The organism is Pseudomonas sp. PGPPP1 (assembly GCF_002255865.1).
GTDB lineage: Bacteria > Pseudomonadota > Gammaproteobacteria > Pseudomonadales > Pseudomonadaceae > Aquipseudomonas > Aquipseudomonas cremoris.
In genome coordinates this window covers 1-56,273 of sequence record NZ_NKIG01000010.1, presented here as the reverse complement: position 1 = coordinate 56,273, position 56,273 = coordinate 1, and the positions used below count along the sequence as shown (strand labels likewise).

The following is a 56,273-nucleotide window of genomic DNA, read 5'->3' as shown; positions in this document are numbered from 1 at the left end:
CGACCTATGTGGGATTTGATGATCCCTTGTGGGAGCTGGCTTGAGTATAAAGGTGTAACCCCATGCTCCAACTGATCCTCGGCGGCGCCCGTTCCGGTAAAAGCCGCCTCGCCGAAAAGCTCGCCAGTGACAGCGCGCTGCCGGTCATCTATATCGCCACCAGCCAACCGCTCGACGGCGAGATGAATGAACGCGTCGCCCTGCATCGCCAGCGCCGGCCCGACCACTGGGGCCTGATCGAAGAGCCTGTCGAACTGGCACGGGTGCTGCGGGAACATGCTGCACCCGACCGCTGCCTGCTGGTGGATTGCCTGACCCTGTGGCTTACCAACCTGCTGATGCTCGACGATCCAGCTCGGCTGGCGGCGGAGCGCGACCATCTGCTGGAAACCCTGGCCTCGCTGCCAGGTGAAATCATTTTTGTCAGCAACGAGACCGGTTTGGGTGTCGTGCCGCTGGGCGAATTGACTCGCCGCTATGTGGATGAAGCCGGATGGCTGCATCAAGCCTTGGCCGAGCGGTGTCAGCGTGTTGTCCTGACGGTTGCCGGCCTGCCCCTGACTTTGAAAGGTACTGCGTTATGACTGACACCTGGTGGCTCAACCCTTGTAAGGCCATTGACTCTGCTGCGTACGAACAAGCCCTGGCACGCCAGCAACAATTGACCAAGCCGGCCGGATCTCTCGGTCAGTTGGAAGCGCTGGCGGTGCAGTTGGCAGGTTTGCAAGGCAAGGTCAAACCTTCGGTGGACCAGTTGTGGATCGCCATTTTTGCCGGTGACCATGGGGTGGTGTCGGAAGGTGTGTCGGCGTTTCCTCAGGAAGTGACTGGCCAGATGCTGCATAACTTTGTCACCGGCGGCGCGGCCATCAGCGTGTTGGCGCGGCAACTGGATGCGCAATTGGAAGTGGTCGACCTTGGCACAGTCACGCCATCGCTGAGTTTGCCCGGCGTACGCCACCTGAATATCGGCGCGGGCACCGCCAACTTCGTCAACGGCGCGGCGATGACCGAGGCGCAAGGGCAACTGGCCTTGCAAGCCGGTCGGGACAGCGCCCGTCGCGCGTTGGAAGGCGGGGCGCAGCTGTTTATTGGGGGCGAGATGGGCATCGGCAACACCACGGCCGCCAGTGCGCTGGCCTGCGCGTTGCTCGATTGCCAAGTCAGCGACCTGACCGGCCCGGGCACAGGGTTGAATGCTCAAGGCGTCAGCCACAAGGTTGCCGTGATCGAGCGCGCACTGGCCTTGCACGCCGGGCAGCGCGGTGATGCCCTGAAAACCCTGTTCAATCTCGGTGGTTTCGAAATCGCTGCATTGGTGGGCGCCTATCTGGCCTGCGCACAGGAGGGCATCGTGGTGCTGGTGGACGGGTTTATCTGCACGGTCGCGGCCCTGGTCGCCACGCGCTTGAATCCCGCCAGTCGTGAATGGCTTGTGTTCGGCCACAAAGGGGCTGAACCGGGCCATCGCCATGTGCTGCAAAGCCTCGACGCGCAACCGTTGCTGGAGCTGGGCTTGCGCCTGGGCGAGGGCAGTGGCGCGGCGTTGGCGGTGCCATTGTTGCGCCTGGCCTGCGCGCTGCACGGCCAGATGGCGACCTTTGCCGAAGCCGCCGTGGCAGACCGCCCGGCATGACCACCTTACACCTGGACCTATTGCGCCACGGCGAAACCGAACTGGGCGGCGGCCTGCGCGGCAGCCTGGACGACGCGCTCACCGCCAAGGGCTGGGAGCAGATGCGTGCCGCTGTGGTGGAACAGGGGCCTTGGGACCGTTTGGTCAGTTCGCCGTTGCAGCGTTGTGCGCGGTTTGCCGAGGAGTTGGGTGCACGGTTGAACCTACCGGTGAGTGTTGAAAAGGACCTGCAGGAACTGCACTTTGGCGCTTGGGAAGGGCAGAGTGCGGCAGCGCTGATGGAGACCGACGCCGAGGCGTTGGGGCTTTTCTGGGCTGACCCCTACAGCTTCACACCGCCGGACGGCGAGCGTGTCACGGACTTTTCCTATCGGGTTCTGGGCGCTATCGCACGCTTGCATCAGACCTATGCCGGCGAGCGCGTGCTGCTGATCAGCCATGGCGGCGTGATGCGTTTGCTATTGGCCCGCGCGCGCGGTTTGCCTCGCGAGCAATTGCTGAATGTCGAGGTCGGCCACGGCGGCTTGTTCAGCTTGCGGGTTGAGGCTGGCGGTGTGTTGAAGGAAGGAGTCTGAGGATGCTGCCGTTCTGGATCGCCCTGCAATTTCTGAGCAGCCTGCCCATTCGCCTGCCAGGTATGCCGCAGCCGCAGGAACTGGGGCGTTCGCTGTTGTTTTACCCGGTAGTCGGTTTGTTGTTCGGCGTGCTGTTGTGGGGCCTGAACGCAGTGCTGATGGGATCGCCGTTGCTGCTGCATGCCGCGTTGTTGCTGACGGCCTGGGTGCTGCTCAGTGGGGGCTTGCACCTGGATGGCTTGGCGGACAGTGCCGATGCCTGGCTGGGCGGCTTCGGCGACCGCGAGCGTACCCTCACCATCATGAAGGACCCGCGCAGCGGGCCGATTGCGGTGGTCACGCTAGGGTTGGTGTTGCTGCTTAAGTTCACTGCGCTGGTGGCCTTGATCGAGCAACATAACGGCGCGGCATTGATCCTGGCGCCGTTGATCGGGCGCGCGTCAATGTTGGCGCTGTTTCTGACCACACGTTATGTACGTGCGGGAGGATTGGGCCAGGCACTGTCGGATCATTTACCGAGAGTTGTCGGCCAACAGGTGCTGATCCTCAGCGGCCTAGCGTGCATCCTGATTGGCGGTTTCAGCGGTGGGATTGCTGTACTGCTCGCGGCGCTGTGCTTTATCGGCTTGCGCCAGGTGATGGTCAAGCGCCTGGGCGGCACGACTGGCGATACCGCTGGCGCCTTGCTGGAACTGCTGGAAGTGGCGGTTTTGGTCGGTCTGGCGCTGTAACACTTTCTTGCATTCTCTTAATCGCGGGTATATACACGTTCCATGCTTGCCTCCCAATGTTTATGTACCAACCTGCGTCGCGCCGCTCGTGGCGTCAGCAGGCATTACGACGGCGCTCTCGACGGCTTCGGGATCAACGTTGCCCAGTATTCTTTGCTGTGCAACCTGCAGCGTCTGGATCAGCCGAGCATCTCCAGCCTGGCGGAAGCCATGGGCCTGGATCGCAGCACCTTGGGGCGCAACCTGCGGGTGCTTGAAGGCGAAGGCCTGGTGCAACTGGTGGAAGGCGACGACCTGCGCAACCGCCTGGTGCTGTTGACCGAAGCGGGTGAAGAGCGACTGGCCGCCGCGTTACCGGCCTGGGAAGCAGCTCAGCAGAAATTGATCGATCAACTCGGCGCAGAAAAACGCGAAACCTTGTTGGCCTTGCTGGACGAACTCGCCTGAACGCGAGTTTGTTCGAATACAAGCGGGTATATACCCGCGAGCGGAGAATAAGAAATGACCTCGATGTGGCGCACCAGTGGCTGGATTCTTGTGGGGAGTGCGCTGATCCTGGCGTTGTCGTTGGGCGTGCGGCATGGTTTCGGCCTGTTCTTGGCACCGATGAGCAGCGAATTCGGCTGGGGCCGCGAGACGTTTGCCTTCGCCATTGCCTTGCAGAATCTGATCTGGGGTCTGGCACAACCCTTTACCGGTGCGTTGGCTGACCGTTTCGGCGCGACCAAGGCCGTGTTTGTCGGCGGTGTGTTGTACGCGGCGGGCCTGGTGTTGATGGGTATGTCCGATTCGGCGGTGTCGTTGTCCCTGAGTGCGGGCTTGCTGATTGGTATCGGCCTGTCCGGCACGTCGTTCTCGGTGATTCTCGGCGTGGTCGGCCGCGCCGTGGCGCCAGAAAAACGCAGCATGGCCATGGGGATCGCCAGTGCTGCCGGTTCGTTTGGCCAGTTTGCGATGGTGCCGGGCACGCTCGGCTTGATCAGTTGGTTGGGCTGGTCGGCAGCCCTGCTGGTGTTGGGCCTGATGGTTGCGCTGATTTTGCCGCTGGTGAGCATGCTCAAGGACCGGCCGCTACCCGTCATGGCCGGGCAGCAAACTCTACGTGAAGCTCTGAAGGAAGCTTGTTCCCACTCTGGGTTCTGGCTGTTGGCCTTCGGCTTTTTCGTCTGCGGTTTCCAGGTGGTGTTCATCGGTGTGCATTTGCCGGCCTACCTGGTGGACCAGCATTTGCCCGCCACGGTTGGCACCACGGTGCTGGCGTTGATCGGCCTGTTCAATATCTTCGGCACCTACACCGCCGGCTGGCTCGGTGGGCGCATGTCCAAGCCGCGCTTGCTCACGGGGTTGTACCTGTTGCGTGCGGTGGTGATTGTGCTGTTCCTGTGGGCGCCGGTCACCGAAGTCACGGCCTATCTGTTCGGCATGGCCATGGGCTTCCTGTGGCTGTCCACTGTGCCACTGACCAACGGCACGGTTGCGACGCTGTTCGGTGTACGAAACCTCTCCATGCTCGGTGGGATCGTGTTCCTGTTTCACCAGCTCGGTTCGTTCCTTGGCGGTTGGTTGGGTGGGGTGGTCTATGATCGAACCGGTAACTACGATTTGATTTGGCAGGTGGCGATTCTATTGAGCCTGCTTGCGGCGGCCTTGAACTGGCCGGTGCGCGAGCGGCCAGTGGCCCGACTGCAGGCGCAGATGGAGGCGGCATGAGCATAGCGGCACGGGGGTTGATCATTGCTGCGGGGTTGGTCCTGGTGCTGCTAGCCTGGTGGGGCTGGCAACACGGCGGCCTGGCATTGATGCAACTGGGCATGTCGATCTGTTAACGTCGTGGCCTGATCACTTTCAAGGACACACGACATGCAGATGCGCTGGCTCGCTGTACCCGTGCTGATGGCCATTGGCAGCGCCGCGATGGCTGCCGATTGCCCGCCGTTGCTGGAAGGCCAATTGCCCAAGTTGCGCGCCAAGGAATCCATCGACCTGTGCCAGCGTTTTGCCGGCAAGCCTCTGGTGATCGTCAATACGGCTAGCTTCTGTGGGTTCGCGCCGCAATTCAAAGGCCTTGAAGCGTTGTATCAGCGTTACAAGGGCGAAGGGCTGGAGGTGATCGGCGTGCCGTCCGATGACTTCAAGCAGGAAGCCAAGACCGGCGAGGAAACCGCGAAGGTGTGCTACGTGAATTACGGCGTGACCTTCACCATGACCGAACCGCAGAAGGTCAAGGGGCCGGATGCAGTGCACCTGTTCAAGGTATTGGCGCAGCAGAGCAATGCGCCGAAGTGGAACTTCTACAAGTATGTGGTAGATCGGCAGGGGAATGTGATTGCCAATTTCTCCAGTTTGACCAAGCCGGACAGCCCGGATTTGATCGAGGCGGTGGAGAAGGCGTTGGCTTCGAAGCCTTGATCGCCAGCCATTAAAAAGCCCCGCTTCCTTTGCAGGAGAGCGGGGCTTTTTTATGCGGCGTTGGATTAGAACTTGTACGTCACGCCCAGGCCGAAGCCGTTGGCGCTGTTTTCGTACTTGGACGCGTAGGTCTGGCCCAGCGCGTTCTGTTTGTTGACCTTGATAGGCTCTTCCTTGAGGTAGGAGTAGGCCAGGTCGACAGTCATGTTATCCATCACCGCATAGCCCAAGCCAACGCTGAAGATTGTCCGGTCACCGGTAGGAATACGCGGCGAACGGTCAGTGTTGTTGGTTGGCGACTGGTCCCAGGTCAGGCCGGTACGCAGTACCACTTGCTTGGTGACTTGGTACGAGGTGCCAATCGCGTAGGCCCAAGTATCGTGCCAGTTCTGCGGCTCGGAAATCTGGCCGACGATGCGAGGTGCCAGGCCGCCACCGGTAGCTGCCGTTACACCTTCGTTGTTGACGGTGATGTCTTTCAGGCGGCTCCAGCGAGTCCAGGTTGCACCGCCGTACAGTTTCCAGGCGTCGCTCAGGTCTTGGGTAACCGAAGCATCCCAGGATTCTGGGGTGTCGACTTTCAGCGAAGCGTCGTAACGAGCGCCTGCCAGTACCTGGGCTGGAACCCCGGTTCCCGGAGTTACAGTGGTGTGGCCTTCAAGCTTGTATTTCACTTTTGAGTGATACGTCAGACCAACGCGAGTGGTGTCGGTGGCCTGTACGAGGATGCCAGCATTGAAACCAATAGCTGTATCGTCGCCTTTAACCTTGATTTTGTTGTCGCCGGTGCCTGCCAGGCCCGGTACGAGGCCCAGGTTTGGTTGCGACTCCAAGGTGCCTGCAATGCGGTTGATGGTCGGACCGAAACCGATCGATACCCTGTCATTGAAGGCATAGCTGACGGTCGGCTGGAAGGTGATAACCGACACTTCACTCTTGTTGCCAAACGCACGACCTTGGAAACCACGCTCATAGTCGGTCTTCAGGCCGAAGGGTGCGTAAACGCCGAAGCCCACAGCCCACTGGTCGTTAAGCTTGTTGGTGTAGAAACCAAAAGGAACGGCAGTGAACGGCACCATGTCGCCTTTGTTGCTGCCGCTGGAGCGACCGCTGGCGTCTTTGATGTTGGTCGTTGCGTCGATAGCAGCAACACCACCCGTAATCTGCTGCCCTTCAAGGCGAGCCATACCGGCAGGGTTACCATAGACAGTGCTTGCGTTATCGGCAGAAGAAGAGCGGCCTGCGAAACCGGTACCCATTCCTGCGACGTCTTGTTCGTTAAGGGCAAAGCCACTTGCAAAGACGTGGGAAGAGGCCATGGCAACGGCGAGGCTAAGTGTGGTCTTGAGCATTACTTTTTTCATTATTAGAACTCCGTGGTGATCACCGCTGCGGAAAGTAACAATAATTTTAAGATCGCGCTATAGGCTGTAATGCAGGAGATAGAGCGGTTTTGTAGGACAATCCGACCAAAATTGCCGTTTTTTGGCGAATCTTGCAAATTGCCCGGTCAGCAAACCACGTGATTCATGGATGAAACACAGGTTTGCCAGGTTTGCGTGAAATCTTTGATTCGCCCGTGTGGGTGAAATATTTCTTTCCAGATACGCGCCATGGCCAAGACATCACCGGGCGGTGGTAATGCGGGGGTGTGTTGCTCCACCAAAAGCCAGGCGATGGCCGTGGCATAACGCAGGTTTACGGTGAGCTCAAGTTGCGGTGCGCTGAGAAAGGCGTGCTGGCTGGCCAGTCCGCGTACCAGGCTGGCGCGCTCGGGGTCCAGCGCCAGGTAGTTATCCCATAGCGCGCGGTGACGGGGTTCGGTGATGCTGTACAAGCCATGACCGCGCCGGTCGTGCAGGGCGGAGCCCAGTTCCGACTGGCTGGCGGCAATGCCCAGCAGCAGTGATTCAGCAGTCTCGTTGTGACAGCCCAGGTAGATCAACGTCGGCCGGATCACGTAACGACACAATTCGCTGGCAGCGATACCCATACACGCCTCAATCCGTGAAGAAAGTGGTCGACGAGGCCTGAGTGGGGGCTTGGCAGCAGTGAATCGGATCTCAGGCTCGTCGGAAGCGGATCATGCCGCTTGAGTTGAAGTGTAGTGTCATATTTATGATGTAAAGGACTGTTTTTAAAACATCTTCTTCATTTAGTTATAACGTTTATATCTATTCGCACTTAGTGCAAAAGCTCAAGGCAGTAATCTCAGGCAATAAAAAACCCTGCTTTTTAAACAGGGTTTTTGTGTTTCAGCGACTCAGGTCGATCAGGCGGTCAATGCCTGACGGGTACGCTCGATCACGGCCTGCAGCGGTTCTGCGCTGGAGTATTGATCGGGGTACAGGCGTTCGCTGTGACGAGCGATGCCGTGTTCGTTGACCAGGGTGAAGCTGAAACAGCCTTTGCGAGCGGCCATGATCAGGCAGTTCATTGGAGCAAAAGCGTTGGTGAGGGTGCGAATGGCATCCTGAGTATGGATTTGAGCGTTCATAATTATTGGTGTTCCTACAAATGACACAGATAAGAGCCGTGCCGTATTAAAACGTTCCAGTGACGTTGACCACTATTGATCAAACGAAGAACCCGACTGGAACAAAGCAGCCAGTTTGAAGCGCTGATAAGTTAGGCGCGCTTGGGCTGGCAGGTAGGTACTTAGGAGGGCAGGCAACACAACAGGGGCAAAGGTTCTGGGCCCGGGGTGAAGATCCTGATCAATTTGCAGGTTGGTTCGGTCAGAGTATTGAAACTTCGCGACACCCTTTGATTGTTCAAAGGCCGTGTCGTCGCAAGGAATACCTGGAAACCATCGAGGTGGTCGATCCCGCGTTGTTCGAGGGAGTTGTTCGACCAGAATTGACTTTCAGCTTGGTACTAACGCCGCGGATAGTAACGGATTGAAACAGGTAAGGGAAGTGTGTTAGCCAAAAAAGTTTAATCAGTAGCCCAGCAGGCCGTGATAAACCAGCACCGTAGCCGCTGCCGCCAGTGAACAGCCCAGCCCGTAAGCTGCCAAGGTCAGGCGCAGGGACTGCCCGGTTTCAATGGCCTTCATCACATCGCGCATGTCATTGATGCGGCCATCGCCCAGCTCGATGCACAGGCTCACTGCAGTGAAGGCTGCCGACAGCAGGATAGCGATGGCAAACAGCGCCCCGTCCGGTGATGGCAGTGCTGCATTGATTCCCAGGGAAATGGCGCAGACGGCCAGCAGCAATGCGGCGAACAGCAGTATTCCTTTCATCGAGCTACCCACCGTTGTGCTGTAGGACGGGGAGTGTGGCGAGCGTTTCGAAATTTGAAAAGTCCTTGGTTCGACCCTGCGGTAACATTTTTGAACCGACTCGCTGCAAAAAAAGCCGGTGATATAACCATCAGGTGGGTACTTGTGCACATTAGTTGCTGCGTGTGTAACCGCGCTGTCAAGTGCGTTGCTGCGGCGCCATTTGCCTGCAATGAAAATTTAAGTCAATGAAAAATCTCGCTTTTTTTTATTGGTGAAAAAATCGTCAGTTTGACTGCGGCCCCCATTCCATGGGCCTTTGGGCGAGTTCAAGGGGGGTTGTCCACTGAGTTATCCACAGCTTCTGTGGATTGTCCCAAGCGCTTGCTCTAGAACGGGCGTGCAGAGTTTTTTCAGCTTTACCTGTACGAAAAAAAGAGTAGAGTGGCGCGCCTTCCGATCTGTCCCACAGTGTTTTATGAAGTTTCGCTCAGTATCACCTTCTGTTACCGACACCCCTCAAACTGTTACCGCCCCCAAGCGTTTCTCCTTGAAGGTTGCCCTGTGGCTGCTCGACAGCCCGCGTCTGGGGCACAGCACCAACGTCAAACACTTTGCCGGGCGCTTGCTCAAGCAACCGGCCCGTGAAGGTGTGGTCGCTGCACAGAGCCGTTTGGGCGAACTGATGTGCCGTGAATGCGGCAACGCCCGTGACCGCCGCATCGGCCACGATCTGCTGCGCCTGGCCGCTCGCGCCGGCGATCGCCGCGCCCAACGTGAACTGGGCCAGGTCGAAGACTGAACTGTCTTCCCGCCCTGTGCTCCGTTAACCTTGCTCTTTTTCGGTAATGGCAGAAATGGCTATGGTTTTTGACTGGACCAGTATTGCCCTGGGCCTCGCTGGCGCCGCTGTGCCGTTATTGGCAGTGTGCTGGCAGATTCAACGGAAGTTGACCGCCCGCATGACCGGCTGGGAACTGCTCGAAGAGCGCCTGGCCACAGCGCAAATGGCCCAGGAAGGCCTTGCGGCTCAACTGGATGCCAGTCGCGACGAAATCAGCGACCTGAGCCAGGCCAATGCCGCCAAGCAAGCCGATTTGGCTGCCGTGCGCCGTGAGGTCGAACTGCTGCAGATTGATCGTGACAACGCCCGCGACGCCGCTCACGCCTGGAACCTCGACCGCAGCGCCAAGGACACCGAACTGCGTCGTCTAGACGCGTTATCAGCTGCCTTGCGTGCCGAACTGCGCGAACAGCAGGACAGTCATCAGCAGCGCCTGGCGGACCTGCAAGGCTCTCGCGATGAGTTGCGTGCGCAGTTCGCCGAATTGGCCGGCAAGATCTTCGACGAGCGTGAGCAACGTTTTGCCGAAACCAGTCAGGAGCGCTTGGGCCAATTGCTCGACCCGTTGAAGGAGCGCATCCAGTCCTTCGAAAAACGCGTTGAAGAAAGCTATCAGAACGAAGCTCGCGAGCGCTTTTCCCTGGCCAAGGAACTTGAGCGCCTACAGCAACTGAACCTGCGGCTGTCAGATGAAGCCACCAACCTGACCCGCGCCCTCAAGGGGCAGAAAACCCAAGGCAACTGGGGCGAGTTGATCCTTGAGCGTGTGCTGGAACACGCCGGCCTGGAGAAGGGGCGTGAGTATCAGACCCAAGTCAGTCTAAAAGGCCCGGATGGCGAGCGTTTCCAGCCGGACGTGCTGATCATGCTGCCGGGCGACAAGCAGGTGGTAGTGGACTCCAAGGTTAGCCTCACCGCGTATCAGCAGTTCGTTGGCGCGGATGATGACGTGATCGGCCAGGCAGCGTTGAAGCAGCACGTGCTGTCCCTGCGCAATCACGTCAAAGGCTTGGCCGGTAAGGATTACAAGCGCCTGGAAGGCCTGCACAGCCTGGATTTCGTGTTGCTGTTCGTCCCGATCGAGGCGGCGTTTTCCGCTGCGCTGCAGGCCGAGCCGAACCTGTTCCAGGAAGCCTTCGACCGCCATATCGTGATCGTCAGCCCCACCACCTTGCTCGCCACGTTGCGGGTGATCGACAGCCTGTGGAAGCAGGAACGCCAGAGCCAGAACGCCCGGGAAATCGCCGAGCGCGCTGGTTGGCTGTACGACAAGTTCGTGCTGTTTATCCAGGACCTGGATGAAGTGGGTAATCGCTTGCAGCAGTTGGATAAGGCTTACAGCTCTGCGCGTAACAAGCTGACAGATGGACGCGGAAACCTGGTCAGTCGGACTGAGCAATTGAAGTTGCTGGGTGCGCGGGCCAGTAAAAGCTTGCCTGCGGATTTGTTGGAGCGGGCGATGACGGATGCTGATGGCGTGGCCCATCTACCCGAATAAACACAGATCAAAATGTGGGAGCGGGCCCGCTCCCACAGGAATTTCAGGGTAGCTTGCCTACAGCGGCAAATGCCGACTCAGCAACGCCCGCAACGCCGCAGGCTTCACCGGCTTGGCCAGGTAGTCCAACCCCGCCGCATGCACCTCGGCCACCATCTCCGGTCGTCCGTCAGCGCTGATCACCACGCCAGGAATCGGCTCCGCCAATTGTGCGCGCAGCCACCCCATCAACTCGGTACCGGTTTCGCCATGGTCCAGGTGGTAATCCACCAGCGCCAGTTGCGGGCGTACACCCTCGGCCAGCAGCGCCGCACATTGCGCCTGATCAGTGGCGGTCCACACCTCGCAACCCCAACGGCTCAACAGGCTGCGCATGCCGATCAGGATGCTTTCTTCGTTGTCCACGCACAGCACCTGCGCGCCGCTCAGTGGCAGGCCGTTTTCCTGCGGAGCCAAGACCCGTGGGCTGGCCTGGTTGCGTGCCAGTGGCACGCTGACGCTGAAGACGCTGCCTTTGCCCGGCCATGAGCGCACGCTCAAGCGATGGCCCAGCACACGGCACAGGCCGTCGGCAATCGCCAACCCCAGGCCCAGGCCTTTTTCGGCGCGCGTCTGGTGGCTGTCCAGGCGCTTGAATTCTTCGAAGATCACCTTCTGCTTGTCCGGCGGAATGCCGGGGCCACGGTCCCAGACTTCCAGGCACAGTTCGCCTTGGCGCCGGCGTACGCCCAGCAATACTGGGCCGTCGGCATAACGGAACGCGTTGGTCAGAAAATTCTGCAAGATTCGCCGTAGCAACTTGATGTCACTGTCGACGCGCAAACGACTGCCACGCAGCCGGAAGCGCAGCCCTTGCTCCTGGGCCAGCGCCTTAAATTCTGCGCCCAAGGTGTCGAACAGTTCATTGAGCACAAACGGCTGGCGCTGCGGATTGATTTTGCCGTTTTCCAGGCGCGAGATGTCCAGCAAGTCGCTGATCAGGTCTTCGGCGGAACGCAGTGAGCTGTCCAAGTGCTGCACCAGTTGCCGAGCTTCACTCGACAGCCCATCGTTCTGGTGGGAGAGGGCGGCGGAGAACAGTCGCGCGGCGTTCAGCGGTTGCATCAGGTCGTGGCTGACGGCGGCGAGAAAGCGGGTTTTCGACTGGCTGGCAGATTCGGCCACGCCCTTGGCGTCGGTCAGTGCCACGTTGAGCTGCGACAGCTCATGGGTCCGTTCGGTCACCCGTTGCTCCAACCCTTCGTTGGCCTCGGTGAGTGCCTGCTCAGCTTCGCGGAACGCGGTGATGTCGGTGAAACTCATGACAAATCCGCCGCCCGGCATCGGGTTGCCGATCAGTTCGATCACTCGTCCGTTGGGGAATAGGCGCTCCGAGGTGTGCGCGCGCCCCTGGCGCATCCAGTGCAGGCGTCGCGCCACATGCACTTCGGCCTCGCCTGGCCCGCACAGGCCGCGCTCGGCGTTATAGCGAATGATGTCGGCAATCGGCCGGCCCACACTGATCAAACCGTCGGGGTAGTTGAACAGTTCCAGATAGCGACGGTTCCAGGCCACCAACTTGAGTGATTGGTCTACCACGCTGATGCCCTGGGTGATGTTTTCAATCGCGCCTTGCAGCAAGGCTCGGTTGAATTGCAGCACTTCCGACGCTTCGTCGGCGATACGTACCACATCTTCCAACTGCATTTCCCGACCTTCGATCGCGGCTTTTACCACCGCGCGCGTCGACGATGCGCCAAGCACACCGGCCAACAGGCGTTCGGTGTGTGCTATCCAGTCGTTGTCGGCGTTCTGGTTGGGGTTGAAACCTTTGCCCTGTCGGTAGGCGAAACGGATAAAGCTCTGCTGCGCGCGTTCTTCACCCACAAAACGCGCTGCCAGGCTGAGCAGGTCGCTGATCTGCACCGACAACATCGAGCGGGCGCTGGCACGTTGGCTGATCTCCTGGCCGATGAAGCGCCCCGCCTGCCAGTGTTCGGACACCCGCGTGCGCGACAGCATCGACACCCACACAAACAGGGTGAAGTTACCTGCCAGCGAAAACACTGTGCCCAGTGTCAATGAGGTGACGGACAAACCGAGCGGGTGGGAATGCATCCACGTTAGCCCAGGGAAAAGGCTAAGGGACCATCCCAGGCTTTTCGCGGTAACCGGTAGGACCAAGGTGTAGAACCACAGGAACGTCCCCGCTGCGAGGCCGGCAAACACACCGCGCCGATTGGCTTGCTTCCAATACAGCGCACCGAGCATGGCAGGTGCCAGTTGGGTTACGGCGGCAAAGGCGATCTGGCCGATGGTCGCCAGGCTCGCCGTGGAGCCGAGCAGTCGATAACTCACATAGGCCAGCAACAGGATGATCACGATGCTGACTCGGCGCACCGACAGCATCCAGTGACGGAACACTTCGAACGGCCGCTCGGCGCTGGAGCGGCGCAGCAGCCACGGCAGCAACATGTCGTTGGAGACCATGGTCGACAAGGCAATGCTTGCCACGATCACCATGCCGGTAGCCGCCGAGGCACCGCCGATAAACGCGAGCACGGCCAGGGCCGGATGAGCTTCGGCCATGGGCAGGCTGATCACGTAGGAGTCTGGTAGCACGGACGAGGGCAACAGCATCTTGCCGCCGAGGGCAATAGGGATCACGAACAGCGCGGCGAGGATCAGGTAGGCCGGGAACACCCACTTGGCCAGGCGCAGGTCCTGCGGGTCAATATTCTCCACCACGGTCACATGGAACTGTCGCGGCAGGCAGATGATTGCCATCATGGCGACGCCGGTCTGTACCACCATCGACGGCCAGTTGACGGTTTCTTTCCAGTATTCGTCCAACCGTGGCGCCAGCATCGCTTGGCTAATCAGGTCACCGAAACCGTCGTACAGGCCGTAGGTCACAAACGCGCCGACGGCCAGAAACGCGAACAGCTTGACCAGGGATTCAAACGCAATCGCCAGCACCATGCCACGGTGGTGCTCGGTGGCATCAAGGTTGCGCGTACCAAACACAATGGTGAACAACGCCAGCACCAGCGACACGATCAATGCCGTGTCCTGGGCGCGGGTGCCGGTGGTGTCTGGTCCAGAGCCGATCAGCAGGTTCACCCCGAGCACGATGCCTTTGAGCTGCAGTGCGATATAGGGCAGCACACCCACCAGGCAGATCAGCGCCACGACCACGGCGAGGGACTGGGATTTGCCGTAGCGTGCGGCGATAAAGTCGGCAATGGAGGTGATGTTTTCCTGCTTGCTGATCAGAATCATCTTCTGCAGCACCCAGGGTGCCAACACCAGTAGCAGCACCGGTCCTAAGTAGATCGGTAAAAATGCCCACAACTGTTCTGCGGCCTGGCCTACGGCGCCGAAGAACGTCCAACTGGTGCAGTAGACGGCCAGCGACAGGCTATACACCCAGGCACGCATGCGCGGCGGCAACGGCGCATGGCGTCGGTCACCGTAAAAGGCGATGGCAAACATAATGGCCATATAGGCCAGGGCAACGGCGGCGATCAGCCCGCTGGACAGCGTCATGGTAACTCCGAGCATAAGAACACCCAGGCATTCCAGGCCCGGTTGGACAGTCTCGCATGATGCTTGGGGTTAGTCAGTGTCGACCAAGGTCGTGTGAGGGGTAATGTCGCAGGGGCTCAGCGGGGAGGCAGGGTTTTCTGGCGCAGGATGTAGATCGACACCAGCACTGCGCTGGTCAGCATGAAGCCGCGTGCCCAGGGCAGTGGGACGAGGTAGCAGGAAACGCTGATGCTCAACCACATCAAGCCAATGGCGTAGACCTTGCCTTTGAGCGGGATGCCATTGCCGTCCAGATAGTCGCGTACCCAGGGCCCCAGGCGCGGGTGTTCCACCAGCCAATGGTAGAAACGTGGAGAGCTTCGAGCGAAGCAGGCGGCGGCGAGGAGCAGGAAGGGCGTGGTCGGCAATACCGGTAGGAAAATGCCGATCACCCCCAGCGCTACGCTCAGCCAGCCGATGGCCAGCAGCACGTAACGCAGGAGCAGCGAGCGATTGCCCATGGGTGTCACGGGCAAGCGACTCAGTGGTGACGTGGCTTGAGGATCGCCGGTTTTTCGTCAGGGGCGTTGCACAGCAGGTACAGGGCGGTCAGGGCTTCCGGGATCTGTACGATCATGTCGTCCATCAAGTTGGCGTCGGCGGCGATGTCGGAGAACTCCGGCTGGTCGTCGAACAGGCCCGAACCGACCATGATCGGCAGCAGCATTTCGCTGACTTCTTCCTCGGCGGTTTCGAACCAGGCGGCTTCACGCAGGAACACGCCTTCCATGAAGCCGATGCACCAGCCGCGCAGGTCGGAGTCGTCCGGCTCTTCGCCCAGGTCCAGTTCGCACGGCAGCTCGAACTCCTCGTCGGAGGCCAGTTGGCGACCGATGTGGGCCTTGAGGGCCAGCAGGGTGGATTCGATTTCTTCGCGCTGGGCAGCGTCGGTGTAGTGAGGTTCTTCGGCGAACAGGGCGTCGATCCACTCACGGTCAGGTACAGGCTCTGAGCAGATGGACAGGGCGGTCAGGTAGCCGTGGGCGGCCACGTAGTCCAGCGCCTCGTCATGCAGCTCATCGGCGTCGAGGAAGGCTTGCAGGCGGGTTAGTTGCTCAGCGAAGGACATTGAAGGACTACCTTGGGAATAAACGATGCTGAATTCTAGGCTTTCTTGAGCGCCCAGGCCAGCCGCACTGCATATTTGCCAGGTTTTAGATAGCGCTGGCTATTCGTCAGTGGCGCCCTTTGGTGGATGTCGCTCGGGTATACTGCCGCGTTTTGTGATGCCCTTGCAGGCCAAGCGCCAGTCCGAGAAAACTTCACTTACGGATTATTTCCCGTAACCCCGTGTTTTCTCGGCCAGCCTGTATAGAGGGATTTCGGCACTATTTTGGAGTTATACATGCTCGAGCAGGCTCAACGCGTCCTCAAGGACATCTTCGGCTACGACAGTTTTCGTGGCCGCCAGGGTGCGATCATTGAGCGCGTGGCCAGTGGCGGCGATGCCCTGGTCCTGATGCCTACTGGCGGTGGCAAGTCCCTGTGCTTCCAGGTGCCGGCGTTGTTGCGCAATGGCCTTGCCGTGGTGGTGTCGCCGCTGATCGCGTTGATGGACGATCAGGTGGCTACCCTCGAAGAGCTTGGCGTTGCCGCAGCGTCCCTGAACTCCACCCTCAGTGCCGAGCAGCAGCGTGACTTGGCTGCGCGGATCAAGCGCGGTGAAGTGAAAATGCTTTACCTGGCCCCCGAGCGACTGGTGCAGCCGCGCATGTTGGCCTTCCTGCAGAGCCTTGAAATCGCCCTGTTTGCCATCGACGAGGCCCACTGCGTATCGCAATGGGGCCACGATTTCCGTCGCGAATACCTGCAACTTGGCCAACTGGCCGAGCTTTTCCCTGACGTGCCGCGTATCGCCCTGACCGCTACTGCCGACAAGCGTACCCGCGAGGAAATCGTCGAGCGCCTGCATTTGCAGAACGCCGAGCGCTTCCTGTCGAGCTTCGACCGCCCAAATATTTTCTACCGCATCGTGCCCAAGGAGCAGCCGCGCAAGCAGCTGCTCGCATTCCTGTCTGAGCGTCGCAGTGATGCAGGTATCGTTTATTGCCTGTCGCGCAAAAAGGTCGATGAAGTGGCCGCGTTCCTTTGCGAACAAGGCTACCCAGCGCTGCCGTATCACGCGGGCCTGCCCAACGAAACGCGCTCGGCCCACCAGAAACGTTTCCTCAACGAGGAAGGCCTGATCATGGTGGCGACCATCGCATTCGGCATGGGCATCGATAAATCCAACGTGCGCTTCGTCGCCCACATGGACTTGCCCAAATCCCTTGAGGCGTATTACCAGGAGACCGGTCGTGCCGGCCGTGATGGCCTGCCAGCGGATGCCTGGATGGTCTACGGCCTGCAGGATGTGGTGATGCTCAAGCAGATGCTGCAGAACTCCGAAGGCGATGAACGCCATAAGCGCCTGGAGCAACACAAGCTCGATGCCATGCTTTCGTTGTGCGAAGAGACCCGCTGCCGCCGCCAGACCTTGTTGGCGTATTTCGACGAAGACATGCCCGAGCCTTGTGGCCATTGCGACAACTGCATCGACGGCGTGCAAACCTGGGACGCTACCGAGCCGGCGCGTCAGGGCTTGTCTGCCATTTACCGTACTGGCCAGCGCTACGGTGTCGGCCATCTGGTGGATGTGCTGCTGGGCAAGGACAACGAAAAGGTGCGCAGCTTTGGCCACGAAAAACTGTCGGTCTACGGTGTCGGCAAGGCCCGTGCCGAAGGCGAATGGCGTTCGTTGTTCCGGCAGATGGTTGCGCGCGGCCTGGTGGATATCGACATCGAAGGTTACGGCGGCCTGCGTCTGAACGACAGTTGCCGACCGCTGCTCAAGGGCGAAGTGAGCCTGGAGCTGCGCCGCGACCTCAAGCCGCAGACCACCGCCAAGAGCAGCACCAGCCAAGCCAGCCAACTGGTACGTGGCGAAGAACGCGAACAGTGGGAAGCCCTGCGCACACTGCGGCGCAAGCTGGCCCAGGAACACAGTGTGCCGCCTTACGTTATCTTCCCCGACTCCACGTTGCTGGAGATGCTGCGTGAGCAACCCACCACAATGTCCGAAATGGCGCGGGTCAGCGGCGTGGGCGCACGCAAGTTGGAACGTTACGGCCAGGCCTTCCTTGAAGTGCTCGGCGGTCAGGCCGAGGCGCCGAAGGAAGTCGCCGATATTCGCCACGAACTGATCAGCCTGGCACGCGCCGGCATGACCCCGATCCAGATCGCCGGTCAGTTGCAGTGCTCGGAAAAGAACGTCTACACGTTGCTGGCTGAATCCATCGGAAAGCAGCAGTTGTCGTTGGAGCAGGCGCTTGATTTGCCAGAGGATTTGCTCGGCGAGATCCAGGACGCGTTCCTGGACGGAGAGGGCGAATTGCCAGCTGTCGCGGAGATCACACCACTCTTTACCGGACGTGTCCCTGAGGGTGTTTTGTACTGCGTAAGGGCCGCTTTGCAGTCGGAATTCGAGATTTAGTGCGCCAATTACGACAATGTAACGAATCAGTACATAGCAACTCTTGCCTACTGGCATGGCTCATGCTTAGCTGACTAATAATTAGCCACACTTTATTTTCAGTCTAAACCATGAGTTTTTTATGCCGTTAACCGATCAACACCGTTTTGGCATGCAGTTGGCGCAAATGTCCCGAGGTTGGCGCGCCGAGCTGGACCGCCGCCTGGCGGGGCTGGGCTTGTCCCAGGCGCGCTGGCTGGTGCTGTTGCACCTGGCGCGTTTCGAAGAAGCACCCACGCAGCGTGAGCTGGCGCAAAGCGTTGGGGTAGAAGGGCCTACCCTCGCCCGGTTGCTCGACAGCCTGGAAGGTCAGGGCTTGGTGCAACGCCAGGCGGTGGTGGAAGACCGTCGTGCCAAGCGCATCTTGCTGTGTGATACCGCTCGCCCGCTTATCGACCAGATCGAGACCATTGCGACAGCGCTGCGTCATGAGCTGTTTGTGGGGGTGGATGAAGAGGATATGAAGGTGTGCATGCGTGTGCACGGGCACATCCTGGCAAACCTGGAAAAGTCCTGATCCCGGATTCGGTGACGATCAAAATGTGGGAGCGGGCTTGCTCGCGAATGCGGCATATCAGTTACCTTTTTAGTCGCTGACACATCGCATTCGCGAGCAAGCCCGCTCCCACATTTGGTTTTGTGTTCGGCTCTCTAAAAGGTCTGGCCCAGGTTCAGGTATACCGCCTTCTGATTATCATCGTTGAACCCATAGCTGAAATTCAGCGGCCCCAACGGCGTATCGAACCCCAGGAACACACTGGCCGCGTTGATGTACCCACTGTCGAACTCATTGTCATTGTTCCACGCCCGGCCGCGCTCCAGTGACGCGCCCAGGTACAGCGGAAAATCCAACGGCAGGTACGAGCGTGGGGTCAGCCGACGGTAGTACACCGCGCGCATCAGGCTGATGTTCTGCCCCGAGATCGCATCCTCGCGAAAGCCCGACAATTGCCGCGCGCCCCCCAGCAGGAAGCTGGAAATCACTACGTCGGACCTGTCCAGCGTGCGCCCGTAACGGCCGCCCAGTACCAACGTGTCCGGGCCATTGCTCATGGCTTTGTCCAGTTTGAACTCCCATTGACGATAGCGCTGGTCCGAACCAAGCCCTGGCTCAAATTCGCGGTAGGCCAGGCCGATGTCTTCACCGGTATGGGGGAAGTACACGTTGTCCAGTGAGTCAAAGGAGTACTTCAACTCATAGAAGCCTTCGCTGAAACTCACGCTGGGCATGTCGCGGTCGCCGATACGCACATCGGCCTTGCCCCAGGCCTCGCCGACGCCGAAGCGGATCTCACCGCTATTGCCGATCTGGCGCCCTACGTTCAGGCCGAATCCGTAGCGTTCCAGGCGGTATTCGGAGACGGGGTCGTTGTCCAGGATCAACTCGACGTTCTGCGCCTGGGCGCTGATATAGGGCGCGACGAAGTAACGCGAGCCGGTGTCCATGGGTTGATAGAACTCGCTGTACAGCTCTTGCCGATCACCGATCTGCACCCGCGTCAGCCATTCGGCACCGAGGCGGTTGATGCCGTTCATGCGGTAGCTGGCGCCGAGGTTGAAGGCGCTGTCGCCGCGCATATCGTCCGACAGGTTCAGGCCCAGGCGCAGGTAGTCGGTGCCGCTGCGTTTGCCGCGTGCGCTGATCACCAGGGTGTTGTCCTGGCCTTTCTTGATCACGCGGTATTGCACCTGCTCGAAGTAGTCCAGGCCGTACAAGGTGCCCATGTCGGTTTGCAGCCGTCCCAGGTTCAGCGGCTCGCCGAGGGGCTGGCGGATGTAGTAGCGGATCACGTCGTCGCTGACTTTCGAGTCGTTTTCCACATTGATCGCGGTGATCACCGGCGTGCGTTCGCCAGGGGTGCGAGCCGCAACCAATTGTGGGTCGATCGGCTCGGCCGGTCGCAGGTGCGCCAGGCGCAGGTCGAGGGCGCGTGTGGCGCGGTAGCCGGCGTCGATCATGTCCTTGGCGCGGCCGAAGTCGGTCACCCCATAGGCGGCCAGCGGTGGTTGGATCAGTACGTCTTTGGGGCGCAGGGCCTTGAGTTGCTCTTCGGAGTTACGCCGGGTCATCAGGGTGATGGATTGGTTGAGCACGTCCACCACAGTGGCCAGCTGTTTGCGCGAACGCAGTGGGGTGCCGATGTCTACCACGATGGCGATATCCACGCCCATCTCCCGCGCTACGTCCAGTGGGATGTTATCGGTCATGCCGCCGTCCACCAGCAAGCGCCCGTCAAGCTCTACCGGTGCGAACACCGCCGGGATCGACATGCTCGCACGAATCACCTGAGGCAAGTGGCCCTTGCTGAACACTACTTTTTCGCCCGTGGTGATATCGGTGGCCACGGCGCGGAAGGGGATGGGCAGCTTGTCGAAATTACGCGTGTTGCTGCTATGGGCAAACATGCTCTCCAGCAGCAGCGCCAGGTTCTGGCCCTGGATCACTCCCAACGGCAAACCGAGGCTGCCGTCGTCGCGAAAACTGAGCTTCTGTTTGACCAGGAAATCCCGGTCATCCTGCTTACGCCGAAACGGTACGTCTTCCCGTGGTGGTGCATCGGACAGCGCCTGCTGCCAGTCGATGTTCAACGCGAGTTTTTCCAGCTCATCGATCTTGTAGCCCGACGCGTACAGCCCGCCGATCACCGCGCCCATGCTGGTGCCGGCAATTGCATCGATCTGGATGCCTTGCTCTTCCAGGGCCTTGAGCACACCGATATGGGCCAGGCCACGAGCGGCGCCGCCGGACAACACCAGGCCGATTTTCGGGCGTGGGGCTTCAACGGCTTGGGCGAGGAGGGGTAGCAGGCACAACAGCAGGCAGGACAGCAGGCGGCGCATCATGAATCTCAAGGCTGGGCGATAAAGGCCGGTATTATAGCCATTCGATCCTCCGAGCCCGTTACGCCAGGAACCTCTCAAATTATGTCCGTGAGCAAACCCGAGATCATCATCACCTATTGCACCCAATGCCAATGGCTGCTGCGCGCGGCCTGGCTGGCCCAGGAGTTGTTGAGCACGTTCTGCGACGACCTGGGCAAAGTGTCGCTGGAACCGGCCACCGGCGGTGCGTTTCGGATTACCTGCGACGGTGTGCAGATATGGGAGCGCAAGGCCGACGGTGGTTTCCCGGAGGCCAAGGTATTGAAGCAGCGCGTGCGTGACAGGATCGACCCGCAGCGCGACCTGGGGCACAACGACCGTACGCAGTGAAGGTCACCGCCTTGGAAGGACGGTGACCTGACGGCTACTTTGTGGCTAGCTTTTGCTTGATGAACCCGACGACCCAGGTCAGCACCAGGCCGCCCACGCCGCCGCCGACGATGTTGCTGCCGACCGCCGCGACATCCAGCGCTTCCCCACCGGATGTGCCGGTGAATTGCGCAAGGACCTGTCCCAGGACCAGGCCGCCAATACCGCCAAGCAACGTATTGAGACCTGTGCCCAGGCTCTGCTTGGTCATGCCGGCCAGATTGCCGCCGACGGCTCCGCTGATGATCTGCACCAGCAATTGGATGAGTGTTTCCATGATGAAACCCCTGCATAGCGTTAATGGATTGACCACTCGCTTGCAGCAACTTCAAACTTCATGGCTGTCGTCGAGAAGTCCTTATCCGTTGAACGACGACAAACTGTTGCGGATCGCCAGAGTATAGATCAGGCCTCGGCGGCGGGCTGTTTGGCCTGGCTGGCACTGCCCATCAGCCCGGACAGCACGATGGCGACGATGATCAACGCGCCACCCAGCAACATGCGCAGGGTCGGGGTTTCGGCGAACAGCAGCCAGGCTACCGTGATGCCGTACACCGGTTCCATGGCAAACACCACAGAGGCGGTGCGCGCCTTGATCACCGCCAGGCTGGCGACAAACAGGCTGTGGGCCAGGCCGGTGCAGAACACGCCCAACAGGCCGATCCACAACCAGTCCATTGCGCGAACATCCGCCAGGCCCGGCGCCGCTACGGGTAGCAGGCAGAGTGCGACCACCACGTTTTGCCACAGCGCGGCCTGCACCGCAGGGATCCGCCCGGAACTGGCCCGGTTGTTCAGTGACAACAGCGAGAACAACAGCCCCGACAGGATGCCCCACAACAGGCCGCCGGTGGCTGCGCTGGCGAGGTTGAAGTCCGGGGTGACCAGCACCAAGCCGACGCTGACCAGCGCCACCAACAGTACTTCGTTGGCGCGAATGCGCTCGCGGAAGATCAGACCTTCGAGGATTACGGTAAACGCTGGAAATGCAGTAAAACCCAAAGTGGCAACGGCCACGCCAGCCACTTTGACAGCGATGAAGAAGGTTACCCAGTGCGCCGCCAGCAGCACGCCGCTGATCAGCAATCGGCGCCAGTCGCGCAGCGCCAGTCGTTTCCAGGGCGCGTTGCTGGCAAAACGTGCAAACACTGCCAGGGCCAGCACCGCAAACGCGGCGCGGCCAAACACAATGATGGCGGGGGAGGCGGCCGCCAGTTTGCCGAACACGCCAGTGAGGCCAAACATCAGTGCGCCGATATGCAGGGCGCCGAGGGCTGAGCGGGGGGTCATTACGGTCCTTGAAGCAAGCGGGTGACGAAGGCCAGTCTAGTGGCTTGCTGACGCAGGTGTCTGTCGTCTGGCTCGCGATTTTTATCGCAAGACTCTCTCTACGCACTGCGTCGCAATGCACCGGGGGTCGCACCAAACTCCCGCAGCATGGCGGCCGCAAAGGCACTTTGCGAGGCGTAGCCGACGCGGTCTGCGATTTCACCGATGGGCAACGGCGTTTTTTGCAGCAGGTCCAAGGCCATTTGCAAGCGACGGCTACGGATGTAGTCCATCGGTGTCTGCCCGCATTCGGCCATGAACCGTGCATGCAAGCGCGCCACCGACAAGTCAGCGATACGCGCCAAGTCCGCCACCTGCAGCGGGTGCGCGAGGTGCCGTTCGATATGTGCATTAAAAGCGGCGTAGGGCAGGCGTCGGCCTGGTACCGGTTGGGTGAGCGAATGATTCAGGCTGGCCAGCAGCAACACCGCACCTTGCTGCACGATCAGCGGGTCATCCACCGGGCTGTGTGCGAGCCACTGCACCAACTGGTTTTGCCGCGCGTCCAGCGCCAGGCGCGCCGGTTGATCGAGCAGGCGTCGACTGGCGTCGGCATGGTCGCCCAGCGAGTGCAGCACCCAGTGTTCGGAAGGCACGTCCAGCACCAGGCAGCGGCTGCCATCGCGACTGCCGCACGCGTGATGGGCAGAGAAAGGCAGCACCATCACGCTGCTTTCGCGCACCTGGCTGCCCAGGCCATCGACTTCCAGATCCAGATGCCCGGACAGGCCAAACACCAGCTGCGCATGGTCATGGCTGTGGGCAATAGGCGCTTCGAGGTAGTGGCGCAGTGTGAGGGCGGCGTTCATCGCGGTCTCCGGGGCAGCAAGGCGCCAGTCTACAACGCTTCGCGGCCGGTCGGCGCTGTCATCAGACTGACGCACGGCTGTCACGGACTATTAATCGCCAAGGCGCAAGCTCGCGAAAACAGCGTCGAGGGATGCCCATGACCAGTGCCGAGTTCACCAAACCCAGCCGCAAGCAGCGCGTTCGTACCCTGTGGATTTCCGACGTGCACTTGGGCACCCGGGATTGCCAGGCCGAGCATTTGTCGCAGTTCCTCAAGGGCTACCAGGCCGACAAGGTCTACCTGGTAGGCGACATCATCGACGGTTGGAAACTGCGCGGCGGCATGTACTGGCCCCAAGCCCACACCAACGTGATCCGCCGCCTGTTGACCATGGCAAAGCGCGGCACCGAAGTGATCTACGTCACCGGCAACCACGATGAATTCCTGCGCCGTTACTCCAAGCTGATCCTGGGCAATATCCAACTGGTGGATGAGGCGGTGCATGTGACTGCCGATGGCCGCCACTTGCTTGTGATTCATGGCGATCAGTTCGATGTAATCACCCGCTACCACCGCTGGTTGGCATTTCTCGGCGACTCGGCCTACGAGTTCACCCTCACGCTGAACCGTTGGTTGAACCACTGGCGTGCGCGGTATGGCTATGGCTACTGGTCGTTGTCGGCTTACCTGAAACACAAGGTGAAGACCGCGGTGAACTTCATCAGCGATTTCGAAGAAGCTATCGCCCACGAAGTGACCAAGCGCGAATTGCATGGCGTGGTGTGCGGGCATATCCACCATGCGGAGATTCGCAAGGTGGGTGAGGTGGACTACCTCAATTGCGGCGATTGGGTGGAGTCGTGCACGGCGTTGATCGAGCACTGGGATGGCAGTATCGAGTTGTATCGATTGGCGGATGCGCAGGCTAAAGAAGCGCAGCTCAAGGCTGAGATGGTTGCAGGCTAAAAAACTGTGGGAGCTGGCTTGCCTGCGATAGCGGTGTTTCAGTCGACATCTCTATTGGATGTGACACCGTTATCGCAGGCAAGCCAGCTCCCACAGTTTGATTGGGTTCCGTCAGTTGGATATGTCAGCGATGGCTGCGGCTAACAGTGTGAGGCGCGTCGCATCAATCCCCGCCACGTTGGCCCGCCCCGAATTCACCATGTACACACTGTGCTTCTCGCGCAGTTGCTTCACCTGGTCGGCACTCAGGCCGGTATAGGAGAACATCCCACGCTGCGCCCCGATGTGTGCAAACCGCTCCGACAAGCCGTGTGGCGCCAACGCTTCCACCAGCCCGGAGCGCAAGTGCGCAATCCGCGAACGCATGGCTTCGACTTCACCGCTCCACAGGGCTTTCAGCTCGGCATCGCCCAAGATGGTCGCGACCACTGCCGCGCCGTGATCCGGCGGCGTCGACCACAGGTTGCGGGCGATATTGGCGAGTTGGCTGCGTACGTCCGTCAACTTCTCGGCGTCCGCCGCGCACACAATCAGCGCGCCGACGCGGTCGCTGTACAGGCCAAAGTTCTTCGAACAGGAACTGGTCACCAGCACTTCCGGCAACTCGCTGGCAAACAATCGAACTGCCCACGCGTCCTGTTCCAGGCCATCGCCAAAGCCTTGGTAGGCGAAGTCGATCAGCGGCAGCAATTGGCGTTCGCGCACGATTTTCAGCACCTGGCGCCAGTCATCCTGGGACAGGTCGAAACCGGTCGGGTTGTGGCAGCACGCGTGCAGCAGCACCACGTCGCCATGCGGGACGGTGGCGAGCGTGGCCAGCATCGCCGCTACGTCCAGGCGATTGTCGGCGCCCACGTACGGGTAGTGGCTGACCTTGAGCCCAGCCTTGGCGAAGATGCTTTCGTGAATCGGCCAGGTCGGGTTACTCAGCCATACGCCACGGCCCGGCAAGCTGTGGGCGATAAAGTCGGCGCTCAGGCGCAGGGCGCCGGTGCCACCTGGGGTCTGGGTGGCACCGGCACGACGTTCGCCGATCAACGCGGAGCCGGCGCCCAGCACCAGCGCGCTGATCAGTGCGCCAAAGGCTGCGTTGCCATGGCCGCCGATGTAGGTCTTGGTGGTTTGCGTGTCCACCAGGCGCTGTTCGGCCAGCTTCACCGAGCGGGGAATCGGCGTCAGGCCCTGGTCGTCTTTATACACGCCCACGCCCAAGTCGAATTTGTTCGGGTTGCTGTCCTGGGCATACAGGTCCATCAGGCCCAGGATCGGGTCGCCGGGCACGCGGGTAATCGCATCAAAATGCATTACTTGCGGCCCTCGGCGTCCTTGGCCACTTCGTCGGTGCGCGCGGCCATGATGAAGTCGTTGCGGTGCAGGCCCTTGATGGAGTGGCTCCACCAGGTCACGGTAACTTTGCCCCATTCGGTCAGCAGGCCCGGGTGATGGCCTTCGGCTTCGGAGATGTCACCCATGGCATTGGTAAAGGCCAGTGCGAACTTGAAGTTCTTGAACAGGAAGACCTTTTCCAACTGCATGACGCCGTCGCGTACTTCGATGTTCCAGTCGGGGATCTGCTTGATCAGTACCGGCAACTCTTCATCGCTGACTTGCGGGGCATCGGCGCGGCAGGCTTCGCAGTGGGCTTGGTTCAAGGTGGTCATGTGGAGGTGTCCTGAATTCGAGTATTTGAAGGTCAGTGGCGTCACCCTAAAGCAACGCGGGGCCAGGGAACAGACTCACCTGGCCTTAAAAACGCAGGTTCATGCGGCCTTGGGTTTGGGTGGGAACTTTGGCGCGTGCAGACCCAACTGCATGCCGCGCTCAACCATGCCCATGATGTCTTCCTGGGCCACTTCGAACAGGCGCTTGAGGTCTGGCAGCACGAAGTACAGCGGTTGCAGGATGTCGATGCGGTATGGCGTGCGCATCGCTTCCAATGGGTCGAAAACCTGGTGCTCGGGTTCTGACGACAGGCTGTACACCGTCTCCTTGGGCGACGACAAAATCCCACCACCGTAGATACGCCGGCCCTCGGGCGTGTCCACCAGGCCGAACTCGATGGTCATCCAGTACAGGCGCGCCAGGTACACCCGCTGCTCCTTGGTGGCCGCCAGGCCGAGCTTGCCGTAGGTGTGGGTGAATTCGGCGAACCAAGGGTTGGTCAGCAGCGGGCAGTGGCCGAAAATCTCGTGGAAGATGTCCGGCTCTTGCAGGTAGTCCAGTTCTTCACGGGTACGAATAAAGGTCGCCACTGGAAACTGCTTGTTGGCGAGCAATTCAAAGAAGGTCTGGAAGGGGATCAGCGCCGGCACCCTGGCGACTTGCCAGCCGGTAGTTTCGGCCAGCACCTTGTTGATCTCGCCCAGTTGTGGAATGCGATCATGGGGCAGGCCAAGCTTGTCGATGCCGTCCAGGTATTCCTGGCAGGCGCGACCTTCGATCACTTTCAGCTGGCGCGTGATCAGGGTGTTCCACACCGCGTGTTCTTCCGGTGGGTAATCGATAAACCCATGCGCATCGGGCTCGCGGGCCACGTAGTGCGTCTGCTTCATACGGCTCTCCTGCTAGGCATTCGTTCTTGTTATGTCCTGCGATGAACGTATTGATAACCCGACGGGCGCGAGATTCCATCGGGCTTCGGCGGTGGCTTGTAGGAAAATGTACTGAATATCGTAAAGTATTCGTTACAGATGTGCGGCCCTTCGCTGTGTTGGGCTGGGAAAAGGTCATGGTCTGTCACATAATCTTGACGACTATTCGCGCCCAGCGACAAAAAGACGCGGCGCCTACCCACTTTTCGGGCCTCTTCATGCGTATCAAAGTGCACTGCCAGAACCGCATCGGCATCCTGCGGGACATCCTCAACCTGCTGGTGGAGTACGGCGTCAACGTCGCCAAGGGCGAGGTCGGGGGGGAGCATGGCAACGCCATTTACCTGTTCTGCCCGAACCTGGTGAACATGCAGTTCCAGGCGCTGCGTCCGCAATTCGAAGCAATTGCCGGGGTATTTGGCGTCAAGCGCGTAGGGCTGATGCCCAGTGAACGTCGGCATATGGAGCTCAACGCACTGCTCGGTGCTCTGGAATTTCCGGTGCTGTCCATCGACATGGGCGGCTCCATCGTCGCTGCCAACCGTGCGGCGGCGCAGTTGCTGGGCGTGCGGGTAGACGAGGTGCCGGGCATTCCGTTGTCGCGCTACGCCGAAGATTTCGATCTGCCGGAACTGGTACGCGCGAGCAAATCGCGGATCAACGGCCTGAGGGTCAAGGTCAAGGGTGACGTATTCCTGGCGGATATCGCGCCGCTGCAATCTTCCGAGCACGATGACAGCGAAGCGATGGCCGGTGCCGTGCTGACCCTGCACCGCGCCGACCGCGTGGGAGAGCGTATCTACAACGTGCGCAAGCAGGAGCTGCGTGGCTTTGACAGCATCTTCCAAAGCTCCAGGGTCATGGCTGCCGTGGTCCGAGAGGCCCGGCGCATGGCGCCGCTGGATGCGCCTCTATTAATAGAAGGCGAAACCGGTACCGGCAAGGAGCTGCTCGCACGCGCCTGCCACTTGGCCAGCCCTCGTGGGCAATCGCCCCTGATGGCGCTCAACTGCGCCGGCCTGCCGGAATCGATGGCCGAGACAGAACTGTTCGGCTACGGCCCTGGCGCATTTGAAGGGGCGCGGGCCGAAGGCAAGCTGGGGCTGCTGGAATTGACGGCGGGCGGTACGTTGTTTCTCGATGGCGTGGGGGAAATGAGTGCGCGCTTACAGGTGAAGCTGCTGCGCTTTTTGCAGGACGGCTGCTTTCGGCGGGTAGGCAGTGATGAAGAGGTGTACCTGGATGTGCGGGTGATCTGCGCAACCCAGGTGGATTTGTCCGAGCTGTGTGCCCGTGGTGAATTCCGCCAGGACCTGTATCACCGCCTCAACGTGCTGTCGCTGCACATCCCACCGCTGCGCGAATGCCTCGACGGCCTGGCGCCGTTGGTTGACCACTTCTTGGACCAGGCCAGTCGCCAGATTGGCTGCCCGCTGCCGAAATTGGCACCGGCTGCGATGGATCGTCTCAGTCACTACCATTGGCCGGGCAACGTGCGGCAGTTGGAAAACGTGTTGTTCCAGGCGGTGTCGTTGTGCGAGGGCGGTACGGTCAAGGCCGAGCACATTCGTTTGCCGGATTACGGCGTGCGTCAGCCGCTTGGCGAATTTTCGCTGGAGGGGGGGTTGGAGGCGATTGTTGGGCGGTTCGAGAAGGCGGTACTGGAAAGTTTGTATGGCGAGCATCCCAGCAGTCGGCAGCTAGGCAAGCGCCTTGGGGTTTCACACACCACCATTGCCAACAAACTGCGGGATTACGAAATCCTCAAGGCCGACAAATAACCCTCTGACACAACGGGGTGAAAAATGTGGGAGCTGGCTTGCCTGCGATAGCGGTGGGTCAGCGAAGTATGTGCTGACTGAGTCACCGCTATCGCAGGCAAGCCAGCTCCCACACTTGATCTTCATTGTTTTAAAGACCTGTGTTTGCCGCAGGCGGCAGTAGTCCGCCGTTTTTTCGACTCTCACCCCGCGCGATTTTTCTGGCAACCACCCGCAAACCCTTGCCCCGCTTGCATCTCACTCTCTTTTCAAAAGTTGGTTCGCAAATTGCTTAAGCCTCCTCAGTACAGCGGTGGGCGGCAAGCGTCCGTCAGAAAGAGGAAAGAGCGTGGACAAGTACCTTTATGTGGCAATGACCGGCGCCAGCCAGAATGCTCTGGCGCAGAAGGCCCATGCCAACAACCTGGCGAACATTTCCACCAACGGTTTTCAACGTGACCTGGAACAGGCGCGCTCGATGCCGGTGTTCGGCGACAGCTTTCCGGCGCGGGCGTTTGCCATGACCGAACGTCCTGCCACCGACTTCACCCCTGGCGCGATGATCGAGACCGGCCGCGACCTGGACGTGGCCGTCAACGGCAACGGCTGGATGGCCGTGCAAACTCCGGACGGCAGCGAAGCCTACGTGCGCAGCGCCAGCATGAACGTCGATGCGTTGGGCGTGCTGCGCGCCGGCAACGGCATGCCGATCATGGGCAACGGTGGCCCGATTGCCGTGCCGCCGCAGCAGAAAATCGAAGTGGGCTCTGACGGCACTATCAGCATTCGCGCCATGGGCGAAGGCCCGCGGGTGATGGCGGAAGTGGACCGCATCAAGCTGGTCCAGCCCGACCTCAAGAATATGAATAAAGGCCTGGATGGCACCATCCACACCAAGGATGGCCAGCCGGCCCAGGCCGATGCAAACGTCACGCTGACCTCGGGTTTCCTGCAGGCAAGCAACGTCAATGCCGTGGAAGAAATGACGGCGGTGCTGGCGCTTTCCAAGCAGTTTGAGCTGCACATCAAGATGATGAACAGCGCGAAGGAAGACGACCAGGCCATGACGCGCGTCATGCAGATGAGCTGATTGCAGCCCACTAACTAATTTGTGATGTCGCGCCAACAAACAGGCGCACAGAGGAGAACAGCATGCTTCCGGCTCTATGGGTTGCCAAAACAGGTCTGTCCGCCCAGGACACCAACCTGACCACCATTTCCAACAACTTGGCCAACGTGTCGACCACGGGTTTCAAACGTGACCGCGCCGAGTTCCAGGACTTGCTCTATCAGATCAAGAAGCAGCCAGGCGCCCAGTCGACCCAGGACAGCGAACTGCCGTCGGGCCTGCAACTGGGTACCGGTGTGCAGATCGTTGGCACCCAGAAGAACTTCAGCGCCGGTAACCTGCAGCAAACCGGCCAGCCGCTGGACATGGCCATCAACGGCCGTGGTTTCTTCCAGATCCTGCAACCGGATGGCACTACCTCATACACCCGTGACGGTACTTTCCACCTGGACTCCAACGGCCAGATCGTCACCGCCAACGGTTTCTCCCTGGAACCGGCCGTGGTCGTTCCAGCGGATGCCAAGACTTTCACCGTCGGCAACGACGGCACCGTATCGATCACCGTGGCCGGCAACCCAGCCTCGCAAGTGATCGGCAACCTGCAAACCGCCGACTTCATCAACCCGGCCGGCCTGCAGGCCATGGGCAACAACCTGTTCCTGGAAACCGCTTCCAGCGGCGCGCCGCAAATCGGTACCCCGGGCCTGAACGGCTTCGGCACCACGCTGCAAAGCACCCTGGAAACGTCCAACGTGAGCACCGTGGAGGAGATGGTCAACATGATCACCACCCAGCGCGCCTACGAAATGAACTCCAAGGTGATTTCCACCGCCGACCAGATGCTCTCGTTCGTCACGCAGAATCTGTAATCAAGTCTATGGGGCGCCATTGACGGCGCCTGCAACACCGTGAGGTAAGGGTCATGAATCGCTACGTTTCTGTTTTGGCACTGAGTGGGATCGCCGTGCTCGCGGGCTGTGTCGCCCCGACGCCAAAGCCCAACGACCCGTACTACGCGCCGGTGTTGCCACGCACACCGTTGCCGGCGGCGGCCAACAATGGCTCGATCTACCAGGCCGGTTTCGAACAGAACCTGTACAGCGACCGCAAGGCGTTCCGGGTCGGTGACATCATCACCATCACCCTGAACGAGAAGACCCAAGCCAGCAAGAACGCCAACTCGCAGATCGGCAAGACCAGCAAGACCGGGATTGGCCTGACCTCGTTGTTTGGCGGTGTGCCCAACACCAATAACCCGCTGGGCAGCGGCGACCTGAGCCTGGACGTGGGCTACAGCGGCGACCGCGCCACCAACGGCAAGAGTGCGGCGGCGCAGGGCAATACCCTGACCGGTTCGATCACCGTGACCGTGGCCGATGTATTGCCCAACGGCATCATCGCCGTACGCGGTGAGAAGTGGATGACCCTCAACACCGGCGACGAGCTGGTGCGCATCGCCGGCATGGTCCGCGCCGATGACATCGCCACGGACAACACCGTGCCGTCGACGCGAATTGCCGATGCGCGCATCACCTACTCGGGTACAGGTTCGTTTGCTGATGCGAGTCAGCCGGGCTGGTTCGACCGTTTCTTCCTTAGCCCGCTGTTCCCTTTCTAGGTGGCCACTTTGAAACTCAAACAGCTGATGGCGGCGGCACTGTTGCTGTCCCTGAGCGCAGTCGCCCAGGCCGAGCGCCTGAAAGACATCGCCAGCATCTCCGGCGTGCGCTCTAACCAGTTGATCGGCTACGGCCTGGTGGTAGGCCTGAACGGAACGGGTGACCAGACCACCCAGACGCCGTTCACCTTGCAGACCTTCAACAACATGCTCTCGCAGTTCGGCATCAAGGTGCCGGCGGGTTCGGGCAACGTGCAGCTTAAAAACGTTGCGGCGGTGTCTATCAGTGCCGATTTGCCGGCGTTTTCCAAGCCCGGCCAGGTGGTGGATATCACCGTGTCGTCCATTGGTAACTCGAAAAGCCTGCGCGGCGGCACCCTGTTGATGACCCCCCTCAAAGGTATCGACGGCAACGTCTACGCCATCGCCCAAGGCAACCTGGTGGTCGGCGGCTTTGACGCCGAAGGCCGCGACGGTTCGAAGATCACCGTGAACGTGCCATCGGCCGGGCGTATTCCCGGCGGTGCCACGGTGGAACGCACCGTGCCGAGCGGTTTCAACCAAGGCAACAGCCTGACCTTGAACCTCAACCGTTCCGACTTCACGACCGCCAAGCGCGTGGTCGACAAGATCAACGACATGCTCGGCCCTGGCGTGGCCCAGGCCATTGATGGCGGTTCGATCCGTGTGACCGCTCCGCTGGACCCAAGCCAACGCGTGGACTACCTGTCGATCCTGGAAAACCTTGAAGTCGACCCGGGCCAGGCGGTCGCCAAAGTCATCATCAATTCGCGTACCGGTACCATCGTGATCGGCCAGAACGTCAAGGTGTCGCCAGCGGCGGTCACCCACGGCAGCCTGACCGTGACCATTACCGAAGACCCGATTGTCAGCCAGCCTGGTGCCTTCTCCAACGGCCAGACGGCGGTAGTACCGCGTTCGAAAGTCAACGCCCAGCAAGAAGCCAAGCCGATGTTCAAGTTCGGCCCCGGCACCACCCTGGATGAGATTGTCCGCGCGGTGAACCAGGTGGGCGCAGCGCCAGGCGACTTGATGGCGATTCTCGAAGCCCTGAAACAGGCCGGCGCCTTGCAAGCCGACCTGATCGTGATCTGACGCCATGGCCATGGACATGCGCAAGAGCGGGATCAGCAGCACCGCGGATTCGGGTTCTTACTCCGACTTGAACCGGCTTAACCAGCTCAAGGTCGGCGACGACAAGAACAGCGAAGGCAACATGCGCAAGGTCGCGCAGGAGTTCGAATCGCTGTTCTTGAGCGAGATGCTCAAGTCGATGCGTTCGGCCACCGAGGCCCTGGGCAAGGACAACCCGCTGAACACGCCGGCGGCCAAGCAGTACCAGGAAATGTACGACCAGCAACTGGCGGTCTCGATGTCCCGCGAAGGCGGTGGTATTGGCCTGGCCGACGTGCTGATGCGCCAGATGCAGAAGAACAAACCGGTGGACGCCCAGGCGGCCACCTTGCAGGGCCCGGCTGCGGCCGAGCCGACGAAGAAAATGGCCGTGCCGACGGAGATTGCCGCCGGCACCCAGGCCGAAGGTCCGCTGGGGCGTTCCAACGGTCAACGCCCGTTGTGGGCTTATCGCGTGGCTGAACCCCAGGCGGGCGCCGCTGCATCGCACAGCAATGACATGGAGCTGATGAACCAGCGCCGTATCGCGCTGCCAAGCAAGCTCACCGACCGCCTGTTGGCCGGCATCGTGCCAAGCACTGATGCAACCACCGTCGCCAGGGCTGCACCGCTGCGTAACAGCGCGGCTGATGACAACGTGATCAACAGCGGCGCGCGTACCTTTGCCGTGCCAAGCGGGCGCATGCAGGTCTACGGCCGCGCCGTGGCCCAGCCACCCTTGGCGCCGGCGAAGAAGGCCTTCAATTCGCAGGATGAATTTGTCGCCACCATGCTGCCGATGGCCAAGGCGGCCGCCGCGCGAATCGGTGTCGATCCGAAATACCTCGTGGCCCAGGCCGCGTTGGAAACCGGCTGGGGTAAATCGGTGATGCGCGCCGAAGACGGCAGCAGCAGCCACAACCTGTTCGGCATCAAGGCCGGCCAGAGTTGGCAGGGCGGTCAGGCGCGTGCAATCACCAGCGAGTTTCGTGATGGAGCGATGGTCAAGGAAACGGCGCAGTTCCGTTCCTACAACTCCTATCAGGACAGCTTCCATGATCTCGTGACGTTGCTGCAAAGCAATGATCGCTATAAAGAAGTCGTGAAGTCGGCCGACAACCCGGAACAGTTTGTACGCGAGTTGCAAAAAGCCGGTTACGCCACCGACCCGGACTACGCCAGCAAGATTTCGCAGATCGCAAAAACGATGAACACTTACCAGAATTACGCTGCCGCTGGCGCAACCACACATTTATAAGGTCTGAACCATGAGTTTGCTCAGTATCGGGATGTCGGGGCTTAACGCCGCTCAAGGATCGTTGTCGGTCTTGAGTAATAACATTGCCAACGTAAATACCCCAGGGTACTCGCGCCAACAGAGCAGTCAGACCGCCAACGCGTCGAATCAGTTTGGTGGCGTATTTATCGGCAGCGGCACCACCCTGGCGGATGTGCGCCGGGTGTACAACGAGTACCTGGACGCGGCGTACCAGAACAGCACGTCGTTGAGTGCGGACGCCAACACCTACCAGAATCAGATCAGTGCCGTGGACAAGGTTCTGTCGGACAAGACCACGGGCATGTCTTCGGCGCTCAGCGCGTTCTTTGCCACCTTGCAAACAGCGTCATCCAACCCGAGTGACCTGTCTGCCCGGCAGCTGCTGGTGGCTAATGCCAAGACCTTGAGCAGTCGTTTTAATTCGATTTCGACACAACTGACTCAGCAGAAAGAAACCATTAATAGCCAATTGAGCACCATGAGTGACCAGGTTAATCAACTGACCTCCTCGATTGCGTCCCTCAACAAACAAATTTTTCAGGCTCAGGGCTCGGCGAGCTCCGCGCCGGCCAACTTGCTGGACTCACGCAACGAGGCCGTGCGCTCGCTCAACGAGCTGATCGGCGTCACCGTCACTGATAAAAATGGTCAATTCACCGTGACCACCGGCACGGGCCAGCCACTGGTGGAAGGTGGTATTTCCAACACGATCTCGGCCGTACCGAGTAACACCGATAACAGCCAATACACCATCCAGCTGAATGTAAACAACACCAGCCTGGACCTTGGCTCGGTGATCAGTGGCGGCAGCATTGGCGGCCTGCTGCGTTATCGCAGCGATGCGCTGATGCCGGCCATCAATGAGCTGGGTCGTTTGGCCATTGCGACCGCGGACACCATGAACAATCAGCTCGGCCAAGGCTTGGATCTGAATGGTGATTTCGGCACCTCGTTGTTCAAGGACGTTAACAGCGCCATTGCCATCGCATCGCGCAGCCAAGGTGCTTCGGGTAACAGCGCGGGCTCTGGCAACCTGAATGTGACGATCGACGACAGCAGCAAGCTGACCACCTATGACTACAAGGTCACCTTTAGCGACAAGACCAACCCGAACATCATCACCGTGGTACGTTCGGACGGCAAAGCCATGGGTAACTTTGACATCACCTCCACCACCTCACCGCCCTCGTTCGACGGTGTGACCCTATCGCTTGATGGCAAAGGGACCATGGGTTTTGGTGACAGTTTCAAGGTCAGCCCGACCGCTACCGGTGCCAGCGCTATTGGTGTGGACATGGTAGACGCCAACAAGCTGGCCTTCGCCGGTGCGTTGGTCGGTGACAGCAGCAAGACCAATACCGGCACCGGCACGTTCACCCAGCCGTCCCTGACCAACCCGGTGGACATCCATGGTGGCGCTAACTCGGCCAAGTTGCGGGCGGATATTGAAGGCCTGATGCCCGTGAAAATGGTGTTTGCCGCACCGGCGGCTGACGGCACGCAGTCGTACACGATCAGTAATGCCCAAGGCAAGTCGATCGGCACCGGCACCATCGTTCCGGGGCAAGGCAATAAAGTGACTGTCAATGTGCCCGAGCTGGACGCCACGGGCACGCCTATTCCGGGCTCCGGGTTCAGTTTCGACACCACTATCAACGGTTCGCCGGCCGGCGGTGACAGCACGACGTTTTCGTTTAACAGCGGCGGTAAGTCCGACGGGCGTAATGCCCAGCAGTTGCTCGACCTGCAGACCAAGGCCACGGTCGGTCTGGGTGACGGCAATACCGGCGTAAGCCTGGTCGGGGCCAACAGTCGCCTGGTGTCCCAGGTAGGTGCTAAAGCCAGCCAGTCCGGCGTTGATGTTGCCGCGACCGGTGCGTTGCTGGCTGCCAACAAAGAGGCTCTCAGCTCCGTATCCGGGGTCAACCTGGATGACGAGGCCGGCGACATGATCAAGTTTCAGCAGTACTACACCGCGTCGTCGCAGATCATCAAGGCCGCGCAGGAAACCTTCAGCACACTGATCAACAGCCTTTAAGGGAGTCTGGGACGATGCGTATTTCTACACAGCAATATTTCGAAGCCAGTACTGCCAAGTATCAATCGAACTATTCCAGCCTGATCAAGGCTCAGGACCAGACCACCTCCGGCGTGCGTGTGCAAACCGCCGGTGATGATCCGGTGGCGGCGGCGCGCTTGCTGATGCTGCAGCAGCAGAAAGATATGCTGGCGCAGTCCAATGGCAATATCTCCACGTTGAAGAACGCATTCGCTTCTGAAGAGAGCGTACTGAGTGGAATCCAAGATGCATTGCAGAAGGCCAGTGAGGTGGCGTTGGCTGCCGGTAACATTGGGATCAGCGATGCTGACCGCAAGGCGCATGCCGACACCATTGGTGCGATCCAGGATCAAGTGCTGGCGTTGCTCAACACCAAAGACGCCAGTGGTAATTACATGTTCTCCGGCAGCAAGACGGACACGCCGCCTTACTCCCGTAACAACGATGGTACCTACACCTATCAGGGGGATGAGACGCCATTGACCCTGAAGGTGGCGGAAAACCTGTCGATGTCGATGGGGGACACCGCGAAAACCATCCTCGAAGGTTCGGGTAATACAGGTCGTACTCAAACGACACGTGTACTCACGCCGCCCGATGTCGATGATTACAAGGTGACAGTCTCTGCCGGCCTGATTACCGCCGGTACCACCAACAACTTTGCCAGCGGCCAGCCCTATTCGCTGAAATTCATCAGCAGCACCCAGTACACCGTGACCGACAGCGCCGGTAAGGACGTCACTTCCGAGATCCAAGGCAACGGCACCTTTGACGCCACCAAGGAAGGCGCCTCGACTGTCAACCTGCGTGGGGTCAAGTTCGATATCGGTTTCAATCTGGGCGAGGGCGTACTGCCTGGCACGCCATCGGATGATCTGGTGAAGGATCGCGAGTTCACCCTTGCGCTCAAGCCGGACTCCTTCAGTGTCTCGCGCACACCCAGCAACTCGACAACGGCGCAGTTGACCGGCGGAACGGTGACTGACCAGGCGGCGTATGCCAGCACCTTTCCCAACTCGGGTGTTGTCATCAAGTTCGGTGCGGGCGGTGCCTATAACGTCTATGCGCAGCCTTACACAGCGGACAGCAAGGCCATCGCCAGCGACACCTTGGCCACGGGTGCCACCTCGATTACCGTCGCGGGCGTTGAACTTGGCGTTACTTCCGACCCGGCAGACGGCGATTCCTTTACGATCGGTGCCACCAGCAGTAAGAGCGAAAACGTACTCGACACCCTGAGCCACCTGCGCAAAGTCCTTGAAACACCGGCAGATGGTAAGCCTGCCGCGCAAAAGGAACTCAAGGACGTGGTTGCTCGCTCCATCGGCAACCTGGCTAACTCCAAAATGCAGGTTGACCAAGTGCGCGGTTCAATCGGCGCTCGCGGTAACGCTTTGGATATACAAGCTGATCAAAACACCAGCCTGGGCATCGCCAATGACTCGACCATGAGTTCGCTAGGGAACATCGATTTGGCAGAAGCGTCGATCAACCTGAGCTTGCAGCAAACCATGTTGCAGGCGTCGCAACTGGCATTCGTGAAAATCTCGCAGTTGAGCCTGTTCAACAAGATGTAAGCGCCAGTACCTCAAGCGGCCCAGCCTGGAAACAGGCTGGGCCGTTGTCGTTTCTACGGCTTAATTGTTTGAAGGTTTTGCATAAACCACAGACAATTAGGTGACCTGTGAGTCATAAAGCGCATCTTCACTGTATCGTGTGAAAAGGATAAGTCGTCGCAGGGCCTTTACGGGGCGGCTTTCAGCGAGTTTTTTGCGGGGTTATCCCCTTTTATTGTCAGCACTCGGCGGGGCAGCTCGCGGGGTGATCTCCAGCTATTTAGTATTGGGAAGCCACAATGATTGGCATAAAAAGCATCGCCAGTTACGTGCCGGCCGACGGGATCGATAACTACGCCCAGGGTGCCAAATTCGCCAAGGATGAAGAATTCATCATTGGCAAGATCGGTTCGGCGTTCCTGCCGCGCAAGGAAGCTGCGCAGGAAACCTCCGATCTGTGTGTCGAGGCGGTCAACGCTTTGTTTGCCAATAACCCGGATTTGAAGCGCGAGTCCATTGACGCGCTGATCGTCGTCACCCAGAACGGTGATGAAGAGGGTTTGCCCCACACTGCGGCCATCGTCCAGGACAAACTGGGCCTGCCGACCCACGTTGCTGCGTTCGATATCTCCCTGGGCTGCTCCGGCTACGTCTACGGCATCTACGCGATGAAAGGCTTCATGGAAGCCGCCGGCCTGAAAAACGGCCTGCTGATCACCGCCGACCCGTATTCGAAGATCGTCGACCCGGAAGACCGCAACACCACCATGCTGTTCGGTGATGCCGCCACCGCGACCTGGATGGGCGAAGACGCTCCCTGGTTGCTGGGCAAGTCCAAGTTCGGCACCGACGGTTCCGGCGCGCCGCACCTCAAGGTCAGCGATGGCGTGTTCTTCATGAACGGCCGCCAGGTGTTCAACTTCGCATTGCTTAAAGTGCCGGCACATTTGCACGAGCTGCTCAATGAGTCGGACCTCAAGGCTGACGAGATCGATGCGTTCTGCATCCACCAGGGCAGTGCGGCCATCGTCGACGCCGTGGCGCGTCGTTTTGAAGATGCGCCGGTGGACAAGTTCATCAAGGACATGGTCGAGACCGGCAACACCGTGTCGTCGAGCATTCCGCTGTTGCTGGAAAAGCACGTGATGGACGCCACCTGGAAGCGTGTCGCCATCAGTGGTTTTGGTGTGGGCCTGTCGTGGGGCTCGGCGATTCTCTATCGCCCGTGACACGATAATAGGCGGCACAACAAAACGCCGATGATCGAGAGATCATCGGCGTTTTTTATTTGGCGCCAGAAAAGCCAATGAAACCGGGGTTTGGCTCCTGCGTAAGCCCTTGAATTGCAAGGGGTGGCACGGCGCCATTAAAAAAATCAAAAAAAAACCTCAAGCAACCGGCACACACGACGATAACTATTACGAAGGTTCTCTAGGCCACACCCGGCGGTTGCCAGGGCCGGAAGCCGCAGTAAACAACCCCACGAGGATTTCGTCATGGCTTTAACAGTAAACACCAACATCACTTCCCTGTCCGTTCAGAAAAACCTGAACAAAGCCGGTGATGCTCTGAGCACCTCGATGACTCGCCTGTCTTCCGGCCTGAAAATCAACAGCGCCAAAGACGACGCCGCTGGCATGCAAATCGCCAACCGTCTGACCTCCCAGGTTAAAGGCATGACCGTTGCCATCGCCAACGCCAACAACGGTACTTCCATCGCCCAGACCGCTGAAGGCGCGATGCAAGAGTCGACCAACATTCTGCAACGTCTGCGTGAACTGGCTCTGCAGTCCGCGAACGGTGATAAAAGCGACGCTGACCGTGCTTCCCTGCAACAAGAATTCACCGCTAAATCTGGTGAGCTGACCCGTATCGCCCAAACCACTACCTTCGGTGGTCGTAACCTGCTGGACGGTTCGTTCCAGAACGTTGCTTTCCAGATCGGTTCTGACGCTAACCAAACTATCTCTTTCGGCATGAGCGACCTGAGCGCTACCGGCCTGAAGGGTACTTACAGCGAAGCTAAGCTGGATGGTTCTACTACCACTCTGTCGGCTTCCGTAACCGGTAATGCTGTTGTTCTGCCAGGTGGCACACCGGCTAGCAGCACCACCACGCCTTTCACCCGTACCGCTGCTGTTGGTGCCACTCTTGGTACTGCTGAAACCATCACGGTCAATGGCGGCACTGCTGTTAACCTGCTGGCCGCTGATACGCTGACCGATGTTGTAACTAAAATTAACACCGCTGCTGGTAGCACCATTGCTGCTGACGATGGTGGCGGCAATCTGGTTCTGACCTCGGGCTCCGCTATCACTGTTACTGGTGCAGGCGCTCTGGCTACTACTCTGGCTGGTGCTGCTGCAGCTGGTGGTGGCGTAACCACTAACGTTGCTGCTGTTCCAGGCAAACTGGCTGCTGCCGCTGAAATCAACATCAATGGCACCAACGTTGCTTTCGCTGCGAACGACGACCTGGCTGCTATCGCTGGCAAAATCAACACCTCCAACACCGCCAACAAGTTCGGCGTTACCGCTTCGGTATCCGCTGACGGTCGTCTGCAACTGGCTTCGGCTGATGGCAAGGCTATCAAACTGGGTAACGGTACTGGTGTTGCTGCCAACGGCGGTGCGGGTGCACTAGCTAAACTGGGTCTGTCGGCTGGTACTACCGAAGCCAAACTGGCTTCCGCTACTTCGGTTAGCCTGAACGGCACCGAAGTTAAGTTCACCGCGGGCTCCACCATGGCCGACATCGTGTCGTCCATCAACAGCGCCAGCACCGGTGTAACTGCCAGCAAAAACGCTGACAACACCCTGAACCTGTTCTCCACCAAGGACATCACCGTTGCCGATGGTAGCGCGGGTACTGGCCTGACCACTCTGGGTCTGACCGCTGCCGCTGCTGCACCGACCACCGCTACCAAAATGGACACCACCGTTGCCGACCTGAGCATCCTGAACGCTGCCAGCGCTCAGCAAACCATCCAGGCTCTGGAAGGTGCGATCCAGCAAGTAGACAGCCAGCGTTCCCAGCTGGGTGCGGTTCAGAACCGTTTCGACAGCACCGTGGCCAACCTGCAAAGCATCACTGAAAACTCCACCGCAGCCCGTAGCCGCGTACAGGACGCCGACTTCGCTTCCGAAGCCGCTGAACTGACCAAGCAACAAACTCTGCAACAAGCATCCACCGCTATCCTGTCCCAGGCTAACCAGCTGGGCTCCGCTGTACTGAAGCTGCTTCAGTAACATCGGTAGCGGTTAGATAACGGAAGGGTGCGTCTACGTGCCCTTCCGTTTTTTCAGTTATGAGGTGATGACATGGACATGAGCATTAAGTTGAACGCGTCTTACCCGGCTGGCACCGCCCAGGCTGCTGTTGCGACTGCGACCCAAGCCCTGCCTGCAACCGAGACGACACAGGCTGGCACTGCACAGCCGCCGCGCGAAGCGCTGGAAAAAGCAGTGACCGATATTCGTGAATTTGTGCAGGCTTCCCAGCGAAACCTGGACTTTTCCATCGACGATTCCACCGGTCGTGTTGTGGTCAAAGTGATCGCTACCGACAGCGGTGAAGTGATTCGACAGATTCCATCCGAGACTGCGCTGAAATTGGCGCAAGACCTGAGCAAGGCCAGCAGCGTGCTGTTTGACAGCAAGGCTTGAGTTGGCACGAAACATGTCTCTGATTGCCGAATAGGCGACACTGCGCCAAGAAAGCGGCAGCCACAGAACAGGAGAAGAACAAATGGCGAGTTCAACGATTACCGGCCCGGGCTCGGGCTACGACACCCAAGGCATTGTGAAGGCACTGGTGGCGGCGGAAAAAGCCCCCAAGCAGTCCCAGATCACCAAGGCGCAAACAGACACTACCACCCAGCTGTCGGCTGTGGGTTCGGTCAAGAGTGCATTGGAAGCCTACCGGACGGCGATCACCAAGTTGAACAGCACTTCTTCGTTCAACGGCCTGGCGGCGACCACTTCCGATGACAAGACGGTAAAAGCCACCCTGGGTGACGGTGCCTCCAGCGGCAAGTACACGCTGGTGGTGGATAACCTGGCCACGTCGTCGAAAGTCACCAGCAAGTTGTTCACCGGCGCCTCTGCGGTGGCTAACCCGGGTGAAGAAAACCAGACCCTGACGATCAACCAGTCCGGCAAGAGCTACAACGTGATCATCACGGGTGGTTCGACCCTGCAACAGGTTCGTGAGTCCATCAACACCCAGCTTTCGGCCCAGGGCATCAGTGCCAACGTACTGAGCGATGCCAGTGGTGCGCGCCTGGTGATCGGCTCCAGCACCAGCGGCGTCGGCACCGACATCACCCTCAGCGGCGACTCCGACTTGGCTGCCGGCTACACCGCAGGCCCGGCCGCGCAAAACGCCAAGTATTCCATCGACGGTATCGCGATGGAGTCCACCAGCAACACCGTGACGTCCGCCATCAGCGGCGTGACCCTGGAATTGGTTGCGCCGACGGATGCCAACAAGTCCACCACCATCACCGTGGCCAGCAACCCGGCCACCTTGAAGACCTCGGTGCAGTCCTTCGTCACCGCGTATAACGCCCTGATGACGGCGATCAATGCCCAGACCAAAGTCACCGCCACCGGCGACCAAGCCACTACCACGGCGGGCGCACTGACGGGCGATGCGGGGATGCGTGACCTGGTCTCCAGCATTCGTAGTGAGTTGGTTAACGGTTCGGGTTCGGGGGCGATCAGCAGCCTGTCGCAGATGGGTATTACCACTGATCAGAAAACCGGCCTGCTGACCCTGGACGACAAGCAGTGGGATGCAGCCGTGGCCAAGAACCCGACCGATATCGCCAAGCTGTTCACCGGCGACAACGGCCTGATCTCGCGCATGAACAAAGCCACTGACAGCTACGTAGGCACCACGGGCACGCTGGCCTCGCGGGTCAAGGACTTGAACACCAAGTTCACCGACCTGACCACCCAGCAGGCTGACCTGGATCGCCGCATGGAGTCCCTGCAGACCTCCCTGAGCGCCAAGTACACTGCCATGGATACCTTGATCGCCAAGATCAACGCGAGCAGCTCCAGCATCATGACCACGCTCAACTCGCTGAACAATCCGAAGTCGACCTAAGGGGCAGGGCGGTGATCCGCCCGTCCCTGGCTTTCACAGACGTTAAAGTTTTTGGCGCTGCAGTCGAGAAACTGGTAAGCGCAAACCTACTCGCCAGCGGCGTTTAAACGAGGTAGCAACATGAATCCGATGAGAGCCCTTCGCCAGTACCAGAAGGTCAATTCCCACGCTCAGGTATCCGAGGCCAGTCCTCATCGCCTGATCCAGATGCTGCTAGAGGGTGGCCTTGATCGCCTGGCACAGGCCAAGGGCGCGATGTCCCGTGGTGATATCGCGCAGAAGTGCGTACTGATCACCAAGGCGATCGACATCATCACCGGCCTGCGTCAAGGGTTGGATGAAGAAAAAGCTGAGGACCCTGCAGCGATCCAGCAGTTGGATAGCCTCTACGAGTACATGAATACGCGACTGGCACAGGCCAACGCCAGCAATGACCCAGAAATCATCGACGAAGTTGCACGCCTGCTGATTACTGTGAAAAGTGGCTGGGATGCCATCGCTCCACAATAAGGCAAACCGCCTGAGGTACACATCATGAGCCAAGCACTGCAACGCATCGACGAAGCCCGCGAGGCCCTGATGGGCGCGCTGGCCGAGCGTAACTGGGACGCTGTCGGCGAGCTGGATATAGGCTGCCGCGCGGTGATTGATGAGGTGCTCAGCGAACCGCCAGTGGACGAGGATGCGCTGCGCGAGAAGCTGGAGAGCCTGCTGGCGGTCTATCAGCAGTTGCTTGAGGTGACAACCGGCGAAAGACAGGCGATTTTTGAAGAGATGTCGCAGATCAACCAAGCGAAAAATGCGTCAAAGGTTTACCATCTGTTCGGCTAAATAGCCTCAGTTGGTCCGATAGGCGCGTCATATATTTGACTGTGCCAGCATTTTTGACTTAACTAGTGCTGTTTTCAGATTTTAGACGTCTAGTAAGGTACAAAGTCGTACAGGCGTCTTGATTGCCCTCGCTCTGGGGCAGGAAGTTTTACTAGGGAAGTTGCTATTGCATGTGGCGTGAAACCAAAATTCTGCTGATTGATGACGATAGCGTCCGCCGCCGCGATTTAGCGGTGATTTTGAATTTTCTTGGCGAAGAAAATTTACCCTGTGGTAGCCATGACTGGCAGCAGGCAGTCAGCTCATTGTCGTCGAGCCGTGAAGTCATTTGTGTGCTGATCGGGACGGTAAACGCTCCTGGCGCAGTTCTGGGCTTGTTAAAGACACTGTCAACCTGGGATGAGTTCCTTCCGGTTTTGCTAATGGGCGATATTTCTTCTATCGACCTGCCGGAAGACCAGCGCCGCCGCGTGCTTTCCACCCTGGAAATGCCGCCCAGCTACAGCAAATTGCTCGACTCCCTGCACCGTGCCCAGGTCTACCGCGAGATGTACGATCAGGCCCGTGAGCGCGGTCGTCACCGTGAACCCAACCTGTTCCGCAGCCTCGTCGGCACCAGCCGTGCGATCCAGCACGTGCGCCAGATGATGCAGCAGGTGGCCGATACCGACGCCAGCGTGCTGATCCTCGGCGAGTCCGGTACCGGCAAGGAAGTGGTCGCGCGCAACCTGCACTACCACTCCAAGCGCCGCGACGGGCCTTTTGTGCCGGTCAACTGCGGGGCGATCCCGGCAGAGCTGCTGGAAAGCGAACTGTTCGGCCACGAGAAGGGCGCCTTTACCGGTGCAATCACCAGCCGTGCCGGGCGTTTCGAACTGGCCAACGGCGGTACCCTGTTCCTCGACGAAATCGGCGACATGCCACTGCCGATGCAGGTCAAGCTGCTGCGTGTGCTGCAGGAGCGTACCTTCGAGCGCGTGGGCAGCAACAAGACCCAGAGCGTTGACGTGCGCATCATCGCCGCCACCCACAAGAACCTCGAAAGCATGATCGAGGTCGGCAGCTTCCGCGAAGACCTGTACTACCGCCTCAACGTATTCCCAATCGAGATGGCGCCGCTGCGTGAGCGCGTGGAAGACATCCCGCTGCTGATGAACGAACTGATCTCGCGCATGGAACACGAAAAGCGCGGTTCGATTCGCTTCAACTCCGCCGCGATCATGTCCCTGTGCCGTCACGGCTGGCCGGGCAACGTTCGCGAGCTGGCCAACCTGGTGGAGCGCATGGCGATCATGCACCCCTACGGTGTGATCGGCGTGGTCGAACTGCCGAAGAAATTCCGCTACGTCGATGACGAAGACGAGCAGTTGGTGGACAGCTTGCGCAGCGACATGGAAGAACGGGTAGCCATCAACGGCCATACCCCGGACTTCGGTTCCACCGCCATGCTGCCGCCGGAAGGCCTCGACTTGAAGGACTACCTCGGCAACCTGGAACAAGGCCTGATCCAACAGGCATTGGACGACGCCAACGGCATCGTTGCGCGTGCGGCCGAGCGCCTGCGCATTCGTCGTACCACCCTGGTGGAGAAGATGCGCAAGTACGGCATGAGCCGCAAAGAAGGTGATGAACAGGCGGATGATTGACGCCTGTTTTTTAAGCGACTGAAATTTCAGTCGTTTTTTTTAGGCACGGGTATTGCTACAGCCCTCGCAACGTTCCGTTTAACTGACGGTCAGCCAAGCGAGAGAGCATGATGCCCCACGCCGCCCAACTATCTTCGGTCCCTGATGCCCAGGGGCCTGCCCCGTCTGTCGAGCAGCTCAGCCGCAATGGCCTGGAACAGGCCTTTTCGCTGTTCAACCAGATGTCGAGCCAACTCACTGACTCCTACAGCCTGCTGGAAGCCCGGGTCTCCGAACTCAAGGGTGAGTTGGCCGTGGTCAGCGCCCAGCGCATGGAAGAACTGGCCGAGAAAGAGCGCCTGGCCAACCGTCTGCAAAACCTGCTGACGCTGTTGCCCGGTGGTGTAATCGTCATCGACGACCAAGGCCGCGTGCGCGAAGCCAACCCGGCGGCCTGCGACATGCTCGGCCTGCCGCTGGAAGGCGAGCTGTGGCGCCATGTCATCACCCGCTGCTTTGCGCCGCGTGAAGACGACGGCCATGAAATCTCCTTGAAAGACGGGCGCCGCCTGTCCATCGCCACCCGCTCCCTGGACGCCGAGCCCGGCCAACTGGTGCTGCTCAACGATCTGACTGAAACCCGTCACCTGCAAGACCAATTGGCGCGGCATGAGCGCTTGTCGTCGCTGGGCAGGATGGTCGCTTCTTTGGCGCATCAGATCCGCACGCCGTTGTCGGCCGCGTTGATATACGCCAGTCATTTGACTGATGAGCAATTGCCCGCCGCGACCCAGCAGCGTTTTGCCGGTCGTCTCAAGGAGCGCTTGCATGAGTTGGAGCACCAAGTGCGCGACATGCTGGTGTTTGCCCGTGGCGAATTGCCGCTGACCGACCGCATCACGCCTTCCGAACTGATGCAGGCCCTGCAAGCGGCGGCGGCTACTCATATTCAAGAATCCCAAGTCCGCTGGCAGTGCGACAGCCACCTCGGCGAGCTGCTGTGCAACCGCGACACGCTGGTGGGGGCCTTGCTCAACCTGATCGAAAACGCCACCCAGGCCAGCGGCGTCGGCGCGCGGCTCAAGGTGCACCTTTACAGTCGCGGGCAAACCCTGCGCCTGTGCATCAGTGACAGCGGCAGTGGCATCGACCCGGTCGTGTTGCAGCGTCTGGGCGAACCCTTTTTCACCACCAAGACCAACGGAACCGGCTTGGGCCTGACCGTGGTCAAGGCCGTGGCACGTGCCCATCAGGGAGAATTGCAGCTGCATTCCCGCTTGGGGCGTGGCACTTGTGCATTGATGACCTTGCCGCTGTTTTCTGGCGCGGCAAGCGCGGAGTAATCGGACATGGCAATCAAGGTTTTATTGGTAGAAGACGACCGCGCCCTGCGTGAAGCACTGGCCGACACGCTGCTGTTGGCGGGCCACGACTACCGGGCGGTGGGTTCTGCCGAGGACGCCTTGGAAGCCGTCGAGCAAGAGTCGTTCAGTCTGGTGGTCAGTGACGTGAACATGCCTGGTATGGACGGTCACCAGTTGCTCGGCCTGTTGCGTGCACGCCAGCCGCAATTGCCCGTGCTGTTGATGACCGCTCACGGCGCCGTGGAGCGTGCAGTGGACGCGATGCGTCAAGGCGCTGCCGATTACCTGGTCAAGCCGTTCGAACCCAAGGCCTTGATCGAACTGGTGGCGCGACATGCCCTGGGTGTGGTCTCGGCGGTCGAAGGTGAAGGCCCGATTGCCTTCGAGCCAGCCAGCGCCCAGTTGCTGGAACTGGCGGCCCGCGTGGCGCGCAGTGACTCTACCGTGTTGATCTCGGGCGAGTCCGGCACCGGCAAGGAAGTGCTGGCGCGGTATATCCACCAGCAATCGAGTCGCGCCAAGCAGCCGTTTATCGCGATCAACTGCGCGGCGATCCCCGACAACATGCTCGAAGCCACCTTGTTCGGCCATGAAAAGGGCTCGTTCACGGGCGCCATCGCGGCGCAGGCCGGCAAGTTCGAACAAGCCGATGGCGGCACTATCCTGCTCGACGAAATTTCGGAAATGCCCTTGGGTCTGCAAGCCAAGCTGCTGCGCGTGCTGCAGGAGCGTGAAGTGGAGCGCGTCGGCGCACGCAAGCCGATCCAGTTGGATATCCGCGTGGTCGCCACCACCAACCGCGATCTGGCGGGTGAAGTGGCGGCGGGGCGCTTCCGTGAAGACTTGTTCTACCGCTTGTCGGTGTTCCCACTGGCCTGGCGCCCACTGCGCGAGCGTCCGGCGGATATCATCCCGCTGGCCGAGCGCCTGCTGAATAACCACGTCAAAAAAATGAAGCATGCTCAGGCGCGACTGTCGGCCGAGGCCCAGGCCTGTCTGATCGGCTATCCGTGGCCCGGCAACGTGCGTGAACTGGACAACGCGATCCAGCGCGCGCTGATTTTGCAGCAGGGTGGCCTGATCCAGCCCCAGGATTTCTGCCTGGCCATGGGCAGCGGCGCCGCGCCATTGCCCACCTTGGCGCCAGCGCTGGTGGTGGCTGAAGCCGAATCTGCGGGTGGGTTGGGCGACGACCTGCGTCGCCGCGAATTCCAGATGATCATCGACACCCTGCGCGCCGAACGTGGCCGTCGCAAGGAGGCTGCCGAGCGCCTGGGTATCAGCCCGCGCACCTTGCGCTACAAGCTGGCACAGATGCGCGATGCCGGGATGGACGTGGAAGCGTATCTATTCGCCACTTGATTGGTATCTAAGCCGATAAGGTTTGTCGCCTTTTCTTACGTGTTGCTACAGAGCTGGCACCCTTGTTGCTACCTCCCCTAGTAATTGCGGCGTAGCGTCAAAAAAATGCGGGTTGTCGGAGAGAGAAGGTCATGAGCCAGGGTATTGAGTTCAATCGGTTGATGTTGGATATGCGCTCCATGCAAATGGATGCCATGGCTCAACCGAAATCCGTCGCGCCAGCGCCGGAATTGGGCCAAAGCAGTTTCGCCGACATGCTCGGCCAGGCAATCAATAAAGTCAGTGACACCCAGCAAGCGTCGAGTCAGTTGGCCAACGCCTTCGAGATCGGCAAGAGCGGTGTGGACCTTACCGATGTCATGGTTGCTTCGCAGAAGGCCAGCGTCTCCTTTCAGGCCTTGACCCAAGTGCGTAACAAGCTGGTTCAGGCTTATCAAGACATCATGCAGATGCCGGTTTAAGGACGAGATTTAAGTCATGGCAGAAGCAGTCGTGGACAACGTACCCGCCAAGGCAGACGGCAAGCCGCCGCTGTTTGGCCTGTCGTTCCTGGAAAATCTCTCCGAAATGACCATGTTGCGTCAGGTGGGCCTGATGGTCGGCCTGGCTGCCAGCGTGGCGATTGGTTTTGCCGTGGTGTTGTGGTCGCAGCAACCCGATTACCGGCCGCTGTATGGCAGCCTGGCGGGCATGGATTCCAAGCAGATCATGGAAACCCTGGCCGCCGCCGACATCGCCTACACCGTGGAGCCCAACTCCGGTGCCTTGCTGGTCAAGGCCGATGACGTGGCCCGTGCACGCATGAAGCTGGCAGCGGCTGGCGTGACGCCGTCCGACAGCAATATCGGTTTTGAAATCCTCGACAAGGACCAGGGCCTGGGTACCTCCCAGTTCATGGAGGCCACCCGTTACCGTCGTGGCCTGGAAGGCGAGTTGGCCCGCACCATCTCCAGCCTGAACAACGTCAAGGGCGCTCGCGTGCACCTGGCCATTCCGAAAAGCTCGGTGTTTGTGCGCGATGAGCGCAAGCCAAGCGCCTCGGTACTGGTGGAGCTGTTCTCTGGCCGTTCCCTGGAACCTGGCCAGGTCCTGGCGATCATCAACCTGGTGGCCACCAGCGTTCCCGAGTTGAGCAAGTCGCAAATTACCGTGGTGGACCAGAAGGGCAACCTGCTGTCCGACATGGCAGAAAACTCCGCGCTGACCCAGGCCGGCAAGCAGTTCGACTACAGCCGCCGCATGGAAAGCATGCTGACCCAGCGTGTGCACAACATCCTGCAGCCGGTACTGGGCAACGACCGCTACAAGGCCGAAGTGTCTGCCGACGTGGATTTCAGCGCCGTCGAGTCGACCTCCGAACAGTTCAACCCGGACCAGCCGGCCCTGCGCAGCGAGCAGTCCACCAGCGAACAACGCACCGCCGCCAATGGCCCGCCGCAAGGCGTACCGGGTGCCTTGAGCAACCAGCCGCCAGCCCCGGCCTCGGCCCCGCAAACCACGGGTGGCGCCGCAGCCACCGCTGGCGCGATCCAGCCCGGTCAGCCACTGCTGGATGCCAACGGTCAGCAGATCATGGACCCGGCCACCGGCCAGCCAATGCTTGCGCCGTACCCGGCGGACAAACGTAACCAATCCACCAAGAACTTCGAACTCGACCGTTCCATCAGCCACACCAAGCAACAACAGGGTCGCGTCAATCGCCTGTCGGTTTCGGTGGTGGTGGATGACCAGGTCAAGGTCAACCCGGCGGACGGCAGCATTACCCGTGCGCCGTGGGGCGCCGACGAATTGGCGCGCTTCACTCGCCTGGTGCAGGACGCCGTCGGTTTTGACGCCAGCCGTGGTGACAGCGTCAGCGTGATCAACATGCCGTTCTCCGCCGAGCGTGGCGAAGTGATCGCCGAAGCGGCGTTCTACACCCAGCCGTGGTTCTGGGACATCGTCAAGCAAGTGCTGGGTGTGTTGTTCATCCTGGTGCTGGTGTTCGGCGTGCTGCGCCCGGTGCTCAACAACATTACCGGCAACGGCAAGAAGCAACTGGCGCTGGCCGGTGGCGACGTGGAACTGGGTGGCATGGGCGGCCTGGACGGCGAACTGGCCAACGACCGCGTCAGCCTCGGCGGCCCGCAAAGCATCCTGTTGCCAAGCCCGAGCGAAGGCTATGACGCTCAGTTGAACGCAATCAAGAGTCTGGTGGCAGAAGACCCGGGCCGTGTGGCCCAGGTCGTGAAAGAGTGGATCAACGCAGATGAGTGATAATCGAGCCGCTGTTGCCAAGCTCACCAAGGTCGATAAAGCCGCCGTGTTGCTGCTGTCCCTGGGTGAAACCGACGCCGCCCAAGTGCTGCGCCACATGGGCCCCAAAGAGGTCCAGCGAGTAGGCGTGGCCATGGCGCAGATGCGCAATGTGCACCGTGAGCAAGTCGAACAGGTGATGAGCGAGTTCGTCGAGATCGTCGGCGACCAGACCAGCCTGGGCGTTGGCTCCGACAGCTACATCCGCAAGATGCTCACCTCGGCCCTGGGCGAAGACAAGGCCAACGGCCTGATCGACCGCATCCTGCTGGGTGGCAATACCAGCGGCCTCGACAGCCTCAAGTGGATGGAGCCGCGTGCTGTCGCCGACGTGATCCGCTACGAGCACCCGCAGATCCAGGCCATCGTGGTTGCTTACCTCGACCCGGACCAGGCCGGTGAAGTGCTTGGTCACTTCGACCATAAAGTGCGCCTGGACATCATCCTGCGCGTGTCGTCGCTGAACACTGTGCAGCCGGCTGCCCTGAAAGAACTCAACACGATTCTGGAGAAGCAGTTCTCCGGCAACTCCAACGCTTCGCGCACCACCCTGGGTGGTATCAAGCGCGCAGCCGACATCATGAACTTCCTCGACAGCTCGGTCGAAGGCCAGTTGATGGACTCGATCCGCGAGATCGACGACACGCTGTCCGGCCAGATCGAAGACCTCATGTTCGTGTTCAACAACCTCTCCGATGTCGACGACCGTGGCATCCAGGCGTTGCTGCGCGAGGTGTCCTCCGACGTGCTGGTGCTGGCGCTCAAGGGCTCCGACGAAGGCGTCAAGGAGAAGATCTTCAAGAACATGTCCAAGCGTGCTTCCGAACTGTTGCGCGACGACCTCGAAGCCAAAGGCCCAGTGCGCGTCAGCGACGTGGAAACGGCGCAGAAAGAAATCCTCACCATTGCCCGCCGTATGGCCGAAGCCGGAGAAATCGTTCTCGGCGGGAAGGGCGGCGAAGAAATGATCTAAGGCGCCTCTGATGTCGAACAAAGATGAGGCACCCAGCGATCTGATTCGCGCACGGGATGTCGGCGGGTTCGACATCTGGTCGTTGCCCAGCTTCGACCCGCATGTGCCGGAGCCAGAGCCGGAACCAGAGCCCGAACTGCCGGTGGAGTCCGAGGAAGTGCCGCTGGAAGAAGTCCAGCCACTGACCCTGGAAGAGTTGGAAAGCATCCGCCAGGAAGCCTACAACGAAGGCTTCGCCGCCGGTGAAAAGGATGGTTTTCGCGCAACGACGCTCAAGGTGCGCCAGGAAGCCGAGGCGGCGCTGGCCGTCAAGCTGGAGAGCCTGGAACGCTTGATGGGCGTGCTGTTCGATCCTATTGCCGAGCAGGATTCACAGCTTGAAAAAGCCATGGTTGGCCTGGTGGAGCACATCGCTCGCCAGGTGATCCAGCGTGAGCTGGTGCTGGACTCCAGCCATATCGAAAGCGTCATGCGCGAAGCCCTCAAGCTGCTGCCCCTGGGCGTGGGCAACGTGCGGCTGTACATCAATCCCCAGGATTTCGAACAGGTCAAAGCCCTGCGCGAGCGTCATGAAGAAACCTGGCGCATCGTCGAAGACGCCGCGTTGCAGCCCGGTGGTTGCCGCGTCGAGACCGAACACAGCCGTATCGATGCCACGGTGGAAACCCGCATCAGCCAGATCATGGCCAAGTTGCTGGACCAGGTTCACGAACAGGTACTGAACCCGGCCGAACCTGACCTGAGCGTGGACTTGGACGCCGCCGATGCGCCTTGATCGCACCAGCTTCGCCAAGCGCCTGGGCAGCTACGCCGAGGCCACCGAATTGCCCGGCCAGCCGATCCTCGAAGGGCGCCTGTTGCGTATGGTCGGCCTGACCCTCGAAGCCGAGGGCCTGCGCGCCGCCATGGGCAGCCGCTGCATGGTGATCAACGACGACAGCTACCACCCGGTGCAAGTCGAAGCGGAAGTGATGGGTTTTTCCGGCAACAAGATTTTCCTGATGCCTGTTGGCAGCCTGGCGGGCATCGCCCCCGGCGCCCGCGTGGTGCCGCTTGCCGACACCGGTCGCTTGCCGATGGGCATGAGCATGCTCGGTCGTGTGCTCGACGGCGCCGGGCGTGCGCTGGACGGCAAGGGCGGCATGAAGGCCGAAGACTGGGTGCCGATGGACGGCCCGACCATCAACCCCCTCAACCGTAACCCCATCAGCGTGCCGCTGGACGTGGGCATTCGTAGCATCAACGGATTATTGACGGTGGGCCGTGGCCAGCGTCTGGGCCTGTTTGCCGGTACCGGTGTGGGTAAGTCCGTACTGCTGGGCATGATGACCCGCTTCACCGAAGCCGACATCATCGTGGTGGGGCTGATCGGCGAGCGGGGCCGTGAGGTGAAGGAATTCATCGAGCACAGCCTGGGTGAAGAGGGCCTCAAGCGTTCGGTGGTGGTGGCATCGCCAGCCGATGACGCGCCCTTGATGCGTTTGCGCGCCGCCATGTACTGCACGCGTATCGCCGAATATTTTCGCGACAAGGGCAAGAACGTCTTGTTGCTGATGGATTCGCTCACACGTTTCGCCCAGGCCCAGCGGGAAATCGCCCTGGCCATTGGCGAGCCGCCGGCCACCAAGGGTTATCCGCCGTCAGTGTTCGCCAAGCTGCCCAAGCTGGTGGAGCGCGCCGGTAACGCCGAGGCCGGTGGTGGCTCGATCACCGCGTTCTACACCGTGCTGTCCGAAGGCGATGACCAGCAAGACCCGATTGCCGACTCGGCGCGGGGCGTGCTCGACGGTCACATCGTGCTGTCGCGGCGCTTGGCGGAAGAAGGGCACTACCCCGCCATTGATATCGAAGCGTCCATCAGCCGGGTCATGCCGTCGGTGGTCACGCCGCAGCACATGGCGCGCGCGCAACAATTCAAGCAGCTGTGGTCGCGTTATCAGCAGAGCCGCGACTTGATCAGCGTGGGTGCCTACGTGGCCGGTGGTGATCGCGAGACCGATCTGGCGATTGCCTTGCAACCGCAACTGGTGACCTACCTGCGCCAGGGCCTTAACGACAAGATCAGCATGGGCGAAAGCGAAGCGCACCTGGGCTCGATCTTCGCCCCGGCGCCAGGCGGCTAAGCCATGGCCAGCAACCGCTCTTCACGCCTGGCCCCAGTGGTCGACATGGCCGAAAAAGCCGAAAAGACCGCCGTGCAGCGCCTGGGTTATTTCCAGGGGCAGGTGCGTTTGGCAGAAAGCAAACTGGGCGACCTGGAGCGCTTTCGTGGTGAATACCAGCAGCAGTGGATCGAGCGCGGTACCAAGGGTGTGTCGGGGCAATGGTTGATGGGCTACCAGGGCTTCCTCAACCAGCTTGAGACGGCCGTAGACCAACAGCGCCAGAGCCTGGCGTGGCACCAGACCAACCTTGATCGCGCGCGGGAGAGCTGGCAGGCGGCGTTTGCTCGTGTTGAAGGGCTGCGCAAGCTGGTGCAGCGCTATATCGACGAAGCGCGGGCCATTGAAGACAAGCGCGAGCAGAAGCTGCTCGATGAACTGTCCCAACGCCTCCCACGCCAATCGCACTACTAGCTCCCACATTTGATACTGCGTGTTGCTCGCATCGCCTTCACCTGCTAAACCTTGTCTCATTGCCAATGACAAGGAAGCAGTCGCATGTCAGTCGTTCCTGAAGTGTCCGCGGACGGGAAGAAGTTGACGATCGCCATCAAGGGCCGGTTCGATTTCAGTAGCCACCAGCATTTTCGTGAAGTCTACGAACGCATCTACCCCAAGCCCGACGCCATCGTCGTGGACTTGAAGGAAGCCACCTACCTCGACAGCTCTGCGCTCGGCATGCTGTTGCTGCTGCGCGATCATGCCGGCGGCGATGACGCCGATATCCGCGTGATCAACAGTAACTCCGACGTGCGCAAGATCCTCGGCATCTCCAACTTCGACAAACTGTTCGACATCAGTTGAGCGGCCTGGCCCCCGTCCTTGAGCCGCTGACCATCCTGATCGCCGAAGACAGCGCCGCCGACCTGTTGCTGCTGTCGACCATCGTGCGGCGCCAGGGCCATCAAGTGCTCACCGCCACCAACGGTGCGCAAGCGGTAGAGGTGTTTACCCGCGAGCGGCCGCAGCTGGTGCTGATGGATGCACTGATGCCGGTGATGGACGGCTTTGAAGCCGCGCGGCGCATCAAGCAATTGGCGGGGGAGGCGTTGGTGCCGATCATCTTCCTCACCTCCCTGCGCGAGAGCGAAGCCCTGGCCCAGTGCCTGGATGCCGGCGGTGATGACTTCCTGCCCAAGCCCTACAACCAACTGATTCTCGCGGCAAAGATCAACGCGATGGACCGCCTGCGCCGCCTGCAAGCCACGGTGTTGCAGCAGCGCGACCTGATCGCCAAGCACCACGATTATCTGTTGCATGAGCAGCGGGTGGCCAAGGCGGTGTTCGACAAGGTCGCGCATTCGGGTTGCATCAATGCCGCGCCGAATATCCGCTACCTGCAATCGCCCTATGCGCTGTTCAACGGTGACCTGCTGTTGGCGGCCTACACACCGTCCGGCGACATGCATGTGCTGCTCGGTGATTTCACCGGCCACGGCTTGCCGGCGGCGGTAGGCGCCATGCCCCTGGCCGAAGTGTTCTACGGCATGACCGCCAAGGGCTACGGGCTGGCGCAGACCCTGCGGGAGATGAACGCCAAGCTCAAACGCATCTTGCCGGTGGACATGTTCTGCTGCGCCACCCTGTTGTGCCTCAGCGCGCAACGGCGGGTGGTGGAGGTGTGGAATGGGGGTATGCCCGAAGGCTATGTGCATGAAGTCGCCACCGGCAAGCGCACGCCGCTGGAATCGCGGCATTTGCCGTTGGGGGTGTTGTCGGCGGACGCCTTTGATGACCGCACCGAGGTCTGGCCGATGGCCTTGGGCGACCGCGTGTTCCTGCTCTCCGATGGCGTGCTGGACACCGCAGACGCCAATGACCAACTGTTCGGGGTCGAACGCTTGCAGCGGGTATTCGCCGCCAACCGTGAGCCTGACCGATTATTTGAAGATATCGAACAGGCCCTGGCGGCGTTTCGCGGCGAAGTTCGCGATGACGTCAGCATGGTGGAAATCACCCTGCAGTCCGGCCAATCGCTGCGTGCGACGGGGCCGTTGTACGCTGACAGCGGGCAATCGTGTCCGCTGGATTGGTCGGTGAGTTTCGAATTTCGCGCCGACACCCTCAAGCGATACAACCCGTTGCCCTATCTGCTGCAACTGCTGCTGGAGATCCACGGCCTGCGCGAGCAGAGCGGGGCGCTTTACAGCGTGATGGCCGAGTTGTACTCCAATGCGCTTGAGCATGGGGTGCTGGGGCTCGACTCCCGGCTCAAGCGCGATGCCCAAGGCTTTGCCGAGTATTACCGCCAGCGTAATGATCGTCTGGCGCAGTTGAACAGTGGTTATGTGCGGGTGCATATCAACGTGGTACCGACCGCAGCGGGCGGCAAGATGACCCTGCGTATCGAAGACAGCGGCCCAGGCTTCGATGTGGATAAGGTGCTGGCGCGACCGCTGGACATCGACCGCCTGTCTGGCCGGGGCTTGAGCCTGGTGCGCCAATTGAGCAGCGCGGTGGGTTGGTCCGACGGCGGGCGCAGTGTCTGCGTGGAGTTTTGCTGGGGGGCTCTGGCATAATCCGCCGATTCTTGATCAAGGAGCGAGCAAGTGGTCGATATTCATCTGGACCCGCAGGTGCTGTCGGGTTTGCAGGAGGTCATGGAAGGCGAGTATCCCAAGTTGCTCGACACCTTTCTCGATGACTCCCAAAAACGTGTAGAGGCGCTGCGCAAGGCGCGCGACGATGCCAAGGCGTTGGGGCAGATTGCGCATAGTTTCAAGGGCAGCAGTGGCAACCTTGGGGCGGTGCGGCTGGCGCATTTGTGTCAGCGGTTGGAGTCGGAGTCGGTTGAGGCGGCGGCGGATCTTGGGGCGTTGGTGGATCAGATTGATCGTGAGTTTGCGTTGGTCAGGCCGATGTATGAATTGGAGCGGGAGCGGTTTGGGGTTTGAGGTTGGGTTTGTGTACATATCCGTTGCTGCGGTAACGGCCACTTAGGGTTCCGCTCTTACAGCGGCTCACTTTTGGAAAGGCCCAAAAGTAAGCAAAAGGCCTTCGCCCCAACACTCGGCACCTCGCTTAGGCTCGGTGTGCCCTCACTCCGGCTTTGGAGCGTGGGCCGCCGCGATGGGCCATCCCTGGCCCAGCGCGGCTAACCCGGCGTCCTGCCGGGTTACCCACGCTCCAAAGCCTGCGTTCGGCCAGCG

General features: G+C 60.2%; 54 protein-coding genes (1 of these 54 running past the window's edge). 40 read left to right on the top strand and 14 right to left on the bottom strand.

Annotated elements, in window-relative coordinates:
* The 8 genes from CFE47_RS13525 to CFE47_RS13490 form a co-directional block, all read left to right on the top strand.
* A protein-coding gene (locus CFE47_RS13525) for a cobyric acid synthase (RefSeq protein ID WP_286837691.1) crosses the window boundary here: on the top strand, positions 1–19 show its 3' portion. Its footprint begins 1,433 nt before the window's first position; 19 of the gene's 1,452 nt are visible here — the last part of the coding sequence; its start codon lies beyond the left edge, outside the window; the stop codon is at positions 17–19.
* Positions 20–62: 43 nt separating this feature from the next.
* Positions 63–584, top strand: a complete 522-nt coding sequence (gene cobU, locus CFE47_RS13520; protein ID WP_286837690.1) for a bifunctional adenosylcobinamide kinase/adenosylcobinamide-phosphate guanylyltransferase — start codon at positions 63–65, stop codon at positions 582–584.
* Entirely contained in the window at positions 581–1,636 is a 1,056-nt protein-coding gene (cobT, locus tag CFE47_RS13515) for a nicotinate-nucleotide--dimethylbenzimidazole phosphoribosyltransferase (protein WP_286837688.1), read from the top strand. Before cobU ends, cobT begins: the two co-directional genes overlap by 4 nt.
* Positions 1,633–2,211, top strand: a complete 579-nt coding sequence (gene cobC / locus CFE47_RS13510; protein WP_286837686.1) for an alpha-ribazole phosphatase family protein — start codon at positions 1,633–1,635, stop codon at positions 2,209–2,211. Before cobT ends, cobC begins: the two co-directional genes overlap by 4 nt.
* 2 nt (positions 2,212–2,213) lie before the next feature.
* Positions 2,214–2,942 carry an adenosylcobinamide-GDP ribazoletransferase gene (locus CFE47_RS13505; protein ID WP_286837685.1) on the top strand — a complete coding sequence of 243 codons (729 nt, stop codon included), beginning with the start codon at positions 2,214–2,216 and terminating at the stop codon, positions 2,940–2,942.
* Positions 2,943–2,984: 42 nt separating this feature from the next.
* A complete protein-coding gene (locus CFE47_RS13500; protein WP_124526548.1) occupies positions 2,985–3,389 on the top strand; it encodes a MarR family winged helix-turn-helix transcriptional regulator in 405 nt (134 codons plus the stop codon).
* Positions 3,390–3,452: 63 nt separating this feature from the next.
* On the top strand, positions 3,453–4,652 hold the full coding sequence (locus CFE47_RS13495) for an MFS transporter (RefSeq protein ID WP_185704347.1): 1,200 nt from the start codon (positions 3,453–3,455) through the stop codon (positions 4,650–4,652).
* A 150-nt stretch (positions 4,653–4,802) separates the two neighbouring features.
* Entirely contained in the window at positions 4,803–5,351 is a 549-nt protein-coding gene (locus CFE47_RS13490) for a glutathione peroxidase (protein WP_286837683.1), read from the top strand.
* A 65-nt stretch (positions 5,352–5,416) separates the two neighbouring features.
* On the opposite strand, the gene CFE47_RS13485 is transcribed toward CFE47_RS13490, so the two are convergent.
* The 4 genes from CFE47_RS13485 to CFE47_RS13470 form a co-directional block, all read right to left on the bottom strand.
* Entirely contained in the window at positions 5,417–6,715 is a 1,299-nt protein-coding gene (locus CFE47_RS13485; RefSeq protein ID WP_286837681.1) for an OmpP1/FadL family transporter, read from the bottom strand.
* A 146-nt stretch (positions 6,716–6,861) separates the two neighbouring features.
* On the bottom strand, positions 6,862–7,344 hold the full coding sequence (locus tag CFE47_RS13480) for a hypothetical protein (RefSeq protein WP_185703604.1): 483 nt from the start codon (positions 7,342–7,344) through the stop codon (positions 6,862–6,864).
* Positions 7,345–7,623: 279 nt separating this feature from the next.
* Complete coding sequence (locus CFE47_RS13475; protein ID WP_005790139.1) at positions 7,624–7,848, bottom strand: hypothetical protein; 225 nt, start codon at positions 7,846–7,848, stop codon at positions 7,624–7,626.
* A 444-nt stretch (positions 7,849–8,292) separates the two neighbouring features.
* Positions 8,293–8,598, bottom strand: a complete 306-nt coding sequence (locus CFE47_RS13470) for a hypothetical protein (RefSeq protein ID WP_185703606.1) — start codon at positions 8,596–8,598, stop codon at positions 8,293–8,295.
* 457 nt (positions 8,599–9,055) lie between these two features.
* Between CFE47_RS13470 and CFE47_RS13465 the strand changes: the two genes are divergently transcribed.
* Together CFE47_RS13465 and CFE47_RS13460 are read left to right on the top strand one after the other, a co-directional pair.
* Entirely contained in the window at positions 9,056–9,379 is a 324-nt protein-coding gene (locus CFE47_RS13465; protein WP_105694832.1) for an SEL1-like repeat protein, read from the top strand.
* Between the two features lie 61 nt (positions 9,380–9,440).
* A complete protein-coding gene (locus tag CFE47_RS13460) occupies positions 9,441–10,919 on the top strand; it encodes a DNA recombination protein RmuC (RefSeq protein ID WP_502695490.1) in 1,479 nt (492 codons plus the stop codon).
* Positions 10,920–10,976: 57 nt separating this feature from the next.
* On the opposite strand, the gene CFE47_RS13455 is transcribed toward CFE47_RS13460, so the two are convergent.
* The 3 genes from CFE47_RS13455 to CFE47_RS13445 all read right to left on the bottom strand — a co-directional run bounded on the left by CFE47_RS13455 (position 10,977) and on the right by CFE47_RS13445 (position 15,555).
* Entirely contained in the window at positions 10,977–14,447 is a 3,471-nt protein-coding gene (locus CFE47_RS13455; RefSeq protein WP_286837678.1) for a hybrid sensor histidine kinase/response regulator, read from the bottom strand.
* Between the two features lie 116 nt (positions 14,448–14,563).
* Positions 14,564–14,947 (bottom strand): YbaN family protein, encoded by a 384-nt coding sequence (locus CFE47_RS13450; RefSeq protein ID WP_286837676.1) that lies wholly within the window; start codon positions 14,945–14,947, stop codon positions 14,564–14,566.
* 20 nt (positions 14,948–14,967) lie between these two features.
* Positions 14,968–15,555: a UPF0149 family protein gene (locus CFE47_RS13445; RefSeq protein ID WP_185703612.1), complete on the bottom strand. Its 588-nt coding sequence runs from the start codon at positions 15,553–15,555 to the stop codon at positions 14,968–14,970.
* Between the two features lie 276 nt (positions 15,556–15,831).
* Between CFE47_RS13445 and recQ the strand changes: the two genes are divergently transcribed.
* Together recQ and CFE47_RS13435 are read left to right on the top strand one after the other, a co-directional pair.
* Positions 15,832–17,958: a DNA helicase RecQ gene (gene recQ, locus CFE47_RS13440; protein ID WP_185703614.1), complete on the top strand. Its 2,127-nt coding sequence runs from the start codon at positions 15,832–15,834 to the stop codon at positions 17,956–17,958.
* Between the two features lie 121 nt (positions 17,959–18,079).
* Complete coding sequence (locus CFE47_RS13435) at positions 18,080–18,514, top strand: MarR family transcriptional regulator (RefSeq protein ID WP_135288670.1); 435 nt, start codon at positions 18,080–18,082, stop codon at positions 18,512–18,514.
* Positions 18,515–18,648: 134 nt separating this feature from the next.
* On the opposite strand, the gene CFE47_RS13430 is transcribed toward CFE47_RS13435, so the two are convergent.
* The gene (locus tag CFE47_RS13430) at positions 18,649–20,838 is read right to left on the bottom strand and encodes a patatin-like phospholipase family protein (RefSeq protein ID WP_286837843.1); all 2,190 of its coding nucleotides are present in this window, start codon (positions 20,836–20,838) and stop codon (positions 18,649–18,651) included.
* 84 nt (positions 20,839–20,922) lie between these two features.
* Here CFE47_RS13430 and CFE47_RS13425 point away from each other — a divergent pair, with 84 nt between their 5' ends.
* Positions 20,923–21,210, top strand: a complete 288-nt coding sequence (locus CFE47_RS13425; RefSeq protein ID WP_286837672.1) for an Rdx family protein — start codon at positions 20,923–20,925, stop codon at positions 21,208–21,210.
* Positions 21,211–21,244: 34 nt separating this feature from the next.
* Here the strand turns inward: CFE47_RS13425 and CFE47_RS13420 are convergent, their stop codons facing one another.
* From CFE47_RS13420 to CFE47_RS13410, 3 genes are all read right to left on the bottom strand, one after another.
* Positions 21,245–21,526 (bottom strand): hypothetical protein, encoded by a 282-nt coding sequence (locus CFE47_RS13420; RefSeq protein WP_185703618.1) that lies wholly within the window; start codon positions 21,524–21,526, stop codon positions 21,245–21,247.
* Positions 21,527–21,654: 128 nt separating this feature from the next.
* Positions 21,655–22,539 carry a DMT family transporter gene (locus tag CFE47_RS13415; protein WP_286837669.1) on the bottom strand — a complete coding sequence of 295 codons (885 nt, stop codon included), beginning with the start codon at positions 22,537–22,539 and terminating at the stop codon, positions 21,655–21,657.
* A 98-nt stretch (positions 22,540–22,637) separates the two neighbouring features.
* Positions 22,638–23,387, bottom strand: coding sequence for a helix-turn-helix transcriptional regulator (locus CFE47_RS13410; protein ID WP_286837667.1), 750 nt, complete (start codon positions 23,385–23,387; stop codon positions 22,638–22,640).
* Between the two features lie 137 nt (positions 23,388–23,524).
* Between CFE47_RS13410 and CFE47_RS13405 the strand changes: the two genes are divergently transcribed.
* Positions 23,525–24,334, top strand: a complete 810-nt coding sequence (locus tag CFE47_RS13405) for a UDP-2,3-diacylglucosamine diphosphatase (RefSeq protein ID WP_286837665.1) — start codon at positions 23,525–23,527, stop codon at positions 24,332–24,334.
* 111 nt (positions 24,335–24,445) lie between these two features.
* On the opposite strand, the gene CFE47_RS13400 is transcribed toward CFE47_RS13405, so the two are convergent.
* The 3 genes from CFE47_RS13400 to phhA form a co-directional block, all read right to left on the bottom strand.
* Positions 24,446–25,639 (bottom strand): amino acid aminotransferase, encoded by a 1,194-nt coding sequence (locus CFE47_RS13400; protein ID WP_286837664.1) that lies wholly within the window; start codon positions 25,637–25,639, stop codon positions 24,446–24,448.
* Complete coding sequence (locus CFE47_RS13395) at positions 25,639–25,995, bottom strand: 4a-hydroxytetrahydrobiopterin dehydratase (protein WP_017735186.1); 357 nt, start codon at positions 25,993–25,995, stop codon at positions 25,639–25,641. The genes CFE47_RS13400 and CFE47_RS13395 overlap by 1 nt, the downstream gene beginning before the upstream one ends.
* A 99-nt stretch (positions 25,996–26,094) precedes the next feature.
* Complete coding sequence (gene phhA / locus CFE47_RS13390; RefSeq protein WP_185703628.1) at positions 26,095–26,886, bottom strand: phenylalanine 4-monooxygenase; 792 nt, start codon at positions 26,884–26,886, stop codon at positions 26,095–26,097.
* Positions 26,887–27,143: 257 nt separating this feature from the next.
* On the opposite strand from phhA, the gene CFE47_RS13385 reads away from it, so the two are divergent.
* The 26 genes from CFE47_RS13385 (at position 27,144) to CFE47_RS13260 (ending at position 56,018) form a co-directional block, all read left to right on the top strand.
* Positions 27,144–28,706 (top strand): sigma-54-dependent transcriptional regulator, encoded by a 1,563-nt coding sequence (locus CFE47_RS13385; RefSeq protein WP_286837661.1) that lies wholly within the window; start codon positions 27,144–27,146, stop codon positions 28,704–28,706.
* Between the two features lie 328 nt (positions 28,707–29,034).
* Positions 29,035–29,775, top strand: a complete 741-nt coding sequence (locus CFE47_RS13380) for a flagellar basal body rod protein FlgF (protein ID WP_105694848.1) — start codon at positions 29,035–29,037, stop codon at positions 29,773–29,775.
* 62 nt (positions 29,776–29,837) lie between these two features.
* Positions 29,838–30,623: a flagellar basal-body rod protein FlgG gene (flgG, locus tag CFE47_RS13375; protein WP_185703632.1), complete on the top strand. Its 786-nt coding sequence runs from the start codon at positions 29,838–29,840 to the stop codon at positions 30,621–30,623.
* Between the two features lie 53 nt (positions 30,624–30,676).
* Positions 30,677–31,372, top strand: coding sequence for a flagellar basal body L-ring protein FlgH (gene flgH, locus CFE47_RS13370; protein WP_185703634.1), 696 nt, complete (start codon positions 30,677–30,679; stop codon positions 31,370–31,372).
* A 27-nt stretch (positions 31,373–31,399) separates the two neighbouring features.
* Complete coding sequence (locus CFE47_RS13365; RefSeq protein ID WP_135310075.1) at positions 31,400–32,488, top strand: flagellar basal body P-ring protein FlgI; 1,089 nt, start codon at positions 31,400–31,402, stop codon at positions 32,486–32,488.
* Positions 32,489–32,492: 4 nt separating this feature from the next.
* Positions 32,493–33,764, top strand: coding sequence for a flagellar assembly peptidoglycan hydrolase FlgJ (gene flgJ, locus CFE47_RS13360; RefSeq protein WP_286837659.1), 1,272 nt, complete (start codon positions 32,493–32,495; stop codon positions 33,762–33,764).
* A 10-nt stretch (positions 33,765–33,774) separates the two neighbouring features.
* A complete protein-coding gene (gene flgK / locus CFE47_RS13355) occupies positions 33,775–35,823 on the top strand; it encodes a flagellar hook-associated protein FlgK (RefSeq protein ID WP_286837658.1) in 2,049 nt (682 codons plus the stop codon).
* Between the two features lie 14 nt (positions 35,824–35,837).
* On the top strand, positions 35,838–37,421 hold the full coding sequence (locus tag CFE47_RS13350) for a flagellar hook-associated protein 3 (RefSeq protein WP_286837657.1): 1,584 nt from the start codon (positions 35,838–35,840) through the stop codon (positions 37,419–37,421).
* Positions 37,422–37,699: 278 nt separating this feature from the next.
* Positions 37,700–38,629 carry a ketoacyl-ACP synthase III gene (locus tag CFE47_RS13345; protein ID WP_010208730.1) on the top strand — a complete coding sequence of 310 codons (930 nt, stop codon included), beginning with the start codon at positions 37,700–37,702 and terminating at the stop codon, positions 38,627–38,629.
* A gap of 267 nt (positions 38,630–38,896) precedes the next feature.
* Positions 38,897–40,648, top strand: a complete 1,752-nt coding sequence (locus tag CFE47_RS13340; protein ID WP_286837654.1) for a flagellin N-terminal helical domain-containing protein — start codon at positions 38,897–38,899, stop codon at positions 40,646–40,648.
* A 72-nt stretch (positions 40,649–40,720) separates the two neighbouring features.
* Positions 40,721–41,065: a flagellar protein FlaG gene (locus CFE47_RS13335; RefSeq protein ID WP_286837652.1), complete on the top strand. Its 345-nt coding sequence runs from the start codon at positions 40,721–40,723 to the stop codon at positions 41,063–41,065.
* An 82-nt stretch (positions 41,066–41,147) separates the two neighbouring features.
* Positions 41,148–42,512, top strand: a complete 1,365-nt coding sequence (gene fliD / locus CFE47_RS13330; RefSeq protein WP_286837651.1) for a flagellar filament capping protein FliD — start codon at positions 41,148–41,150, stop codon at positions 42,510–42,512.
* Positions 42,513–42,632: 120 nt separating this feature from the next.
* Positions 42,633–43,022: a flagellar export chaperone FliS gene (fliS, locus tag CFE47_RS13325; protein ID WP_135310055.1), complete on the top strand. Its 390-nt coding sequence runs from the start codon at positions 42,633–42,635 to the stop codon at positions 43,020–43,022.
* Positions 43,023–43,046: 24 nt separating this feature from the next.
* Complete coding sequence (locus CFE47_RS13320) at positions 43,047–43,343, top strand: flagellar protein FliT (RefSeq protein WP_286837648.1); 297 nt, start codon at positions 43,047–43,049, stop codon at positions 43,341–43,343.
* Positions 43,344–43,513: 170 nt separating this feature from the next.
* Positions 43,514–44,989: a sigma-54 dependent transcriptional regulator gene (locus tag CFE47_RS13315; RefSeq protein ID WP_065909797.1), complete on the top strand. Its 1,476-nt coding sequence runs from the start codon at positions 43,514–43,516 to the stop codon at positions 44,987–44,989.
* 110 nt (positions 44,990–45,099) lie between these two features.
* Positions 45,100–46,311, top strand: coding sequence for a sensor histidine kinase (locus CFE47_RS13310; RefSeq protein WP_286837841.1), 1,212 nt, complete (start codon positions 45,100–45,102; stop codon positions 46,309–46,311).
* Positions 46,312–46,317: 6 nt separating this feature from the next.
* Positions 46,318–47,694: a sigma-54-dependent transcriptional regulator gene (locus CFE47_RS13305; RefSeq protein ID WP_286837644.1), complete on the top strand. Its 1,377-nt coding sequence runs from the start codon at positions 46,318–46,320 to the stop codon at positions 47,692–47,694.
* A gap of 131 nt (positions 47,695–47,825) precedes the next feature.
* On the top strand, positions 47,826–48,155 hold the full coding sequence (fliE, locus tag CFE47_RS13300) for a flagellar hook-basal body complex protein FliE (RefSeq protein ID WP_015885194.1): 330 nt from the start codon (positions 47,826–47,828) through the stop codon (positions 48,153–48,155).
* Between the two features lie 16 nt (positions 48,156–48,171).
* Positions 48,172–49,950 (top strand): flagellar basal-body MS-ring/collar protein FliF, encoded by a 1,779-nt coding sequence (gene fliF / locus CFE47_RS13295; protein WP_286837642.1) that lies wholly within the window; start codon positions 48,172–48,174, stop codon positions 49,948–49,950.
* Positions 49,943–50,962: a flagellar motor switch protein FliG gene (gene fliG / locus CFE47_RS13290; protein ID WP_010563975.1), complete on the top strand. Its 1,020-nt coding sequence runs from the start codon at positions 49,943–49,945 to the stop codon at positions 50,960–50,962. Before fliF ends, fliG begins: the two co-directional genes overlap by 8 nt.
* 10 nt (positions 50,963–50,972) lie before the next feature.
* Positions 50,973–51,737 carry a flagellar assembly protein FliH gene (gene fliH / locus CFE47_RS13285; protein WP_286837639.1) on the top strand — a complete coding sequence of 255 codons (765 nt, stop codon included), beginning with the start codon at positions 50,973–50,975 and terminating at the stop codon, positions 51,735–51,737.
* Positions 51,727–53,085 carry a flagellar protein export ATPase FliI gene (gene fliI / locus CFE47_RS13280; RefSeq protein WP_185703659.1) on the top strand — a complete coding sequence of 453 codons (1,359 nt, stop codon included), beginning with the start codon at positions 51,727–51,729 and terminating at the stop codon, positions 53,083–53,085. Before fliH ends, fliI begins: the two co-directional genes overlap by 11 nt.
* A 3-nt stretch (positions 53,086–53,088) precedes the next feature.
* A complete protein-coding gene (gene fliJ, locus CFE47_RS13275; RefSeq protein ID WP_286837636.1) occupies positions 53,089–53,538 on the top strand; it encodes a flagellar export protein FliJ in 450 nt (149 codons plus the stop codon).
* Positions 53,539–53,622: 84 nt separating this feature from the next.
* Positions 53,623–53,928, top strand: a complete 306-nt coding sequence (locus CFE47_RS13270; RefSeq protein ID WP_185703663.1) for an STAS domain-containing protein — start codon at positions 53,623–53,625, stop codon at positions 53,926–53,928.
* Complete coding sequence (locus CFE47_RS13265; RefSeq protein WP_185703665.1) at positions 53,925–55,643, top strand: ATP-binding SpoIIE family protein phosphatase; 1,719 nt, start codon at positions 53,925–53,927, stop codon at positions 55,641–55,643. The genes CFE47_RS13270 and CFE47_RS13265 overlap by 4 nt, the downstream gene beginning before the upstream one ends.
* Before the next feature lie 30 nt (positions 55,644–55,673).
* Complete coding sequence (locus CFE47_RS13260; RefSeq protein WP_185703667.1) at positions 55,674–56,018, top strand: Hpt domain-containing protein; 345 nt, start codon at positions 55,674–55,676, stop codon at positions 56,016–56,018.
* The last annotated feature ends 255 nt before the right edge of the window (positions 56,019–56,273 follow it).

What these genes read in the sequence shown, in the direction of transcription:
- cobU (WP_286837690.1), top strand. Translation starts at nt 63, where the DNA reads ATGCTCCAACTGATCCTCGGCGGCGCCCGTTCCGGTAAAAGCCGCCTC.
- cobT (WP_286837688.1), top strand. Translation starts at nt 581, where the DNA reads ATGACTGACACCTGGTGGCTCAACCCTTGTAAGGCCATTGACTCTGCT.
- cobC (WP_286837686.1), top strand. Translation starts at nt 1,633, where the DNA reads ATGACCACCTTACACCTGGACCTATTGCGCCACGGCGAAACCGAACTG.
- CFE47_RS13505 (WP_286837685.1), top strand. Translation starts at nt 2,214, where the DNA reads ATGCTGCCGTTCTGGATCGCCCTGCAATTTCTGAGCAGCCTGCCCATT.
- CFE47_RS13500 (WP_124526548.1), top strand. Translation starts at nt 2,985, where the DNA reads ATGCTTGCCTCCCAATGTTTATGTACCAACCTGCGTCGCGCCGCTCGT.
- CFE47_RS13495 (WP_185704347.1), top strand. Translation starts at nt 3,453, where the DNA reads ATGTGGCGCACCAGTGGCTGGATTCTTGTGGGGAGTGCGCTGATCCTG.
- CFE47_RS13490 (WP_286837683.1), top strand. Translation starts at nt 4,803, where the DNA reads ATGCAGATGCGCTGGCTCGCTGTACCCGTGCTGATGGCCATTGGCAGC.
- CFE47_RS13485 (WP_286837681.1), bottom strand. Translation starts at nt 6,715, where the DNA reads ATGAAAAAAGTAATGCTCAAGACCACACTTAGCCTCGCCGTTGCCATG.
- CFE47_RS13480 (WP_185703604.1), bottom strand. Translation starts at nt 7,344, where the DNA reads ATGGGTATCGCTGCCAGCGAATTGTGTCGTTACGTGATCCGGCCGACG.
- CFE47_RS13475 (WP_005790139.1), bottom strand. Translation starts at nt 7,848, where the DNA reads ATGAACGCTCAAATCCATACTCAGGATGCCATTCGCACCCTCACCAAC.
- CFE47_RS13470 (WP_185703606.1), bottom strand. Translation starts at nt 8,598, where the DNA reads ATGAAAGGAATACTGCTGTTCGCCGCATTGCTGCTGGCCGTCTGCGCC.
- CFE47_RS13465 (WP_105694832.1), top strand. Translation starts at nt 9,056, where the DNA reads ATGAAGTTTCGCTCAGTATCACCTTCTGTTACCGACACCCCTCAAACT.
- CFE47_RS13460 (WP_502695490.1), top strand. Translation starts at nt 9,441, where the DNA reads ATGGTTTTTGACTGGACCAGTATTGCCCTGGGCCTCGCTGGCGCCGCT.
- CFE47_RS13455 (WP_286837678.1), bottom strand. Translation starts at nt 14,447, where the DNA reads ATGACGCTGTCCAGCGGGCTGATCGCCGCCGTTGCCCTGGCCTATATG.
- CFE47_RS13450 (WP_286837676.1), bottom strand. Translation starts at nt 14,947, where the DNA reads ATGGGCAATCGCTCGCTGCTCCTGCGTTACGTGCTGCTGGCCATCGGC.
- CFE47_RS13445 (WP_185703612.1), bottom strand. Translation starts at nt 15,555, where the DNA reads ATGTCCTTCGCTGAGCAACTAACCCGCCTGCAAGCCTTCCTCGACGCC.
- recQ (WP_185703614.1), top strand. Translation starts at nt 15,832, where the DNA reads ATGCTCGAGCAGGCTCAACGCGTCCTCAAGGACATCTTCGGCTACGAC.
- CFE47_RS13435 (WP_135288670.1), top strand. Translation starts at nt 18,080, where the DNA reads ATGCCGTTAACCGATCAACACCGTTTTGGCATGCAGTTGGCGCAAATG.
- CFE47_RS13430 (WP_286837843.1), bottom strand. Translation starts at nt 20,838, where the DNA reads ATGCGCCGCCTGCTGTCCTGCCTGCTGTTGTGCCTGCTACCCCTCCTC.
- CFE47_RS13425 (WP_286837672.1), top strand. Translation starts at nt 20,923, where the DNA reads ATGTCCGTGAGCAAACCCGAGATCATCATCACCTATTGCACCCAATGC.
- CFE47_RS13420 (WP_185703618.1), bottom strand. Translation starts at nt 21,526, where the DNA reads ATGGAAACACTCATCCAATTGCTGGTGCAGATCATCAGCGGAGCCGTC.
- CFE47_RS13415 (WP_286837669.1), bottom strand. Translation starts at nt 22,539, where the DNA reads ATGACCCCCCGCTCAGCCCTCGGCGCCCTGCATATCGGCGCACTGATG.
- CFE47_RS13410 (WP_286837667.1), bottom strand. Translation starts at nt 23,387, where the DNA reads ATGAACGCCGCCCTCACACTGCGCCACTACCTCGAAGCGCCTATTGCC.
- CFE47_RS13405 (WP_286837665.1), top strand. Translation starts at nt 23,525, where the DNA reads ATGACCAGTGCCGAGTTCACCAAACCCAGCCGCAAGCAGCGCGTTCGT.
- CFE47_RS13400 (WP_286837664.1), bottom strand. Translation starts at nt 25,639, where the DNA reads ATGCATTTTGATGCGATTACCCGCGTGCCCGGCGACCCGATCCTGGGC.
- CFE47_RS13395 (WP_017735186.1), bottom strand. Translation starts at nt 25,995, where the DNA reads ATGACCACCTTGAACCAAGCCCACTGCGAAGCCTGCCGCGCCGATGCC.
- phhA (WP_185703628.1), bottom strand. Translation starts at nt 26,886, where the DNA reads ATGAAGCAGACGCACTACGTGGCCCGCGAGCCCGATGCGCATGGGTTT.
- CFE47_RS13385 (WP_286837661.1), top strand. Translation starts at nt 27,144, where the DNA reads ATGCGTATCAAAGTGCACTGCCAGAACCGCATCGGCATCCTGCGGGAC.
- flgG (WP_185703632.1), top strand. Translation starts at nt 29,838, where the DNA reads ATGCTTCCGGCTCTATGGGTTGCCAAAACAGGTCTGTCCGCCCAGGAC.
- flgH (WP_185703634.1), top strand. Translation starts at nt 30,677, where the DNA reads ATGAATCGCTACGTTTCTGTTTTGGCACTGAGTGGGATCGCCGTGCTC.
- CFE47_RS13365 (WP_135310075.1), top strand. Translation starts at nt 31,400, where the DNA reads ATGGCGGCGGCACTGTTGCTGTCCCTGAGCGCAGTCGCCCAGGCCGAG.
- flgJ (WP_286837659.1), top strand. Translation starts at nt 32,493, where the DNA reads ATGGCCATGGACATGCGCAAGAGCGGGATCAGCAGCACCGCGGATTCG.
- flgK (WP_286837658.1), top strand. Translation starts at nt 33,775, where the DNA reads ATGAGTTTGCTCAGTATCGGGATGTCGGGGCTTAACGCCGCTCAAGGA.
- CFE47_RS13350 (WP_286837657.1), top strand. Translation starts at nt 35,838, where the DNA reads ATGCGTATTTCTACACAGCAATATTTCGAAGCCAGTACTGCCAAGTAT.
- CFE47_RS13345 (WP_010208730.1), top strand. Translation starts at nt 37,700, where the DNA reads ATGATTGGCATAAAAAGCATCGCCAGTTACGTGCCGGCCGACGGGATC.
- CFE47_RS13340 (WP_286837654.1), top strand. Translation starts at nt 38,897, where the DNA reads ATGGCTTTAACAGTAAACACCAACATCACTTCCCTGTCCGTTCAGAAA.
- CFE47_RS13335 (WP_286837652.1), top strand. Translation starts at nt 40,721, where the DNA reads ATGGACATGAGCATTAAGTTGAACGCGTCTTACCCGGCTGGCACCGCC.
- fliD (WP_286837651.1), top strand. Translation starts at nt 41,148, where the DNA reads ATGGCGAGTTCAACGATTACCGGCCCGGGCTCGGGCTACGACACCCAA.
- fliS (WP_135310055.1), top strand. Translation starts at nt 42,633, where the DNA reads ATGAATCCGATGAGAGCCCTTCGCCAGTACCAGAAGGTCAATTCCCAC.
- CFE47_RS13320 (WP_286837648.1), top strand. Translation starts at nt 43,047, where the DNA reads ATGAGCCAAGCACTGCAACGCATCGACGAAGCCCGCGAGGCCCTGATG.
- CFE47_RS13315 (WP_065909797.1), top strand. Translation starts at nt 43,514, where the DNA reads ATGTGGCGTGAAACCAAAATTCTGCTGATTGATGACGATAGCGTCCGC.
- CFE47_RS13310 (WP_286837841.1), top strand. Translation starts at nt 45,100, where the DNA reads ATGCCCCACGCCGCCCAACTATCTTCGGTCCCTGATGCCCAGGGGCCT.
- CFE47_RS13305 (WP_286837644.1), top strand. Translation starts at nt 46,318, where the DNA reads ATGGCAATCAAGGTTTTATTGGTAGAAGACGACCGCGCCCTGCGTGAA.
- fliE (WP_015885194.1), top strand. Translation starts at nt 47,826, where the DNA reads ATGAGCCAGGGTATTGAGTTCAATCGGTTGATGTTGGATATGCGCTCC.
- fliF (WP_286837642.1), top strand. Translation starts at nt 48,172, where the DNA reads ATGGCAGAAGCAGTCGTGGACAACGTACCCGCCAAGGCAGACGGCAAG.
- fliG (WP_010563975.1), top strand. Translation starts at nt 49,943, where the DNA reads ATGAGTGATAATCGAGCCGCTGTTGCCAAGCTCACCAAGGTCGATAAA.
- fliH (WP_286837639.1), top strand. Translation starts at nt 50,973, where the DNA reads ATGTCGAACAAAGATGAGGCACCCAGCGATCTGATTCGCGCACGGGAT.
- fliI (WP_185703659.1), top strand. Translation starts at nt 51,727, where the DNA reads ATGCGCCTTGATCGCACCAGCTTCGCCAAGCGCCTGGGCAGCTACGCC.
- fliJ (WP_286837636.1), top strand. Translation starts at nt 53,089, where the DNA reads ATGGCCAGCAACCGCTCTTCACGCCTGGCCCCAGTGGTCGACATGGCC.
- CFE47_RS13270 (WP_185703663.1), top strand. Translation starts at nt 53,623, where the DNA reads ATGTCAGTCGTTCCTGAAGTGTCCGCGGACGGGAAGAAGTTGACGATC.